We start from the raw sequence: 57671 nt of genomic DNA, 5'->3' as shown, positions 1-57671 counted from the left end.
GCTTATGAAATAGCGAAACTTGCAATAAAGTCAACAGATGATGCCATCGCTATTCTTGGCTTGAGATTACTCGATTCTAATGTAACTTGTCGTGTTTACGATTTACCAAGTTCAGACTTTAAATGTTCAATTGCTCATCAACGCTTAAGTGGTTATCAAAGAGCAATCAAGGAGTTAGATGTTAACCTCAGAGCTGATAGAGTGTGGAACATACCTGAAAGTAAGCATCATTCTGCCTTAATTGCTGCTAGAGAAGCGTTAACATCAACGCCTCGCCCAAATGTTTTACTTTGTATGAGTGATCTTATTGCTTTAGCTGCCATAAAAGAAATTAACGCTATGGGACTTAATATTCCTGAAGATATAAGAGTGGTTGGTTTTGACGGTATCGATGAAGCTCTTCGTTCTACTCCGCCCTTAACAACAGTGCATCAAAATAGTGAAAAAAAGGGTGTCAAAGCTGCAGAACTTTTTATCAATAGAGCGACTGATTCTGTATTAATTCCTTTTCATATAGAGCATGGAGGGAGTTGTTAAACTCAAGGGCACCTTTTATAACCGTTAATGACTATAATCAGATAACTAATCAATTATTTTTAGCTATATCGCATTTTTATGGTGAAGTCATTCTTAGCTCTATCTCGCATAGGTCGAAAGCGCCGTAGACCTAACGCCATGCAAAAATGTTAGGCAAAATTTCAGTTGTAAATTGATGTGAGTTTTTAAGTTAAATTGCAGTAATCAGCTTGAACCCGACCTTAAGAACATTAGCAAGTTTACTTCCGGTTTACTTACCAAGAAGTCATTAAAACTGATTTTTTAATTGCTCATTGTAAGCTGGGCTAACGTTTGGGACACATGAACCGTAGCTTTACCAGGTTTTATCCCCTAAAATATTAATGGCATTTCTTGAAGTAACTGTAAATGGATTTCCCCCAATGAAAAATTTGCGATTTATTTTCAATTTGGAGGAAATTTAAAAAAATTAAAGTGCTGTAGACTTTCTTTTTGGGCGCTCGCTCGATGGTTTTGTAACAGATTCAGATGCAATAACCGGTGCTTTACTTCTTGCTCTTTTTTTCTTTTTTGAATTCTGACTTACTGAAACGACAGAATTGATAAACTCTGCTGATTTCTTAGTCGGGTTATAAGCGACCTCAATAATTTTACCGTTATATTCGATAATATCGCCGCGGCGAATTTTTTTACGCTTTTGAACTGAAACTTCATTATTTACTAAAACATTACCTTCACTGATCATGGTTTTAGCTTCGCCGCCGCCACCAACCATATTGGCAATTTTGAGTAATTTACATAGTTCTATAGGTTCAACACAAATGTCGATAATAGTGTGTTCAGACATGAAATACGCCTAATAATTTTAAATAATAATATCGTCGAATTCTAACATATATAACCGCTAGTGAATAAGAATTATATTAAGGACACTGGGCATTGTTAAGCTAGCATAGCCAGTAAATACTTAATGTAGCAATACCTTAAAATTTAACTATTTCTTTTTAATTCACTATTGGGTTATACATCTAATAAACGTTCCCTTTTTAACAATTAATACTACTGAGTTAGTTAGTGAGTAACGAATTTAGCTAAATGCACTACTTAAAAGTGATTTAGTCCATCGACTGCTTAAGCATTTAATACAATGCTTTAGAGAAAAATCCAACTGGTACATAAGTACCGTTGGACTTTTATAGGTTTGGAATTAAAGATTAACTATTTAATCAATTTTTAAATCATGCTTACCGTGATTTTTTTTGGTGCGTAAATAATTGTTATTATCATCTTTTAAATGCAAACTCGTATTCACTTGTTCGACAATATTAAAATAATCTTTTAAGGCATTTATCTTTTTAGGATTATTAGTGATCAAACGTAAATCTGTAACGGCTAAGGCTTGCAGCATAGTCACTGCATCTTCAAAACTACGGGCATCTTCTGCAAAACCTAAGTGCTTATTAGCTTGATAGGTATCCATGCCTTGGCTTTGTAATACGTAGGCATCTAATTTATTGTATAAACCAATGCCACGACCTTCTTGGCGAAGATAAAGAATAATTCCGCCCTGCTCTTTCATCAAGTTGATAGTTTCATCTAACTGCTCACCGCAATCACAACGTGAAGAGTGGAATACATCGCCCGTTAAACATTCCGAATGCATACGAACTAGTGGTGCTTGCTGATTTTTATCGGCCTGTTGAAAAATTAACGCTATGTGCTCATGGTTTTCATCAAACATTGTAAAGGTCGCGATTTCTGCGTCGATATCACTGTGTAATCCAACTTTTAGATTAATTCTTGCACGTATTTTATTCATGGGTTTCTTTATTAAATTAGCAAAGGCGCTGTTATTAGCCCCTTAAATATTACCACTCGTTACATTCATATTGAGATATTTATCTAGCTTTCAAGTGTTAATCAACTTTTTGGCTTAAATAGTCCACTCTGTTAGAAATTCACTGCGTATATTAACAATAATCGATTAATACGGCTAATAAGTTAAGCTTGAAATATATTTACTACAACGAAGTGTATAAGTCATTAGTGCTGTTAAATATTGAGATAACCGTGGGATTTAAAAGGTAACGATTGAATTTTGAACGAACAGACTAACTTTAGTCATCTGTTTTTCTTATTCCACTGTAAACCCTAATATGCGCTTGGTATACTAAGTGTCTGTGAGTTGCTTTGAAGTAACATCAATAATTTATAGTTGAACGTCATATTATTTAATTTTAAATAATATGACGTTCATTCAAACCGTTAAAGCGTTCCGCTAATAGATAAGAGTATTCCTTGTGATAATGACCCTCAGACCCTTTATTTTAGTATTAATAAGTGGCTTCTTGTTAATGTTAGGCTATGGACTCAGTAATATTTTATTGCCTGTGCGCATGCAGAGCGATGGAATGAGCATGAACAATATTGGTTTAGTGTTATCGATGTTGTCTGTGGGGTTTTTGTTGGGTGCATATTATAGCCGTATGTTATTACAACGTGTTGGGCACATAAGAATATTCGCGATGTGTGGTAGCTTAACTTCCGTCGCTATTTTACTTTCAGGCCTGTATCCAGAACCATTAATGCTTGCGTGTATGAGAATTGTCACTGGCTTTTGTATTGTTTGTACCAATGCCACACTTGATAGTTGGTTAAGCCACAGCGCCACAGAAAAAAATAGAGGACGCATACTATCAATTAATCAGATGATGATAATGACGGCACTATTTTCTGGTCAGTTTTTATTAAATGTCGCTCCTATTGATGACATTACTTTATTTGTTATCTGCGGCATTTTATTTAGCTTGTCTATCACACCTATCGTTATTAGTAAGCAACAAGGTCCACAAATTGAAGACAGTCAATCAATGTCTTTAATGACTGTTTTTAAGTTATCTCCTTTAGGTGTGGTTAGTTGTTTTTACTGTGGAGTCCTCTATGCGGCTTTGATTAATATGCTGCCTATTTTTGCCAGTAACAACGGTATTGCCGGCTTAGATTTATCCATCTTTATGGGCACAGCCATTTCTGGGGCGATCATTTTACAGTTCCCTATCGCCTACTTATCAGATCACTTTGACCGTCGAAAAGTTATGCTCTGTATGGTCGCAACACTCATTGTATTATGTTTATTAGTGCCTTTTCTTATTTCCTCAGATATGTTCAAACTAACCTTGTTAGCCGTAGCGCTGATTACGGGATTAGTTGCCTGCCTTTATCCAATGAGTATGTCAGAGACTTTTGATAAAGTATTAAAAGAACAAATTTTATCTGCAATGAGTTCATTATTATTAATCTATGCATTGGGCAGCATTTTAGGCCCCTACCTAGCTTCTATGGTAATGGATACTTTCGGTAGCAGTGCCTTATTTAGTTTTATGAATATCGTTGCGATAACACTGTTACTGTTTATCAGTATTCGAATGAAACTAAGAAAAGCGTTACCACTTGATGAACAAGAAAGTTTTGTTATGCAAACACCCAGTGGTGTAGTATCGGAACTCGATCCTCGTACACAATATGCAGAGGCACAATTTGAAACAACGCCAGAAGTAGAAGTTGCCATTAGCCTCGCAAGTAAAAACCCATCAGCGGCTGTTAACATGGTTAAAGCGCTAGTGCTTCGAGATCCCAAAAACGCTTCAAATTTAGCCGCGGCATTAAGTACCATAGACGCGATAGACATTAGTAAACTTTATGCGGCAATAACCTCGGCAGCACCACAAATGAGTATTCATATTGCTCAAGCTTTAACAAATGCTTGCCCTGAGAAAGCCAATCAATTAGTTGATTGGATAACCTCTGAGTATCCTGACCAATTCACTAATATCATTGTTGCTATTGCGAATACAATGCCTGACGACGGTATTAATGTCATGGAACTCGCCGCTGAAAACATGGCCGAAGACTACCCAAGCGAACTTCTAGAAATGACCAAAGAATACATGACAAATTTATCAGATTCTTTAGATGCAATGCGACCGATAGATAGAATCGCCGCGGTCTCAGAAAATACAGCAACTGAGCTTTATAATCGATTAACAGATGTTGCTCCTGATCAATCAGCAGAGCTTGCCTTTACGGTATCAGATTCACTACCTGAATCATCAAGTGATGTTGCTGAAGCCTATGTCCAAAATCTAATCGACAGTGAACAAGCTGGCTCAGCACAGACCTCAGAAAACATTGAAAATGCTGCCAATAACTATGTGAACCATATGGTTGAAAGTATTCCTGAACATGCAGTAGAAATTGCCGGTACCTTTGTCGATTCTTTCCCCGAGGTTGCATCGGATATGCTTGAAATATTGCAAGAATCAGATGATATTGAAGACAGCGAGTTAACCACTTCTATTGATAAAAAACCCTCGTAAGGTTTTATAAATCGGCAGTAACAATTACGCTATAACTTAAAACCTCCAATATCAGTAAAAGTAATTGGCCTAGAATGAAAATTGTTGACGTTAGCAATATAAGAATTAATGATAATTTTGTCTACTAAGCGAAAACTAGACGTTATTATTTTAACGTCAACAACTCTGACATTGTTGGCATTAGGAAATTCACTAAGCTTTATTATGTAATAATATTTTTACTAGATAACTAGTTACAACTGAAAAATCATTAGTATTATCAAATTATACAGATAAATATAACGACCTAGCATGACCCTTTTTTTAAACCAACCCTAGCTACAAAGAATAAGCCTCAATATTGTATTTATACAAACCTATACTAATCAGTATCTTAAGTTAAATAAGCGCCTAAAAAAACAACACTTTAGTTATTTTCATTCTGTGTTATAAATTGACTTACCATGGCTGATATCGTCCAACTTTGCTTAACTTCTAGGTATTTATCTATCTCATTCGAGAAAAAGTGACTGTAAAATACAGCAAATATCTAGGGGATTTTACTCTCTACTAAAACATGTAGACCAGGTTACTAGTGAAATATATAAATACCTTTAACATCTCGATACTTGACAGCTGTGATTACAAGTGTAATATCAACGCATCGATTACAACTGTAATATTTAAATATGTCTGAAATTACTAATACAGAATTTGAAGTTTTAGAAGCTTTGTGGGCTCAACACCCTGCTACAGCAAATAGCATTATTGAACAACTTAATAAACATAAGCCCTGGCACGATAAAACAGTAAAAACCCTGATAAATCGTCTGGTAAAAAAAGAAGCGATAGGTTTTGAAAAGCAAGAACGCCATTATCTTTATTTTCCGTTACTTGAGCGAGATGCTTATACGGAAGTTCAAAGCCAAAGTTTTATCGAACGGTTATTCAGAGGAAGAGTATCACCATTAGTTGCTGGTTTTGCTAAAAAAAACAATTTGAAGAAAGAAGATATTGATGAATTAAAGCTTCTCATTACAAAATGGGAGCAAGACAATGATTGATAACCTCTTTACTTTATTACTGCCCTTAACATTGTTGCTAACTATATTGTTAGTTGGACATAAATGGCTAATACATTATTTAGGCGCTAGTAATACCTATTTACTATGGTTAATAGTCCCCTTAGGGCTGGTGATATATTGTTTACCACTCCCTTGGCAGCAGAGTAGCCTATCAAAAATAATTGAAATAAAACGTTACTTGATAACTCCAACTGATGAACTTAAACAAAGCCTCTCTATGTCTTGGGCTCTCTATATTTGGCTAATTATTGTGGCTGCCATGATAACTTATGGCTTGTTAACTTATCATATATTTAACAAGCACCTTCAGCTCACCGCTATTAATAAGTCTATGGTGCCATTAGTGTTACCCGCAAATATATTGCTCTACCAAAGTACAGGTACTTATAGCCCGATGTTGGTGGGTTTGGTACAGCAAAAACTTATTATTCCAGAAGATTTTTTTGAGCTTTACAGTACCGAGCAACAAAAACTAATTCTTGAACATGAAATTTGTCATTTTGATCGAAATGACATTTATTGGAACCTAATTGCGCTGACTTGCTTAACGTTGTTTTGGTTTCACCCTCTTGCTTGGCTCGGCTATTTTAGGTTTCGTCAAGATCAAGAACTCTCCTGTGATCAACTCGTTCTGGCGCGCAAACCAAAAGAGAGCAGGATTAACTATAGTAAAGCGCTGTTAGTGGCGGCTCAGTCGACACCTTCATTAGCATTTGCTCAACTATCATTTAAGAAATATGGAGATAAAAAAATGATGTTAGAACGAATTAACAATTTAAAAACTCGTCCAAAAAGCTCTAAATTAATACTGGCTACCGTAATATTTACCACCGTTACTCTGCTCTCAGGATTAAGTTACGCAGGAAACCAACAGGAAAGTCTTGGAGATAAAGTCTCAAAGTCAGTTGAGCTTAAGCCTATTCAGCGTGTTAATCCTAGCTATCCTGAACAAGCAGCAAAAGACAATATAGAAGGTTCAGTAGTACTAACGTTTGATATAATGACAAATGGTGCGGTTGAAAATGTAGCGGTCGTAAATTCAAAGCCTGCCGGTGTATTTGACCAAGCAGCCTTAACGGCATTAAAGCAATGGAAATACTCTGTCAGTGACCACACGTTAAAAAATGCGTTAGTTCAATTAGATTTTTCAATGAATAAAGATACAAAACATGAAAGCTTAATTGAGCGTATTCAGATAACTAAGTAAAGTTAGCGTAATATTTTAAAAAGGTTACCTAGGTAGCCTTTTTACATTTAAATTAGTATACCCGATCGTAGAATTAATCACTTTTGCTGTAAATCTTTCCATAACCTTATCCATTTTTTGCTACTTGAATGCGCCTGTACCGTTAGGTACAATGAGTTGAGTTAAATTTACAGGTTAATATTGTGATAAAAGGTAAAAGAAGATCCTTCGATGAGACTACCGCATTAAATGCTGCGATGAATGTTTTTTGGCAAAAAGGTTATGTTGGCGCATCACTCACCGATTTAACAAAAGAGATGGGGATTAACAAGCCAAGTATGTACAGTGCTTTTGGTAACAAAGAAGCCTTATTTGTTAAAGCCACACAGTGCTATATTGATACTAAAATGAAACCTCATATGGCGTTATTATTTGCACCTGATATTTCCCTAAAAAATCGTTTGAAAAATCATATGATGTCAATTGTAACTATGCAGTGTAGCGATGAGCAAGCAAAAGGATGCTACTTAGTTTTATGTCAATCAGAACTGGTCAGTGGTGATATTCCTGAGCAAGCAAAATTGATACTCAAAGATGCTGAAGTGATTCCTAAACAATTATATGTCGATTTTTTTAATCAAGACTTAGAGGCTATCGCTTTAGGGCTAAATAAAAATGCCGACGCAAACAGTTTAAGCGTATATACGCTTTTAAAAGGCACTGCCTCTATGGCTCGTTCTGGCGTAGCTAAATCACAACTAGAATATACTGTAGATAGTATGCTTAAAGGTATCGGCGTTAACTAAAGATATCACTCTTTTTAAAAACGAAATATCAAGGCTATACACAACCAACAATAATGCGTTATTTACCATTATTTGTCTGGGCATTTAAAGTTTTACCTTCCCCCAATAAGGCACGACAAGACTTTCAGTTCACTTTTAATTACCCTTTCGTTAATCAGAATACATAAACACGTTGTTTACTCTTTAACATGGCCTAAACCTCTAGACCTTTAAATAGATAAAATTTATTTCATTAATTACGATTGACTTTAATATACCGATCGGTACAATACAAAAATCAAGACATACCGATCGGTACATATTTTAAATAAGCACCATAGACGTGAAGTACTTATTCACCGTGAATTTTTAATCTGATCAATAAAATTAAATTAATGATAAGGAAAGTAAAATGACAACTTTAACAATACATACGATTGAATCTGCTCCACAAGCAAGTAAGACACTTTTAGAAGGCTCAGTTAAAGCTTTTGGCATGTTACCAAATTTACATGGTGTACTCGCTAGCTCACCACAACTTCTTGAAGCATATCAAAAACTTCATGAGCTATTTACAAATACCTCATTTGATGCAGAAGAATTAACTGTTGTTTGGCAAACAATAAATGTTGAGCACGGCTGTAATTACTGTGTACCAGCACACACGGCTATTGCTCATTCAATGAAAGTTGATGCTGCAATTACTGAGGCTTTGCGTAATCAATCACCAATGCCAAACGCGAAGTTACAAGCACTTCAAGATATGACCTTGATTATTGTTCGTAATCGCGGACACGTTAGTGATACAGAATTAGCCAGTTTTAAAGAAGCTGGGTATGGCGAACAGCAAATATTAGAAATAATATTAGGCCTGTCTCAAAAAGTGATCAGTAACTATACCAATCACATTGCGAGTACGCCAACAGACGCACCATTCAAAGAATTTGCATGGCAGAAAAATGCATAAGTAGCGCTAGGGGGAATAGCTAAGTTAATTATCCTACTGACCATTCCCCAAATAAATGCTAAATACATTAATAACGTGCTAATAATATCGATTTATTAGCACTTTTATTGGTTGTTTTTTTGACAAGTTTTTAGTTTATTTTGCTCAATTTTATCGTTTTGTAATACTTGTTTCAAATCTTCGCTACGTTGTTTAACCGCTACCCCATAACTTTTATCATCACCCCATTTATCAGCCAAAATTGTCATTGACTCAGTGTCATGTTCGGCAAAAATTTCTCCTGCTCTAGCGGATTCAACCGGATCGTTGCCAAGTAACACCAATGCTTCAATACCAAAATTAACGGCAGAGTCAAAAGTTTCTCGTTTAAGACTTGTTACCCCAAGCTGCATAATTTGATAAGCGTGTCGTCGGTCAACAGCGCGTGCCAGAATTTTTAAATGTGGATAGTGCTTATGAGCCAGTTTAATAATATCTAATGTTTTATCGGGCTCGTCTACAGCAATAACCAGCATTTTTGCATTTTGGGCCCCTGCAGCTTCTAATAAATCTTGTCGAGCGGCATCACCATAAAAAACTTTATTACCAAAACGTCTGAGTAAGTCTATTTGGCTGGCACTGTGATCAAGAATCGACAAATGATAGCCTTGAGCCGTTAATAAACGTCCTATAATTTGGCCAAAACGTCCATAACCAGCAATAATGACATTTTTTGTGGGTTCGAGGTCTTTTATCGCATCAAATTCAGGTGTGGCAGAAGTTTTTCTCGCCAATGCCTTCTCATATAGAATCAATAATAATGGTGCACAAAGCATTGATATAGCAACGATAAGTGTAATTAACTTAGTCTGTTCTGGTGTGGTAATAAGTAGATTAGTTGTTAATGAAAGTAAAACAAACGCAAATTCACCTCCTTGTGCTAAAGCTAAAGTGAACAGTATCTTTTGACTGCCTTTCATCTTAAAAAAATGTGCCAACACAAAAAGAACCAGTGCTTTAATCGTTATAAGGGCTAATACCGTTAGCGTAACAAAGGTAATTTTATCAAAAAGAAGAGGAAAGTCTATCGAAGCACCTACGGTTATAAAGAATAAACCAAGCAATAATCCTTTAAAGGGTTCAATATCAGCCTCTAATTCATGCCTAAACTCGCTTTCAGCTAGTACAACACCCGCTAAGAATGTACCTAACGCAGGAGACAAACCTATTTTTTCCATAATCAGTGCAATGGCAATAACTAATAGTAATGCCGCAATGGTAAAAATTTCACGTAACCTTGTTTCAGCAATGTAACGAAATAATGGCGATGAGATGTATTTGCCCGCTAAAATAATGGCTGCAATAACTGCAAGAGAAATCCCCACTTGACCGTAAACGGGTAAGTGAGCAATCAAACTATGGCCAGAAGACTTTGCTGCACTTAAGTCTTGAAAGGCAAGGAGTGGTAATATCGCAAGAATAGGGATTACCGCAATATCTTGGAACAGGAGTACCGAAAAAGCATTTTGCCCCGCGTCTTGCTTGATCCAACCCTTCTCTGTCAATGTCTGCAAAACAATCGCCGTTGAAGACAATGCCAACATCAACCCTATTGCTAACGATGTTTGCCAAGGCAAACTGAATAGATAAAAACAAAGTGCAAAAATAAGCGTGGTTGTTGCTATAACTTGTAAGCCGCCTAGGCCTAGAATAGAGTGACGCAATTTCCATAGTCTGGCCGGTTGTAATTCTAGGCCAACTAAAAATAGCATCATCACAACACCAAACTCTGCAAAATGCATAACACTGGTTTGATCGCCAACCAAGCCGAGTAAGTTAGGGCTAATTAAAATTCCCGCTAACAGATAACCTAAAACAGAACCTAAGCCGAGTCTCTTTGCCACTGGCACTGCAACAAGTGCTGCAACTAAGTATATAACCGCTATTTCTAACATCTTTACATGTACTCCTTTCACTAGGGCGTTATTGAATAGTTAAAGTTGAGGATTAGTCGCCTAAGTTATACGTATTTTATCAATATTTTAAAGCTGATGCGATAGTCTAGTACAGAGTTATAGGCGAGAAGTAAAATTGTCACTTGAAGTTTAATGATGACGATAACAGCACTAATAGTGTAAATAACGATTGTATGACATCACCATAGTAACTTATCCCTCAGTCTCGACTGGAGAGACTAAAGTTGCCCGCTTATCAAAAAAAACACTGCATTATGTGAAGGAATTCAAGCGTCAATATGCAAATATGATCATATATATACCGTTAGCAACGTTATTAGACAATGTTGCTCGGCATATATTGGTTTACTTCATGGTGAAGCTCTTGTATCGCACTAACAGTAACATTTAGTTTTACTGCTAATGTTGTTTTTGATAGTGCTCAGATAAAATAAGTAATGAGCGATGATAATTAATTTTAGCGATACTTTAAAAAGTTAATGTATTGAAAAAGTGGCCTATGCTTTTATTTTTCTGTTTTATTAGCAAGAAAATCACTACTTGGTTACTAAAATTAATTAAGTTTGTTCAACCAGTAACTAATTTTCTCTTCCAACAGTTTAGGGTTTATCGGTTTAGAAATATAATCATTCATACCCGATGCTAAGCATTTTTCTTTATCACCCTTCATAGTATTTGCCGTCATTGCAATAATAGGGATAGTCGAGAACAAGACACTATCCATATTATTTCTTATATGTTCAGTGGCTTGATAGCCATCCATTTCTGGCATTTGGCAATCCATTAAAATAAGATCATAAGGATGTTCTGGATCTTTCTTCTCTAAGATATCAATTGCATTTACACCATTGACTGCAATATCAATAGAATAATCAAACTTTCTTAATATACCTAAAGCGACTTGTTGGTTAATTCGGTTGTCTTCAACTAACAATATTTTTGCTTTAGTGGTCTGACTTTTATTGTCTAACATATTACTTCCAAGGCTAGCTGAAACGCCAGCCGTATTTTTTAATATCTGTCTCTTGTTAAGCGTAACATCTAAGATATTAAGTAACTCATCAATGACCACAGGTTTTAATAAATAATCTGAAGTTCCTGACGTTGATGACAAAGGACCTTTAACAATCTGATCCATTGAAGTTAACATCACTATTTTAAGCTTATCAAGTGACTTAATTTTTCTAATCTCAGCGCTTAACTCACTACCTGACATGCTCGGCATTTGCATATCAATAATAGCCATAGCAAAATAATGGCTATCGTATTGCTTCAATATAGCCAATGCCTTACTACCACTGTCAGCTTGAATAACTTCAGCCCCCAAAAGACCCAATTGTTTGCTAAGCACGGCAAGATGAGTAAGATTATCATCAGTAACTAAAATGTTAATTCCATTTAAATGAGTACCTAACTGAGTTTGCACTTCTTCTGTGCTAGGTTTTAATTGGATATTAAAACTAAATTCGCTGCCTTGACCCAAGACACTACTAACAGTAATGCCTCCCCCCATTAATTCACATAATTGCTTTACAATAGACAAGCCTAAACCTGTGCCACCATACTCTCGTGTTGTCGATACATCGACTTGGGTAAACACATCAAAAAGTATTGAACATTTATCCGCTGGTATACCTATTCCTGTATCTATGACACTGATATGTAGTTTTATATCTCCATTGTCATTTAAAACTGTCTTTGCTTTAATAACAATTTCACCCGTGGGGGTAAACTTTATTGCATTGCCAACTAAGTTAGTAATGATTTGTCTTAATCTACCAGGATCACCGATGACCATTTGATGACCAACATCGGTGACATCAAGAATAATTTCTAATTTTTTATCTTTGCTATTCATCGATAAAGACTGAACCAAATCGCCTAAATTTCTTAAAAGGTCAAAAGTAATCAATTCAACTTCAAGTTTACCTGCTTCTATTTTTGAAAAATCTAGAATGTCGTTTAGGATATGAAGCAAGGTATCGGCACTTGAATGTGCTAGTCGAGTAAAATGAGCTTGTTCTTGACTTTGCTTGGTCGTTGATAATAAATTTAGCATGCCTAAAACACCGTTCATTGGCGTTCTAATTTCATGACTCATATTAGCCAAAAATTGTGACTTAGTCCGATTGGCTAATTCAGCTTTTAATTGTTGTTTCTTATTTTCATCGGCTAAACTTTTCAGCATCAATTCTTTTTTTACTGAACTAGACACATCTTGGATCAGAATTTCACATAAGCGTTCATTCGGGGAAGTATTGATGCTTTTAATCGATATTTGCTGCTGTATACGGTAATCGTTATCACCAACATGGCTTTTATGAAATAACGCCAAAGGTTTAGGATTAAAAGTATTAGAGAGTTTAGTGGGCAATCCTAACGTTAATGCTTCATTGCATGCATCACTTAAGCGGGAATAGTTAAACCCCTCTAGAATATCACCAAGTTTACAACCAAAACCTTTATCATCGACTATAACAGAGTGATCTTTTATCCACTGATTATAAAAAACTACCTGATGGTTTTCATCAATAATGATAATACCAAGAGAAAGATCATTCACAGAACTAAACAATATATCTTTTGTTAAATTATTCATAGCAGAGCTAAGCTTCACTTTTGTTAGTAATGCCAAAAACAAATTTTCGCACAGATTCTTGAAAAATCTCTAACGAGGTAATATCCATAATAAAAGAGATAAAACCTTCAATATTATCATCGGGTAAAGAGAACTTAACTTTTATATATAATGACCAATCATTTTCGCTGCTATACACATAAACTTTATTAATATCCCCTTGTATAAACTCTGGCATTTCAATTTTTATTGAGGATTTAAGAAAGTTAATAACCGTTCCAAAACAAGCATTTAAAATAACATTGCCTATTTCTACTAAAGAATCTTGCTCAAGATCAGACAAAGCCTCGGGTGGAAACTTATTACCAAGTAAAGTACTAACTAATTGCAAACCACTTTCTTTGCTAAACATAAGTAATGCTTGGCCTTTAAAGTCACCTTCAAATCGTTGAATTACAGCACTGATTTCTGTATCACTAGCAAACTTCAATTTAGATTTGGCTATTTTGTTAGAGACGATTTCGACTTTTGGGATAGTTAAATCAACCGGTTGAGATACCATTTTATTCAGGGAGTTGGCCGCTCTACCAATACCGATGTTAAATATTTCGGTGAGGGCATCAATTTCAAGTGGAGATAAATTATCCTTCATATGCTTCCCTAACTATTTAAAAAATGGCTAATGAGTTCTTCGGTAATCGGTTTAATTAAAAAAACAACACCTGCTTGCTCAGCCTGTTGTTTTATTTCATCTTGGATATTTGCGGTTAACAAAGCGCGCTTAGGAATTGAAATTAGCTTATCTAATGCAAAGATTAATTCAATACCTGTCATACCAGGCATATTATAATCAAAAATCGCAATATCAATTTTACTTTCCGCCGTTAATTGGCTCAAGCACTGCTCTCCACCTCCAGCTTCAATGATGTCGACTCCAGGTATATAAGATTTAACAATTTCTTTAAGCATCATTCGAGAAACAATACTATCGTCGACAATTAATACAACTTTACTCATTTAAATACCCAATTATTTTTAATAACCTGTCTCATAAAAGCATATAAACGAATGGGGTTATTTGCAAGCTAATATATTGAAATATAATTAGTAATTTGAGCAAGGTATAAAAAGAAGCTGTGACTTTCAAAACATAGGCTTTAATGGGAGTGTTTTGGTTAGAGCCAAGGAGCCTAAAGGGAACGTTAAAAGCATGTAAGTCGACGTTAAAAATGTGGGGTGCGATTAAATACACTTCTGTAATGCCGGTAACATAAGTTTTGGCTAGATGATAAATATTCGTGTTATCAAAGTTTATACTTGGCATATAACTTTCAATAAAATTAACCTGATGTAAAAATATAAATCCGTCGCAAAAATGAGTAGCAACTAGTAACGTCTGTTTATGTTTTCTTACATGGGCGAGAATATTAATCATTACCGCTTCTTCTTTGCCTCGATCTAGTCCTTTGGTTGGCTTGTTTAAAATCAGCACATTTTATGGACGTAACAACAAGGGTGCAATCTGTAATCGTTGTGCTTGGCCAACTAATAATCCTACACTTTTAGAGCCTAGCCAAGTATTAATAACAAACGATAAGCTATCAATAAATGAAGTTAGCTTCACTAATTGACATACCTCAAGCATTTCTTGGTAGCTAGCATCATGTTTTGCTGGCTTTATAGTTTTTTTTGTAGATGTTAGCAGCTAAGAGCCCTATTCCGCCTACAAGGATACCTTTAACTGAAATAGGTAAGCCTCTTGTTAGCCAGAGGCTAAAGTAAAATATCCAACATTATTATCACATTCGATATTTTACTAAAAAGTACGTATAGAGTAACTATAAGCACAGAAGAGATTAACTTCTCGGACGTATAAATGGCATATGTCTATTTACATCTTTATATAATAAATATCTAAATGGACCTGGGCCACCGGCATAGCAAGATTGTGGACAAAAAGCACGTAACCACATAAAGTCACCCGCCTCTACTTCAACCCATTCACCGTTTAAATGATAAACAGCTTTACCTTCTAAAACATATAATCCATGTTCCATCACATGTGTTTCGTCAAAAGGGATCACGCCGCCTGGCTCAAAAGTTACAATGTTTACATGCATATCATGGCGCATATCTGATTGCTCAGTAAATCTTGTGGTTTTCCATACACCACCGGTATTAGGCATTTCAATAGCTTCAACTTCATGGTCACTGGTTACAAAAGCTTCTGGTGCATCTATGCCTTCAACGACTTGATAAGCTTTGCGGATCCAATGGAACTTTACATTTTCTAAACTATTATTTTTAAGTGTCCATTGAGCACCTGCAGGCAAATAAGCATACCCGCCTGATGTCATATGGTGATTTGTCCCTTCGATAGTAACATCCATTTCACCTTCAACAATAAAGAGTACACCTTCAGCATTTTCATCAAGTTCTGGTTTTTCAGAGCCGCCGTTTGGTGTTACTTCTACTATGTATTGAGAAAAAGTTTCTGAAAAGCCACTCAATGGACGAGCCAGCACCCACATCCTCATATTATTCCAAAAGGGTAAATAACTGATAACAATATCGGTTAACACACCTTTAGGAATAATTGCGTAAGCTTCGGTAAAAATAGCGCGATCAGAGATCAATTGTGTTTGTGGTGGTAATCCACCTGTAGGCGCATAATATGTACTTTTATTTGACATTTTCGTTTTTCCTTGTTGTTTGGGCTTCATTAAATTCTTTCCTGTAAGCATGAAGTAAAGGCTCGGTATAACCATTGGGCTGTGTTTTCCCTTTAAAGACAAGATCTAATGCTGCTTGAAAAGCTAAACTACTTGCAAAGTTAGCAGACATTGGCTGATATAAAGGGTCATGGGCATTTTGTTGATCAACAATAACCGCCATTTTTTCTAAGGAAGACCTCACTTCAGACTCAGATAAGATACCATGGGCTAGCCAGTTACAAATGTGCTGACTAGAAATTCGTAATGTCGCTCTATCTTCCATCAAGCCAACATTGTTAATGTCGGGGACTTTTGAAGCGCCCATGCCTAAATCAACCCAACGAACTACGTAACCCAATAGACCTTGGGCATTGTTATTAAGCTCTTTTTCAATCGTCTCTTTACCCAATTGCTCAGGTTTTTTTAATAAGGGTACTGTTAATATATCATTTAAACGAGCACGAGATCTTTGCGCAATCCTACTCTGTACCTCAAATACATTCACTTGATGGTAATGTATAGCATGTAAGGTAGCCCCGGTTGGTGATGGAACCCATGCCGTATTAGCACCTGATAAAGGATGAGCAATTTTCATTTTCATCATATCAGCCATTTCATCAGGAATAGCCCACATCCCTTTACCAATTTGTGCTTTACCGGAAAAACCGCAGGCTAAACCTATATCTACATTCCTATCTTCGTAGGCTTTAATCCAGGGTTGTGCTTTCATATCACCTTTTAACACCATGGGACCTAGTAACATACTGGTATGTATTTCATCGCCCGTTCTATCTAAAAAACCAGTATTAATAAATACAACGCGATTTTTTACGGCTCTAATACACTCTTTCAGGTTGACTGTTGTGCGACGTTCTTCGTCCATTACCCCAATTTTAATGGTATATCTATCAAGATTTAAACCATCTTCAACAGCATTAAAGAGTTTATTAGCAAAAGCCACTTCATCAGGGCCATGCATTTTAGGCTTTACAATATAGACACTACCCTTTCTTGAGTTACGGTGAATACTATTTTTTTGTAAATCGTGTAAGGCTATTAAGGTGCTTATCATGGCGTCCATGATGCCCTCTTGAATTTCGAAGCCCTCTTGATCGAGTATTGCAGCGTTAGTCATTAAGTGGCCAACATTTCGACAGAATAATAAACTGCGTCCTGGCAAATTCAAGTTGCCACCGTTAAGGTCCTGATAAATTTTATCAGCTTTTAATACTCGCTGAGTTATTTTACCGGCTTTATCAATAGTTTCACTTAAGTCACCTTTCATTAGCCCTAACCAATTACGATAAACATGAATCTTTTCTTTGGCGTCTACCGCAACTACCGAATCTTCAAAGTCTTGTATTGTGGTTAATGCTGATTCTAAAGTAATATCTTTTATATCTGCGGCGTCTGTTTTACCAATAGCTGAGCTTGCATCTATTTCTATCGCCACACGTAAATCATGATGGTTAAGTAAAACTGAGCTGAGCTTATTCTTATCCCCCTGAAAGCCAATAAATTGTTCTGTATTTTTTAATAGTGAAGTACGACCATCAACTAAAGTGACTAAAAGCTTTTTATTGTCAATAGTATAAGCACATGACTGATGATGTGAGCCGTTGATGAGTGGAAAGTGATCATCTAAAAATTCACGGCCGTAAGCGACTACTTTTGCTGCTCTAATAGGATTATGCGTTGCTTTTTTCTCAGCGCCATCTTCACCACTAATGACATCAGTTCCATAAAGGGCATCGTATAAACTTCCCCAGCGAGCATTAGCGGCATTTAATGCAAATCTAGCGTTGGCGGCGGGAACAACAAGTTGTGGTCCAGCTTGTGAGCTTACTTCACTATCTACGTTGTTTGTGGTGATAAGAAAGTCATCACCTTCAGGGCTTAAATAGCCTATATCAAAAAGAAATTGTTTATATTCCTCAATATCAAAATTATCTTGATGCGCGAGATTCCAATCATCAAGTTGTTCCTGAAATTGAGTGCGTTTTACTAATAAGGCTCTATTCTCAGGCCCTAATTGATGAGTGATTGTTGATAAGGATTTCCAAAAATTATCAGCAGAGATGTTTAAGCCGAGTAAAACCTCTTCTTCTATGAATTTTACTAAATCAATATCTACTTTTAGCAAGTTTTTCTGTTGATATATTGTCATTTCCTTAACCACTTATTCCTTAATTATACTTTGATTGTTATGTTAATTATCTGTTGAGGTCTGCGCTGATAAGCGTCTTTATCTAAAGCTGCAATGCTGATGAATGTATACAAATTCACAACACCTGTCAATAAAGACAAGAGATTGTACACACAATTGTTGACAACTTACCTTTGAGTCAACTCTATTAACATCAAACAACATTTATGCTTAATAAAACACCTTAATAATCATCTCAAGATCACCTGAAATTTACCGAAAAGTTGACCTATAAAGCGAGTAATGTGTATAAAAAATCTAGAATAATCGTCCATTTACTAGCAGTGATAATCAATACTGACGGATGAAAAAACGAGTGATTACTTGACGACACCAAGATTGAAGTTGGAGAATACGTTATCATGCTCCATGTGGCAGACTACTTTGCAAATAAAGGTGACCAACAAGATAAACCACCATTTTTAAATCGTATTCCAACCATCTTGGTATTTTGACGCTAGCGCAAATTATTATGTAACGTTAGCGCGAGTATGTTGGCAAGTTATTTTATGGGAGCAGTCATTTTTGGTGCGTTAACCATGCCTTTTTTAGCGGTTAGAAGAACAGAATATTTTGATTTTACTGCTAGTGTAATCTTTGTTTCAACTTACTTCTTTTGAGGGGGGCATTGTAATATTTTTACCCTATGCTCAATCTGTTAACAACAACACCAGTCAAACCTCTTAAATTAAGGCTCTTGGTGTTGTTGCAGTATCACTAGGTACTTGCTACTACTTATTCTGCTTTATGGTTTGCTAACCAGTGCTCTGCAATATCTTGCCTTCTACACACCCAGACATCATTATATTTTCCAATATAATCTAGGAACTTAACCAGACTTGCAAAACGACCTGGTCGGCCAATAATGCGGCAATGCAAACCAATAGACATCATTTTTGGCGCATCAGCCCCTTCAGCATACAAGGTATCAAAAGTATCTTTTAAGTAACAATAAAACTGTTCACCTGAATTAAAACCTTGCGGACTAGCAAAACGCATATCATTGGCATCTAAACTATAAGGGACAATTAAATGTGGCTTTTCTTTACCTTTTATATAATAAGGTAAATCATCAGCATAACTATCAGCATCGTATAAAAAAGAGCCTTCTTCCATTACCAACTGTCGAGTATTTTCACTCATGCGGCCAAGATACCAACCTTTAGGTTTTTGTCCTGTCATTTCTTTGTGAATAGCTATCGCTTTTTTTAAATGTTCACGCTCGGTTTCAATCGGTACATTTTGATAGTCTATCCACCTGTATCCATGACTCGCAATTTCCCAATCTGCTTTTAACATCGCTTCAACTGCTTCAGGGTTACGTTGCATCGCCATCGCGACACCAAAAACAGTTACAGGTAAGCCTCGCTGAGAAAATAAACGATGTAATCGCCAAAAACCTGCACGGCTGCCATATTCATAAAAAGACTCCATGTTCATATGTCGTTCGTTAACAAACGGCTGTGCGCCAATGATTTCTGATAGAAAAGTTTCCGAGGCATTATCACCATGTAAAATGCAATTCTCGGCTCCTTCTTCATAGTTGATCACAAATTGCACCGCCACTTTTGCCTTATTTGGCCAAGTAACCTTAGGTGCATGCTCTCCGTATCCTTTCATGTCTCGAGGGTAGTTATTCATATCTATTTTACTCATGCTAATGTCAACTCAATAGTTTCGTTTTCTAAAGTAAGTTCATTACAATGTTTGCCAGCACCGGCCCTATCAAAGACGAAAAAAGTCGGTCTTTTTCTAAAATTAAGGCCATGTGCCAAATTCCTGCATGAAAATTAAAGTCTTGTTGTTCATGGGTTACAAAAACCTGTAAATTTGCACTAGAAACAGAATCACCTGCCATTTTTATTATCTTGGAGGTGACTTGTTAGAGGCGATAGCTAGGAGCAAACTCGAGATGTGTACAATCTGTTGAATTTGCATCACTGACATGGGCTACATCAGCAAAAAATAGATATCATCCCGCGTAAAGCCTGTTGCATTTGCAATAGTGAACGTTGCTTCATTGCCATCAGTGCTTCGTTTATTATGTCCAGTGCCATATAAGCCTGCTACTTTAAATGTATTAAAAGTAGCAGCTTGTGTTGTAGCCGAACTCAAACCAAGAAATAGAAACGAAGCAGCACTAATAACTGTGGTTATCATGTTCATTTATCTTCTCGGTTTTTGTTTTGTTGTAACTTTTTATTCCGTGATTATTTAGTTGTAAAAGTAAAGGTTACATTACTCTTTTGTTGTTTGACGTTGTTGATACCACAGTGCAATTAACTTCCGCTCTGAGTCGGTAATTTTGGTTAAGTTACCTATAGGCATAGCTTTAAGGACTACTGCTTGCTGATAAATTTGAGTGGCTTGCGCTTTAATTTGTTCAGGTGTGTCATAAATAAAGCCTTTAGGCGCAGCGGCAAAACCAGCTTGTGTAGGTTTGTCTGCATGACAAGATGAACAACGCTGTTGAATAATGGCTTGAACTTGAGAGAATTCTACTGGTGAGACTGTTGAATCAGTGTTCGCCACGATTGACTTAGGCGCCATAGCCCAGATAACGACGACCATAATAACTACAGCAGTAACTAACGCTCCTGTTAGTGGTTTTCCTGGCGTGTGACGCGAAACAAAGAACACCCGTATTAAGGCACCTGCCATTGAAATACCCATTAATATTAACCAGTTATACTCATGGTTATAGGTCATGGCATAGTGATTACTTATCATCACAAAGACAACAGGTAAGGTAAAGTAAGTGTTATGAACAGAACGCTGTTTGCCTGCTATTCCCGGGGCGGCGTCAACTTTCTCGCCTGCGATGAGCCTTTCGACCATTTTCTTTTGGCCAGGAATAATAACAAAGAATACGCTAGCTGCCATAATAGTACCTAACATGGCACCAAAGGTCATAAAAGCGCCACGACCACTAAATATGTGTGTTAATGCATAAGCGGCGGCAGAGACAAGTGCAAAAATCACAACACCTAAAACTAAATCGTTTTTAGCTAAAGCAGATTTACATAAGAAATCGTAAATAATGTAGCCACCAAACATAAAGCCTAAGCTAATTGCAATGGCTGTGCTTTGCGATATATCAGCAACACTTGTATCAATAAGGTAAATATCAGCGCCATACCAGTAGACAATAGCCATCAAAAAGAAACCACTGATCCACGTTGTATATGCTTCCCATTTAGACCAATGAAGATTATCGTCTAAAGGTTGGTTTTTGGGACCCAACATGTATTTTTGCGAATGATAAAAACCACCACCGTGTACCGCCCATAACTCACCAAAAACACCATTTTTGGTGTCTGCAGGATTTTTAGGTGTATGTAATGAATTATCTAGCATAACAAAATAAAATGATGCGCCGATCCAAGCTATGCCGGTAATGATATGAAAACTTCGCACTAAAAAATTTAATACATCGAACAAATACGCTTCCAAATTTCTGACCCTTCTAAAGAATTTATATTGCATTTATAGCGCGGCTTAATTTGCCAACCTAACTATAGCTTAAGGTTTGTGTTGTGTAATTTACATTCATTACTAAACATCAACTTAGCATATGAAACAAAAACAACATTGTCAACAATCCTGTTTACAATTAACTATCAGTACAAACAAGTATTTTTGCCCATAAACTAAAGCCACAAAATTCCAATGACTTTATATTTTTAAAAAATATAGGTGATTTTTCTACAGGAAGGGATTGAAATTATAAGAGTTATATCTATTATTAGCGCTTCTCAGCAAGCTGCATACCACAACCTTTTAAAATGATATGTTTTATCGTTCTTTTAGCATCATCAAAGTCGCTATTGGTCAGCGGCCTATCTAAAGCAGCTTCAATCTCAACTGAAAAATTAGCATAATGTTGAGTTGCCCCCCAAATAGTAAACAACAAATGGTAAGCTGATATTTGCTCATCTAACTTACCTTGCGCTTGCCATGATTGAATGATGTTAGCTTTGTCAGTGATCCACTGTTTAAAATCTGTTTTCAAATATTGACTTAAATAAGGCGCGCCATGCAGTAACTCACTAGCAAAAATAATTGAAGGAGTAGGATTAGTTCTTGAATACTCTATTTTTGCATCTATGTAGCTTGCAATTGCTTTTGCTGGGTCATCATTGGGCTTTATATCAGCAAAAGCTTGATTCCATAAATTGATAATATTAGTTAACACCGCACCATAAAGCGCGAGTTTATTCGTGAAATAATAATGAATATTACTTCTGGGTAACATTGCCGTTTCAGCAATGCGCGCAATGGACGCACCATTAAAGCCATATTTCTTAAATTCTTGTTCAGCAGCTTTTATTATTTTATTTTTGTTTAATAACCTAGCTTTTTGTTGTGTATTGACTAAATCATCATCAGAAATTTTTATTATTGCCATATTTTAACCAAAGACCTAACCGTTAACGCATTAACGTTTTTTAAATATATCAACTAAATCACTAGTAAATTCTTTTTCATCTAAATTTAATCGCGTTTCAATACTATGAATATGTTGATACATAAGTGCTGTAGCTTTTTCAACCTGACCTTTTTCCATTACGTCGATAAGCTCGAAGTGTTCAAAATGCGAGCATTTAGGCGCATCAGGGTTTTCATACAGTACAATCACTAAAGAGGTTTGCGGTATTAAGGTTGTCAGAATGCGCTCAAGCGTGGTGTTTTTTGATATCTTCGCCAGCATCAAATGGAAGTCGCCACCGAGTTGAATACCTTCAACCATATGTTCACGTTCGATATTATTTTCTTCTGATTTAACTATTTTTTTCAATAAGTCGAAGTCACTATGCGTTGCATGCTTAATGACATCTTTAACAATCTCTACTTCAATTAATTTTCGAGCTTCAAGAATATCTTTACCTTGTTTAACGGTCGGACTTGCGATAAATGCCCCTTTGTTCGGTTGAATTTCAATAATATGGTCTTGAGAAAGTCGCAGTAAAGCACTACGAATCGTTGTACGACCCACATTAAATATTTTTGATAAATTTTCTTCAGTCAGCCGAGTACCAGGGCGTAAACGAAACGATAATATTGCATCAAAAATTTCTTGGTATATTTCTTTATCGCTAATTTTTTTAATTTTTTCGTCAGACTTCAACTTAACTTTCATCACAATCCTAAATACAAATTGACCACTTGGTACTAATCCTCTTAGATTATAGTATATAGAGTTTTATGTTAACTAGTCATTGAACTTCATTACAATCAATAACCTTATCGTTTATTTTCTCATCATCACTCAAATTATACCGATACATCTTTATATGTTCAGTATTCAGCTCGACTTAATTCATTTATTTCAGCTATAGGTACTAATAAGTCAGGATATGGGCAGCTAGTTTGTAGAGAAGCCTCTGCGAGTAAGTTACCCGTAGCCATTAAAAGCTCACACCTGCACTTGGAAATAATGCTGAACAACGTGCCAAAGTAAGGTGGTTGAAAAAATATGCCGATTATGAGATTGAGCCAGCTAAGTGTTGATCAATCGTATTTAATGCCTTTACTGAAGCTAACGTTAACAAAAGTGACTTTTTTCTTCAAATAGAGTTACTCAACGTTACTTTTTATCTCAGCACATTTATTATTAATATAAAGTGTGATTTGTGTTTCTAGCAGGTGAGTGTTTGAAAACTGCAATTGACGCTTTGTTTCTGAATCTAGAGAATCAAACGTTATATTGTCAATCATGGCATAATCGACCCGGTCACTTAAAACCATTTTTATACCTGTTTCAACAGACTCCATATAAAATATCTTAATGCCAGCATCAGTGAATGATTTAACAAACTGAGAATTATGGTTAGTTCTCAGTAAACCAATTAAATATGGCTTAAGCTCTTCGAGCATTGTCCAGGTAAATTCTGTTGGCTCTCTCTTTCTGATAAGAGAGATACTAATTAAATTTTCATCTAAAACGTAGGAAGAAAAATTAAGTGTACTACTTGGAGGATAAAAACTAGCACACCACTGATCAGCATTGATAACTCTATTTGCTCTTCCAGGAGGAAGAAAAACCGGTATCCAAGTCAATGAAGAGCCAATTTTACTATTTCGTAATAAGGTAAACGCTAAGCCATCATCATCACGTTCTACTGTGGTAAAAGGCGGATATTCTATTGAAATCACCTCAATTGTCGTCTCTTGAGAAAAAGAGGAAGCACAAAAAAGTAAGGTTAATAACAAATATATTTTCATTGCTAAAGAGTCGCCTAATAATATGACTAAAAAATTTAGAGTCACTGTCACTATTATTTATTATGGTCATATTTTTATATATAACCATTCAATAAGTAGATTATTTAATATCAATAAACGATATAACATCCTATAGCGCTGAATATCAAAAGGACAGTCTCATGTTAAGCAATCAAAATTTAAACTAAAGATCCCTAAATAGTTAACCTTCATTATGAGCATTTTTTTGATGAGTTAATCGAGTAACCTGTTAACGCTAACTAATGTTACATTATAGACTTGAGGTTTTACATTCTTTATCTCAGCTGTGGCTGAGTGAGACTGATAAACTTAGCACCCTAATCCCTATTTAGGGTTTAGGGTGACGATGAGAACTAAACGCTAGCCATTAGAAACCCCTAATAGCTCATTTAAGATCACCAAAGCACCCGTTCTTCGAATCAGGGGACAGCTAAAACTACCGGTATCCCCTCTAAAAACACTTAATACAATATGGTCAATCCAACAAATCGTTATACTAATATAGTATGCTTTTAACCGCCAAATTTAAAACGTAAACCAGCATTAACGGTAAAACCATCGTTTCTTGACCAAATATTGGTTGTCCATCGACCGCTAGGTGCTTGTTCGGGTAATACTAAAGAGTCATCCTTTGTTTGTCGCACATTTAACAAGTTTTCAGCATTAACGAAAAAACTTACTTGTCCGATGGTAATTTGACCCAGCAGCCCTAAGTGCCAATAAGGGCTGCTTCGCTCTCGATATGGGTTGTTTTCAAGTTGTTGTGTACCCGTATAGTAAGCTTCAAATCCTACCATATGACTGCCATGTTCTTCCCACATTACAACAAGACCAGCCGAATGTTTAGGGGTTAACGCTAAGGGTACTCGGCCAAATTGCGGATCTCTTTCTTTAGTGGCGTCTATGTATAGATAGCTACCGGTAAATTTAATATCTTGCCAGCGATAGCGTAGTAATAATTCAGCACCGTTAATGTTACTTTCGCCAGCAGCATTGACGATAAGAACTTGCTTTCTTGAAGCATCATCACTATTAATCACAGCTAACTCAGTAACGTTATCAATATCTGACGCAAATAATGTTAGGCTAGTTTCTACACTGCCCAGCACATAGCTAAAATCTATAGATGCGGTAGATGCTCGCTCCTCATCAAGACTCTCTAGCGGCGCAAGTCGAGATAAACCGGCTTCATCAATATCTTCAATAAAAGGACTTGGTGCGAAAAAACCTTGCCCATATGCCCCTCTAACCGACCAGCTTTCTTGGTTGTATAATAATGAAATTCGCGGGCTTACTTGTGTTCCGTATTCATTATGCCAATCAGCACGTGCACTAAGCGACATAGAAATATCATCACTGACTTCATAATCTAGTTGCGAAAATAGTCCCGGCACTTGATAGGAATAATTAAATTCAGAAAAGGTATCAGATTCGAACTTTTCAGACTGTAGTGCTAAGCCAACTAGCCATGCCGCTTTATCAGAATACCCTGACAAACTCGACTCAATCAGGCTGCTTGTATGGCTGTCATCCTCTTGAACAGGACCAAATTCATGCTCGTGGTCTTGTTTCATTGCCGAGCCACGGACATTAATAGTCATCACCTGCCCCAATGGGCGGTCATATATGAAGCCAACATCGGTTCTAAGCGTACCCTGTGTTTGAGGAAAACTATTACCATCAGGTAAAGTAGCGTCACCTAAAGTACCACCATCTCTTTGTTCTTTCATTGCACCCAAGGTAACGTAAAGGTTTGCACCATTATCTTGCTGCCAATAGAAACGAGGTCGGACACTATGCCTTTCGTAGCCAGCCAAATCAATCCAGCCATCGTTATCTAAGTCTTGCTCTTCTTGATGATGAACTCCAGCAGTAATCGATGCACTTAAAGCGCTAGTTAAAGGAGCGGCAAAGTATGAAGTGATATCTTGACCATTTTTAGACGTAGCATTAAGTAACACTTCGCCCTCATAAACATCTGAAGGTGTGCGTGAAATTAGATTGATCACCCCTCCAAGTGCTGAGCCACCATAAAGAGAAGAAGCAGACCCTTTAATTATTTCAACATTTGCAAGGTCTGTAGGTGGAATTTGCAACAGGCCAATTGAAGCGGTTTGACCACCGTATAAGGGTAAACCGTCACTTAAGAGCTGTGTGTAACGACCATACATTCCTTGCAGTCGAATGTTGGAACTTCCTAACGCAGGCGAGGTAGTTTGCACTCTAACGCCACCCGTTTCAGCCACTAACATAGAGATATTCCCTGGACGCATTAGCGCTTTTTCTTGTATTTCTTCCCCATTAATAATTTCGGTTCGTGTTGCCGATTCAGTAACGATACGACCTAAACGAGAAGCGCTTACTTGAATTTTTTCAATTTTGTTATCGTTATGTTCATGGTGTTCTTTGTTGTGTTCTTTGTTGTGTTCTTCTTCATTGTTATTTTCATTCGCGTAAGAAAACGCAGGGATTAACAGCATGGCTACTGCCGTTTTTAATGATATTTTAAACATTTTTACCTCAGGTATTACTTGATAATAATTCAGCACAAGGGCGCTAATTAACTTGAAAAGTGATGAGTTGTACAATCTTTGTTATTCTAAGTTTTTATGAGGTAAAAATAGGAGGCCGATAGAGCAAGGGAGAAATAGATTTAAGCTGCTCAAATTGTTGCATATAAAAAGCTTCAGCTAAGATAGTTATTTTAGCTGAGTGAACGACAGTATTAAAATATACAGTTGATGAACATGCATTAACAATACAAGTACAATTAACATCGCAACATTCGATACCACAGCAGTCTTCTGGGGTAGCTTTACTAACTGTACTTAAACCGTAATGTTTTACTTGTTCGCTGGTGTCAAAAGAAAGAGATTTTTCTGAATTTTCACAAGACATAGCAGTATTAAAGCTTATTGCTTGCCCAACGAAGGCAACAAGCATCATTGCTATAATAAACATTCTTAACACTGCTTTAAACATAAAAACCCTTAAACACCATACGCAGAGTATTATAAGAGTTTATTCATGATATGTGAACAATCATAGGCAACTTCGTGCGAGTTATCTATTAAGTCGGTACTATAAACTGTTTAAGCGATTATTAATTATAATGCCTAGTTTGTCAGATAAGCAGACAAAATAGGCATTAGCCTTTTTATGATGAACGACATCTATGGTAGCCTTGCTGGCAGTTATTGGTGGGCTTTGGTTAGGTGAAACATCTATTTTCTGCCTGTTGATATCTACCTTTGAGAGCGGTTTTAATAAACGTTGATTTTAATTACCCGTATTATTTTGTACTGACAAATTAAACGTTTTTACATCACAGTTACTGAGGGCATCACAACCTCTTATAATAAACCTTAAGCTTGATAGGTCATTATCTTGAAAAGACTCGCTTCCTACAGATTTGTTTCCAAAAGAGCAAGATAAGCTGTTGTCATCAATTACACATTGAACTTCACCTGTTGCGTTTGGGCAGAGTGAGAAAGAAGCGCTACCACATTTAAGCCCGGCTATTTTATTATCGTCAGAATATACGTCGCCATTAATCGATAAGTATAAATCTATTCTGTAGGCTGCAGAAGTCGGTGATACCCACTGAACTTCAAAGCGAGTACCTTCTGTAACAGTAACCTGCTCTCCTTCATAATAATCTCTTGAATCAAAGCGAATATTTTGTAAGGTGAAGCCTTCCTCAACCGGTGGCAATATATTAATCTCTGGTGTTTTTTTATCAGCACCGCCGCCACAAGCGCTAAGCACGATTAAAGTAGTGGTTAATATAGTTAATAAAAGATGTTTCATCGATGTCCTTTTTATTACGTTAAATGTATTCCATACTTGACAGCTCAGTAGTCAAAGAAGACATTAAGCTTTTCAGTTCATTACGTCAATAACAGGCACTAAAGTCATGTTAATATAATTGAGTGACGGATGACGTTATTGCCAATCATAGGAAATTATTTTTAGCTAAAAAACTCTCCTGCAAGCTTATTACTGCCGTTGGTATTTCACCTATTTATACACAAGAATACTACATTGTCGTCACTAGCCTCTAAAGCATTGAGGATTACCATCAAACTTCAAATCAATAAAGTCGCTCATTTAAATCAAATAGAATGCTCAATTAGTAGACATCCGCTTGAGCTAAAATACCTTTGTTTATAAGTTGAGTAAGAACATAGTTACACTTTATTTTTAAGTGTTCTCTAAGCAGGCGAACTGCCGGAGTAATGGTCTGTCTACTTGGGCAAATAATCCATAATTCTGTTGGCTTAGGGACAAAGCCTGTTAATAGTGTCACAAGTTGGTTACTCAGCAAGTCATATGACATATCTAAACTAGATTTTACAGCTATTCCCTTACCACTTACACACCAACGCCTGACTAGGTCAGCATCGTTTGAAACGCGATTACTTTTCATTTTGACTTTAATAAACTCACTTTTATAAGAGAATTCCCATACATCATGAACAATGTCATGTAACTTATATAGAAGACCGTTATGTGTGGTCAAATCATTAGGATGCCTGGGTATACCATGCGCTTCTAGGTACTGAGGTGTTGCACAAATAACTCGTGGTACATTACAGATTTTAAAACCGTAAAGGTTGGCATCATTTGGTGAACCATAGCGCAAGGCAATATCAACGGGATCCCTATAGAAATCAATATTACTATCACTGACATGTAATTTAACACTGATCCCTATGTGCTCTTCCATAAATTCATCAAGCCAAGGTAATACTAAATTCCGACCTAAATCTGAGGGGATAGAAATTCTTAATTCACCATCAATAATGTCTAAATCATCTTTAACATTTTGCTTAGCTACGTCAAGCATTTGCAATGCTTGCTGACAATTTGGAATATACCTTTCACCTGCAACAGAGAGCCTTAAGCTTCGAGTCGTTCGTATAAACAGATCAACGCCAAGCGCACGTTCAACCCTTTTTATTGCAGCACTAGCTGTTGCTGTATGCATGTCTAAACTCTCTGCCGCTGCAGTAATACTGCGAAATTCGGCAACTTTTAAGATAACGTTAAGATCTTCTAATAGCATGATTGTCAAAAATAATTTGATAAAGATTCTATCATTATGCTGTTTCTATTTGAGCGATCAAGTCATATCATTATAATCACCATAACAATTAATGTTAACTCCCCGTAATTAACAATTTTAAAGCTTTGGAGAAAAACCATGAAAGCAGTTGGCTACATACAATCATTACCGATCAGTAATCCTAAATCATTAATAGACATCGAACTATCGCAACCTACAGCTTCAGGACATGACTTATTAGTACAGGTTATGTCTATCGCTGTTAACCCTGTAGATTACAAAATCCGTCAAAATGTTGCAGCAGAGAACGATGAATACAAAGTGCTTGGTTGGGACGCTGTTGGTGAAGTCGTGGCCATAGGTGAGTCAGTGAGCCACTTTAAACCTGGGGATAAAGTCTTTTATGCCGGAGATTTAAATCGCCAAGGAAGTAACGCGGAATATCAATTAGTTGATGAGCGCATCGTCGGTCATAAGCCAAAAAGTTTATCAGATGGCGAAGCCGCTGCATTACCATTAACCGCGATTACTGCTTGGGAATTATTGTTTGAACGCTTATTAATCAAACAACAACATCCTGAGATAAAGAAAAAATCAAACGATATAATTTTAATTGTTGGCGCGGCGGGAGGTGTCGGTTCGATTTTAGTTCAGTTAGCAAGTGCACTAACAGGCGCAACTGTCATTGCTACGGCGTCACGAGATAGTTCTGCAAAATGGGTAAAAAAACTGGGGGCAGATTATGTTATCGATCACTCCAAATCACTAGTAGAACAAATTGAACAATTAGCTATAGGGCAAGTAACACACGTTGCTAGTTTAACGCATACTGACTCCTATTTAGATAGCTTTGTTGAACTGTTAGCTCCAATGGGAAAGATAGCCTTAATTGACGATCCTAAGTCGCTTGATATCAGTAAACTTAAATTTAAAAGTTTATCCCTGCACTGGGAGTTTATGTTTACACGTTCAATGTTCAAAACAACAGATATCAATGAGCAACATCGCTTACTTAACAAAATTGCAGACTTGATTGACCAAGGATATATCCAAACTACGGTCGGTAAAAACTTAGGAACCATTAACGCTAAAAACTTAAGAGCGGCCCATAAAATACTTGAATCAGGACAATCGATTGGAAAAATTGTTTTAGAAGGTTTTTAAAAGCAGTCCTAGAAATGTAAGAGACTCTTTAAGACGATTAAGTATAATTATTAATAACTTAATAATAGGTATAAAAATGAAAAAATTACTTTCAGTAATAGCTTATAGCATAGCATTACTCACTACAGCGACGACATTAGCCAATAACAGCGAGCTTCACACAGTCGCTACATTCGATGCACAACATCCACCGGGTAACATTGCTATTACGCCATCGGGAAGAAAGTTTTTGTCGATACATGGATTTTATGGACAAAAGCAAAAGATCATGGAGCTTATGCCAGACGGCACCACAAAACCTTATCCTAATGAAGAATGGGCATATGCTTACAATAATGGTAAAGGTTTTTACGGTGTTCTGGGTATTAATGTATCAGCCGAGGGTGTGTTATGGATGCTAGATACGTCGGGTCCTGATCATGCGGGGCGATTAGTGGGTTGGGATACTAAAAGTGAGCAGCTTGATAAAATTATTTATTTAGCAAAGCCAACGATTACAGATACGTCGTTTCTAAACGACTTAGCCGTTGATAACAAAAATGGCTATATCTATATTGCTGACACGGCACAAGGTAGTCAAGCCGCAATTATTGCTGTTAACCTTAAAACAGGTGCCGCACGAAGAATACTGCAAGACAGCCATTATACTCGTGCTGAAAGCATCGACATAGTTATTGACGGTCGCACAATGAAAATTGGCGGGCAAGCTGCGCGTTTGGGTGTAAACCCAATCACTCTTGAGCCCAATGAAGACTGGTTATACTTTGGCTCCATGTCGGGCACATCGGTATATCGTGTTGCCACAAGCGCAATTATAAATGAAAGTCTATCAAGTAAAGAGCTAGAGGAAAAAGTACAGCACTACGGCACTAAGCCTATTTCTGATGGTATTATTGTCGATGGTGGCGGCAATATATATGTCACCGATATTACTAACGGCGCTATTGGTGTGGTTAAACCTAGTGGCAATTACCAAGTGTTATTTAAAGATGAACGTCTTGTGTGGCCTGATGGTTTTAGTTACGGAGACGATGATAAAATTTACGTTACCGTTAATAAACTTCACCGTTCGCCAATACTCAACAATGGTAAAGATGACAGCCAAGGGCAATATAGCGTGCTTTCTTTTAAGCCACTTGTTAAAGGTAAAGTAGGTCGTTAGTGCCCCCTACTTTTGACTTATCAATGGTAAAGATGACAGCCAAGGGCAATATAGTGTGCTTTCTTTTAAGCCACTTGTTAAAGGTAAAGTAGGTCGTTAGTGCCCCGCTACTTTTGACTTATCAATACTAAAAGTCTTTTGGCCGCTTTTAACCATTAAAAATATTAAGGTAATTATCAATACGACCGTCTATTTTATTAATGAAGCAGACGTTCTATCCTAATATCGTGGCTCATAATATGAACCACGATATTAGAGCTTTAATGGTCAATATTCATTGATAATTAAACGGTTCTCAACCTCAGAGATAACAATAAAATAGTATTGCGCAACGCTCAAGTAATCATTAAGAAATTTGCTTAACGGCTAATTCAGGTGGTACCAAAGGCGCAATATCATTAACATAAAAAGTATCGCTAGAGGCTTGATTCCACCATGTTAACCACATCCCAGTAATATTTTCTTGCGTTAACTGACTCTCAGTCAGTTCAGGTACTGTGTGGGTATTAGATTCTAACATGCCGTTTGGTGTTCTACGTTTTATCATGTTGTAAGTTAACTGCGAGACATCATCTAGTCCCATGCTTCCCAATAATTCAAAGAAGCTATTTAGGGTGTGATGATGAAATGAGGTTACACGTTTGCCTTTTACTTCTATATCGATGGCTTTAGAGCGATTTTTATCTTGTGTGGCGACCCCCGTTGGGCACATATTGGTGTCACATTGCCTAGATTGAATACAGCCCAATGACATCATAAATGTTCGGGCCGCGTTAACAATATCAGCACCAAAGGCAACCTTATTAAGCATGTCAAAACCCGAAGCTGTTTTACCGGCTGAAATCACCCGTATCTGTTTACGTAGTCCTAATCCAACAAGTGCCTGATGAACAAAATAGGTTCCTTCCAAGCAGGTCATACCAAGTCTGTTACTAAATTCCACGGGTGCAGCGCCTGTGCCTCCTTCTGCGCCATCAACCGTAATAAAATCAAGGTATATGTTACTTTCCAACATGGCTTTGCCAAGACATAAAAATTCAGCGGGGTTACCAACACAAAGTTTGATACCAATGGGCTTGCCACCACTTAACTCTCTAAGTTGGCTAACAAATGACAGTAATTCAAATGGGCTATTGCATTCAGGGTTAATCGCCGGAGAAACACAATCTTCTTCTTTACTAACACCTCTGATCTGCGCGATTTCATCTGTTATCTTAGCTTTAGGAAGTACGCCACCATGACCAGGCTTAGCACCCTGCGACAACTTTATTTCAATCATTTTTACTTGTGCTAATTGAGCCGTTTTAGCAAACATCACAGGATTGAAACGGCCATATTCATTTCGACAGCCAAAAAGCCCCGTACCTATTTGCCAAACCAAGTCTCCACCATGCTTTAAATGATAAGGGCTAACACCACCTTCGCCAGTATTATGATAAAAGCCACCTGCACCTGCGCCTAGATTCATTGCTTCAATAGCTTCTGCACTTAAAGAGCCATAACTCATTGCTGATATATTTAATCTTGACGCTTTATAGGGTTTTGAACATTGTCGCCCGCCAACTGAAACGTGCTTAGATTCATCCTTTATTGTTTTTGGTGCTAGCGAGTGCCATATACTTTGATAGTTAGTTTGCATTAAATCTCGTTGAGTGCCAAAGGGAATGGTGTCTGTTACCGACTTTGCACGTCGATAAACCAGATCTCTTTGTTCGCGATTAAAAGGCATTTCTTCGGTGTTATTTGCAATAAAATACTGTTGAACTTCTGTTCGTATTGATTCAAAGAAGTAACGAAAGTAAGCAAGAACAGGATACAGTCTATTTAAGGTATGTTTACTTAGGGTAAGATCATATGCACCTACTATTGAATAGGTCAGGGTAAAAAACACCAAAAAACCAGGGAACCAACCAGCAATAGTATAAAGTAAGATAAAGCTACTGATGTTACCTAGGGTTAAAACTTGCCAGTAAAATTTTTGAGCTGAAGTCATTTTTTAAATATCCTACTATATTTCTAATCTGCTTATTTAACCCCATTGATCAATGGGATAATATTATTTTTTTGATGTATGGCGGTAATAAATAGGTGTAAAGCCTATAGAGACTGAAAATCTTTATCAATCATCTTCACCACCCACCAGTTAATGTAATTTCAGGTTAGGCCTTAACGCTCTATTAACCCTACCAACAAGGACTATGAGTAAGGTTTTAAGCACACCAAAAAGTGTCACTTGGTGCATGCGGTATAACCCAATATAAACCAGTCTTGCCAACTTACCTTCGATGAACATACTGCGTTGATTAATGTTTCCCATTAGGCTGCCTACTGCCGTATAAGATGATAATGACACCAAGGAACCATAATCGATATATTCATAAGCGACTAAGGGTTTCAATGCTAATTTAGCAATAATATTGGTAAAGACAGTCGATGCCATTTGATGCGCTGCTTGCGCCCTAGGGGGAACTTTTATCCCTTTTAATGTCGTGCATGAGGCGCAGTCGCCAAGGGCAAATATATCGGTGTCTAAGGGAGTTTGCAGGAATGGATTAACCAGTAATTGATTGTTCTTTGCGCTTTCCAAACCGCCAATAGCTTGCATAAAATCAGGTCCCTTTATGCCCGCCGCCCAAACAGTAATGCTGCTAGCGATTTCACGGCCATCTTTTGTTATTACACTGTTGGGCGTAACTTCAGTAACCGCGGTGTTAGTATTTACGGTGATACCAAGCGCCTCTAGTTCTTGTTGTGCACTTTGCGCTATACGTTCAGGAAGTGCAGCAAGGATCCGAGGCCCTGCTTCTACAATGTGAATATCTAGACTCTTTTTTGATAAATGGTCATATCCATAATTTCTCAGTAATTCAGAGGTTTTTACTATTTCTGCAGCAAGCTCTACGCCTGTAGCACCACCACCAATAATGGCAATATTGAGACTGCTGCGCGTATCGTCCCCTTTAAGTCGTAAAAAAGCATTAAGTAACTCAGTATGGAATCGCTCTGCATTTTCACAAGTATCAAGAAATGTACAGTACTCCTTTGCTCCCAGCGTATTAAAGTCATTCGTTACAGACCCTAACGCAAATACCAATAATGAGTATTTAACCTGGCGAGCAGGAAATATTAAAGCACCGTCTTGATCATTTAATTGTTTTAAAAGTACATGCTTCGATTCTCGGTTGAGTCCATCAACTACACCTAGCTGAAACAAAAAACCATTACGCGCACCATGGGATAAATAATCAACACAATCTATATCTGCGTCAAGTGAGCCTGAAGCGACTTCATGTAAAAGTGGTTTCCAAACATGTTTTCTATTTTGGTCGATTAAAATAACTTTTTGTTTGGTTTTTCGAAAATACTTGCCGAGTTTAGTGGCAAGCTCTAAACCTCCTGCACCACCACCGATTATAACAATGGGGTCTGAAGAAATGGTCGGTTTTCGCCACCAAGGCCTGATTAACATTTTATTCGCTGATCCTTAAACTATAATGAGCCAACACCATTAAAAGCTAGCGTTATTTGTATTAGATATTCCCTACCTTAATCTATGCTTAAGTTAGCGAATATGTAATAAACTATCATGCTATCTTTATGAATGCACTAAGGATAAAGCGTGTCTTCCTGGTTTAAACGTTTAGGTCCATTTCTTGGTGTTGTGTTCTTTCTTATGGCTGCGACACGAGTCTATTTTAAATTAGAACATTTTAAATATGCAGACTCTCTTTCAGCCTTGAGTAGTAGATCTAGTTGGGTTTTCGGCCTGGGTGTTATACTTACTTTGCTAAATTATCTGATCTCCAGCCTTATTAATAATAAGTTAATCCTAAATATTACTAACGACTTCATTACCAATAGAAGTCGTTAATATCTAGGCTAAAATTTACAGATCTTTTATGTTGTTAAGATAGTTTTTATAGTTAGACTTTTTATCTTCGAATAATTTCAGTAAATCTAAAGTAACAAAAACACCATGCTGCTGCTCGCTGTTAGTCGTTAAACCAAAAGAATAAGTATTGTTTATGTGAAACATAACCCCGTGAGATACCGACTTAACTGAAACTCTATCTGCATAGGTAGAGACGACTGAAAGTCCCAAAGGTATCTTTAACTGCCAGTAATTAATCCCCGCCCATTCTATAGCAAGTGCTTCTTTCATCTGTTCGCCATGTTCAGCATCGACACTGTAATGCATAATAATAGAAGGATGTAAGGCAAAGTACTGTTTATTGGGGGGTGGAACTAAACGGTTTTCTTTTAATTTATCTTGGTAATACCAAGTATTAATGGCTAAATCTATAAACGTTTGTGAACGCGAATTTTCAAAATAATTTGACCATGCAGTGTTCTTTAAAGCTATATTCATACCTGCTTTTGAATTGGCATATTTATAAGAAGATTCAAAAGGAGCAACAATTGCCTTATGCAAATTATCAAAGAGGATCTTACAGTTTTTTGGGCCATACCCCTTACAGTCAGCATTATCTAAAACTGCAATTTCTTCATTGTTATACTTTAGATGATATTTTCCTGTCTTAGTGCTTTTTGAGGCATTAATATTTTTAGGGTACGACAATGTGGTTAACGATTGATAAGCATTGTTGATGATAAAATCGCTGTCGACACCCATTTTTTCTAGCGGTTTAACATGCAAGGAAAGTTTTTCCTTCCAATTAATAAACCAAGCATTCATCGCTTGATCGACTTCTGAGCCATCAAGAAGTTTATTACATATTTTCAGAGAAATATCATCAACACCCTCATACATATTAATAAAAACCTTCCCTTTTGTAGCGTCGTGTTTTTGACAAATAAGCTCTTCAGAAAAAGAAGATAAAGAAGATAAAGATATCAAGGCAAGTAAAATAGCCGCCAATAAATATTTCATTGTTTATCCTCCTTGAAATATCTAATAAAACCGGTGATAGCTGCCACTAATCCCTTAATGTCAGCAGTAAAGCCGCCTGTTTGTTGATAATTTTTAATTTTATTTAGCTCTCCTTGATAATGTTTAAATGCCTTATTAGCTTGTGTTTGCTCAGTAGAGCTGGGGTCGAAGTCATCTAAAAATGTATAAAGTAAAGGATAAGATACTTTTGGATCTTCAATGTACCCTTTAATTGAATGGGTATTCTTGCGACTAAATTCTTTAGTAACAATTTTTCGATATGCATTATCAAACGCTGATTCACTTATCCAACTACCATTATTTTTAGGATCGAAGCGTCTAAATAAATCAAAAGCAATAGGGTCGCACTCATGATAGATATTATAAAATTCATTCATTATTCCGCCAACACCAGGTTTAACAATAGATTGATAAGGTGAAGTTAAACCAGAAGCCCACGTGACTAAATCGCTAACATTAGCGAAACTCCAATAGGTAGATATTTGCGGTTGACCGAGCGGTTTTTCATCAGGAAAGAGTTTATTTAATGAGTCATGCATTACTGACGTGCCAAGAGAATGCGTTAAAAAATGATAAGTCGTACCTGCACTGTGTTGGCCAAATATACTCACTAACTCTTTGATAACAAAGCCCCTAACGCTTTCACCAAATATAGACAAATATAGGATAACATCTAAGGCATGAGTATTTTCAAAGGTATCACTCCCCAGATTGGCATCAATACCTATCAATTTATTCATTAAGTCAGGCGTATCAACACCCGCCAGCTGAGTTTTAATGAAGTGTTCAACTGTTTTACTGCTGCTTGAAATTTCCTTACGGATCTTCTCAAATAGATGGTCATAACTAATACTATGAATGATCAATTCATTTTCAATTTTTAGTTTTTTATAACTTGGATACCTTTCCAATGCATTGTTAATTGACTCAACAACGTCTTCTTTAAAAGAGTCAGAGGTGTGCATTCCAATGCCATGCATTAAAATTAAGACGGGTTTATCGCTCATTTTTTTCTCCAAATATCGACGTCAATGTTAAATTAAATAGACTTTACGAACGTGAAGATTCAGCCGAGTAAAAAAGGAAAGGCGCTATCCTAGCTAAGTCAAATTGAATCCATTTAAGTTCAATAACCAACTATAGGTGCAGCCTATAAATTAAACAACAATAGAGCGCCATTAGTTTATGTTATATAGATTTTCATAATGAACATAACCTTATTCGCTAACTTATTATTGATTTGCTGAAATTTAAAATATCATTATTTTGCGGTGAGTAATTCGCCATGCTCACTGATAAGCAGTTGACATGGCTTTTACTTAAACGATTATTTGATAGGTAAAGCGCCTGATAAATTTTATTCAGGGGTAGCGCTATTAGTGGGGTTTTTCACATGTATATCTAACCATTAATATTGTTCCCACAGCATATGGAGCAACGACTCTCTGGCTCGATAACCGTGTTGCTCATGTGGTAGCATCACCAAGCGAGCATTACCGCCAAGTCCTTTTAGCGCAGCAAACATTCGTTCTGATTGCATTGGAAAAGTACCTGAATTTGGATCTTCTTTACCGTGGAGCATCAACATTGGCTCATTAATTTTTTCTGCATGAAAGAACGGTGGCATCGATGCATAGGCTGGTTGACCTTCCCAAAAACTACGCTCTTCTCCTTGAAAGCAGAAGGGTTCGGTGGGTATTTCACTTACAAACATCTATGCTCGCAATAATTACTTTATAATTAGGCCAGAAACATCCGATAGCACTTCAACTTAATCTTGCTTAGGTTACAATCTAGCAAGACATAAAAACCAATCAATTCGTCCTAAGGAAATTCATGAATCAGTTACTACGTGCCGACGATAAAGGTACATCACTTTTTATCATCAACAAAAATAACTATAACGACTGGTTAAGCGAGCAAACTCAGCAAAACCAAGCATGGTTAGCCAATACTAATTATAAAGCTGAAGGTTTAGCGTTATTACCTAATACTCAAGGGGAGTTGTCGCTAGCAGTATTTGTTGTTGAAGATGCCAATCACTTCTTTGCCTGTGGCGAATTAATTAAGCAACTTCCTCCTGGTCAGTATTTGTTACATGCGAAAGATGAACAGCAACAAGCCATCTGTTTTTCATGGCTAATGGGCGCCTATAAATTCGATCGTTATGTAACAAAAAACAAAAATAATGACCCGCTTCCCTGCTTAGCCGTTAATAATCAGACCATAGTCGACAGTGCCATTAAATATGCCGAGGCAACGACTTTAGTACGTGACTTAGTCAATACGCCAGCAGCTGATATGATGCCAATAGATCTTGGTGACTGTGCGCAAAACTTGGCTAATAGGTATCACGGCCAAGTTCAGCAAATTATTGGTGATGAGCTGGTCGAACAAAATTACCCAACCATACATGCCGTTGGTCGCGCGAGTGCGCATGCACCTCGTTTAATTGACTTAACTTGGGGTAATAGCCATCACCCAAAAGTAACGTTAGTGGGTAAAGGCGTTTGCTTTGACAGTGGAGGTCTCGACTTAAAACCCGCTGCTGGTATGCGTAATATGAAAAAAGATATGGGCGGATCTGCACATGTCCTCGGATTAGCTCAACTAATTATGTCGCATAACCTACCAATTAATCTACGAGTACTCATTCCTGCGGTAGAAAATGCCGTGTCGAGCAATGCCATAAGACCTGGTGATGTTATTACTACACGCGCAGGTATTACCGTTGAAATTCACAACACTGATGCAGAAGGTCGCTTAGTATTGTGTGATGCTCTAACAGAAGCTGACACCGAACAGCCTGATTTAATTATTGATTTTGCAACCCTAACTGGCGCAATGCGTGTTGCTTTAGGCACAGAATTACCAGGATTTTTCTCAACAAGCGATGAAGTTGCTGCAGGTATTACCCAAGCGGGCAGCAAAATTAGCGATCCGGTCTGGCGTATGCCCCTTTATAGCCCATACGGTGATTTACTGAAAAGCTCTATTGCTGATATGACCAATTGCGCCGCAATACCCTTTGGTGGTGCAATTACCGCGGCATTATATCTACAAGAGTTTGTTAAAAAAGAGACTGATTGGGTTCACTTTGACGTGATGGCATTTAATATCAGAGCTTTACCAGGGCGCCCCCTTGGCGGTGAAGCTTTTGGTATTCGCGCCGTATTTGATTACTTACAAGCTAAGTATAAATAAGCAATTAAAACCACATCGCCATAAAAGTTAATAACTGCGGTGCTTTTGCGCCGCATTTATTCATAAATGTCTGTCGCTACCAAAGCTAGTTTTTATTGATACTTTCCCCATTTTTCTGTCGGTACCTCACTTAACAACACCTTGCTTTATCACGAGCTGAGTACCTCACTCAATAATCAAAAAAAAGCCATAATATTCAAAATAACACTTGATCTAAATCAACAAAGGTTTAAACTTTCAGAAATTACTGAAAGTTCAGAAGACTTAATTATGATTATGACAGCTAAAATCGAATCGTTCGTTATGCACTGTGGTGAAATGGGCAGTCGCTGGGGCTTTAACCGCACCGTAGGTCAAATGTATGGTTTATTAATTATTCACAATGATTCACTCACTGCGCTACAAATATCAGAAGCCCTCAACATTTCTCGCGGTAATGTCAGTATGGGTATTAAAGAATTACAGTCTTGGCGCTTAGTTCAAGTACAACATAAACCCAAAGATCGCAAAGAATATTACTCACCGGCGGGGTCTATTTGGGAAATGGCAATACGTGTCTTTGAAGAACGTCGCAAACGTGAGGTTGACCCTACCCTGTCACTATTACGCGATAATCTTTTAGATGAACCCGCTAACCCTCAAGAACAATATGCACAGCAAAAAATGCATGAGATGCATGACCTACTTGAAACGATTACCCATTGGGCGGCAGAACTACAAAGCATGAGCCCAGAAAAACTTAATACATTAATGAAACTTGGTGCCGGTGTCAGTAAAGTTATTGATATAAAAGATAAACTTTTAAATAAAAACTAAATTGTCACTTTGACTTTTTTAAAGCTAGCACATTAATGTTATAAAAAATTGTCACTTTAAACGTTAAACCCGTTGATGATACTCGTGTTTTCTAGGGTTTATGGAGTAAATCATGTTAGAAACCTTAATGCTTTCACGCATCCAGTTTGCCGCTAATATTAGCTTTCATATCCTGTTTCCAACAATAACCATCGCACTGAGCTGGTTTTTGTTTTATTTCAAATTACGCTTTGACCAAACCAATGATCCTATCTGGATGCGGGCCTACCGTTTTTGGGTCAAAATTTTTGCCCTTACCTTCGCAATAGGTGTGGTTACCGGTATTACTATGTCGTTTCAATTTGGCACTAACTGGCCAAAATTTATGGAAACAGTCGGTAATATAGCGGGACCATTATTGGGTTATGAAGTACTCACTGCTTTCTTTCTAGAGGCTGGTTTTTTAGGCATTATGTTATTTGGTATGAATCGAGTTTCGGCTCGAGTACATACATTATCAACGTTAATTGTCGCTTTTGGTACCAGTTTATCGTCATTTTGGATCCTAGCACTTAACTCTTGGATGCAAACGCCTCAAGGTCATGAGATGCGCGATGGTGTCGCATTCCCCGTTGACTGGTTTGCTATTATTTTCAACCCATCATTCCCTTACAAATTGTCTCATATGCTGGTTGCCTCTGGTTTAACGGCAGCATTTTTAGTTGCGGGTATAAGTGCCTATCGCCTACTCAAGGGTGATAACAAAAAAGCGCCACAATTAACGCTAAAAATAGCGTTAACAGTCGCTGCGGTGCTGGCACCAGTACAGATATTGTTAGGTGATATGCATGGGTTAAATACCTTAGAACATCAACCACAAAAAATTGCTGCCATGGAAGGTATTTGGCATACCGAAAAAGGAGCACCGCTGTTGTTATTTGCACTTCCTGATGAAGAGCAAAAAACCAATCATTTTGAAATAGCCGTTCCTAAAATGGCCAGCTTTATTTTGACACACGATTTTGATGGCGAAATAAAGGGGCTAAACGAATTTGAAGGTAACCATCCCCCTGTTGCGCCGGTGTTCTTTGCTTTTAGAATCATGGTGGCTTTAGGTCTCTTCATGTTTATTGTCGCTTGGTTTAGTCGTTTTCAATTGTGGCGTAAAAAACAATTGCCCCCTTGGCTATTAAAAGTACTGGTTGCGATGAGCTTCTCGGGTTGGGTCGCCACATTAGCGGGCTGGTATGTCACTGAGATTGGCCGACAACCTTGGCTAGTGACAGGGATTTTAACGGTAAAAGATGCAGCGACAGATATAGCACCAGCAAATGTAGGAATTACACTTACACTTTATTTGACTTTATATGTTGTCATTATGGTTGCCTACCTACACACCCTATTTACGATGGCAGGACGAGCGATTGAACTTGAAGAATTCAGTATCGATGAACAAGTAAAACCTGTTATTCACACACCTAGTAAATCAATCGAGGGATAAGTTATGTTTGAAGAAAATACCTTAGCGCTAATTTTTGTCTCATTAATGGGTCTTTCAATCTTACTTTATGCCATTTTAGATGGCTACGATTTAGGTGTTGGCATTATGCTACCGCTCGATCAAACAGATAATGCAGATACGATGATAGCTTCAATAGGCCCTTTTTGGGACGCTAACGAAACTTGGCTAGTCTTAGCGATTGGTTTATTATTGATAGCCTTTCCTGCGGCGCACAGTTATATATTTAAAGAGCTCTATTTACCCACCGCGGTATTATTAATTAGTTTAGTGCTTCGTGGTGTAGCTTTTGATTTTCGTGCTAAGGCGGCCTTTGGTCATAAGCCTACGTGGAATAAAGTCTTTAAAATAGGCTCGTTACTCGCTGCTTTAAGCCAAGGTTACATGTTAGGTATGTATGTTATGGGCTTTGAAAGCACTGTAGCCGCTTATTGTTTTAGTTTACTGAGTGCCTTTGGTGTTGCGGCCGCTTATAGCTATATAGGTGCTTGTTGGTTAATTATGAAAACTGAAGGTGAACTACAAATACAAGCGGTAGCTTGGGCAAAAAAATCAGGACTAATTTGTTTCCTTGGTATTATAGCTGTCTCCTTTGTTAATCCATTAATTAACCCAGGTGTCTATGAAAAATGGTTTGCTTGGCCAAACACTTTATTGATATTAACCTTACCCGCTATTTGCTTTGCGTTATTTATTTTTAGCTTAATACAACTAAAGCAACTACCTAAAATAAATGACAAAGGCTGTTGGCGACCTTTTGTCGCGGCAGTGATTATCTTCACTCTATGTTTTTTTGGTTTAGCCTTTAGTTTTTTTCCGTACATAGTGCCTAACAAGCTGACTATTTGGGAAACAGCCGCAGCACCTGAATCTTTGAGTTTTCTCTTATGGGGAACCTTCATTGTGGTACCGGTTATATTTAGTTATACCGCCTTTTCTTATCGGGTATTTTGGGGCAAGGTGCGAGAGCTCAGATATTATTAAGCGTGAGTTTATCCTTAAATAAACTAAGCACAGACACTTATTATTAATGTTCTTCTGTTAAGTATTTTTGCTAAGCGCCATTCTTAATTAAAAACCAGCCACAAGGCTGGTTTTTAATTAAGGTCATTATACTTTGGCTATCATATTAAGCATTAATCGGTAAACGCATTGGTCTTTTACCTAAGACCGCCAATGCATTTGCAACTGCTGGGGCAATAGTCGGTACGCCAACCTCACCCAAACCACCGGGTTCATTAGTACTTTCAAGCAATTTCACCTGAACAATCGGCGCTTCAGCCATTTTAATAATAGGGTAATCATGAAAATTGCTTTGTTTAACACCACCACTTTCAATATCACAACGCCCATAAAGTGCCGCCGTTAGTCCAAAGAGCACACCACCTTCAACTTGAGCGATTGCTGAGTCTGGGTTGACCACCACGCCACTGTCAGTCACTATCCAAACACGATGAACACGCGCTTGGTTATTTTGCAGTGAAACTTCAGCAACGGTAGCAACCATAGTGCCAAAACTTTTTTGTACCGCAACGCCCATCGCTTTACCGTCAGAGCTAACACCGTATTGCCAATTACACAGCTGCGCCACTTCCTTTAAGCATTTTGCATGATCGTCGTTATTATCGAGCAATGCTAATCGATATTTAATGGGGTCAACCTGTGCTTTTTCAGCCAATATATCAATGAAACTCTCGTTGAAAAATGCATGTTGGCTATTTTCGACACTACGCCAAAAACCAATAGGCACAGGAGAAGGATGATTAGCAAACTGCACCTTAATATTATCAACATTATAAGGTGGCATAGAGGCTGGCGCACCACCTTCGCTGCCATAGCTTGCCGATAGCCAGTAACGTGGTTTAGCGTTTTCGTCAAGCTGTGCTGAAAATTTTGCCAGAACTGCCGGTCGATAAACATCTTGTCTCGTGTCTGCCTCACGTGACCAAGTGAGTTTAATAGGAAACTTGTATTTTTTTACTAAAGTGACGACTTCATCAATCCACATTATTGGATTGTCTTCACTCATGCTAAAACCGACACGACGACCAAAGCCTCCTCCCATTGAATGAGCATGAAAAACAACATCTTCTACGTCCATATTAGCGACTTTTGCCGCATGAACACGAGCGTAAAGTGGATTTTGCACACCCGCAGCAACATGAAGCTTATCGCCTTCTAGCCAAGCGCTCGCATTCATCGGTTCCATAGTAGCATGTGCTAAATAAGGCACCCAAAATTCAGCTTCAACTGTTTCACCGCTACCGCCTAACACAGACGCTACATCGCCAATATTGTGGGCATCACTTAATTCTCCTTGTAAACTCTCACGTTGAAAGTTTTCAATACTTGCTGAACTTAAATCACTATTTTTATGGGATGCTGCCGTAATTTTTAAGGCTTTTATCGCTTGCTCTGCTCGCCAAGGATTATTAGCGATAACAGCAACGGATAGCCCCATATTTTCAACACCCAGCACACCCCGCATCGAGGTAATTTCAGCTAAGTTATCAATAGTGGCGACATTAGCGCCAAAGACACCGCTGTGTGCAATAGCTGCATAGCGCATCCCTTCCACATGGCGATCGATACCGTATTGTGTTTCAAGAAATATTTTGTCGGGTAAATCATGACGAGGCATTGCCTTACCAATAAACTTACGATCACCTTTTGCACGAAGTGTGTAGTTTTCAGGAACGTCTAAAGTTGCCGCATGCTCAACCAGTTCGCCATAACTCCAGCGGTTGTCGCCATCAACAACATATCCAGCATCGGTAGTCGTATTAGTACTTGCGCCGTATTTATCGATGGCTGCGTTAATCAGCATTTGACGTGCAGCTGCGGCTGCTTCACGCATAACTTGCCAGCCAGTAAAACGAATAGAGGCGCTACCCCCAGTCATTTGCATATTAAGTAAGTCGGCTAGACGGTTGAAAGCATTACTAGCAATATGCTCTGCCCAGACTGGTGGCTTACCAATCATTTCACTAACAAAGCCTTCAAAAACGCCACCATTGGAAAATGCAGTGGTCGCAGGCGCAAGCTCTAATTTGATTTGCGGCCAATTCAAGTCAAGTTCATCGGCCACTATTTGGGTTAAACCAGTACCGGCACCTTGACCAAGTTCGGTATGCGGAGAAAGTAGTGTAACGGTATTGTCTTTGTTAATACGAAGCCACAAGTTGAGCAAGGTATCTCTGGTGTTGCCATCTCGCTGCACACCAAGGCGATCATGCATGGCCAAATGTGTTCCTAAACCAATAACCCCTAGCGCTAATCCGCCGCCAATCGCTGCACCACCAAAAACGAACATCCGACGAGTAAGACTCATAAAGACATCTCCTTTGCTACATCAAGAATGGCAGCTTTAACTCGACTGTAAGTTCCGCATCGACAGATATTGGTCATTGCAGTATCGATATCGTCAGAACTTGGATTAGGAGTACTCGCTAATAATGCAGCTGCTGCCATCATCATTCCTGACTGACAATAGCCACACTGAGGAACTTGGTGTTTAATCCAAGCAGCCTGTAAAGCGTGCGGAGCCTCTTTTGAGCCGAGAGTTTCAACCGTATTCACTTGCTTACCTTGGGCTGCAACCGCCGGATACATACAAGAGCGAACAGCCTGATTGTCAACATGAACCGTGCAAGCACCACATTGTGCTATACCACAGCCAAACTTAGTGCCGCGAAGACCGGCTTCTTCACGGATCAACCAAAGCAATGGCATATCGTCTTCGACATCAAATAATTGTTCTCGGCCATTAAGGTTGATAGAAATCATAGGGGTTCCTTGCTAAAACATTATAAAGAGAGATAAAAAATCGCCGCTAAAATCAATCGATAAGATCAATCTAAAAAATCAAAACTGACGGTTATTGTGTTTGGACTTGTGACTATCATCGCTAAAAACTATTCTCGTCACAATAGCTGCTATTGATAATTTACAACGATGTTCTTCGCAATTAATCACTTTGAGCAGAACCTATTAAAGGTTATTCACGTTTATTGAATAAAATAAATATTATGTTGCTTTCTATTTTCAGTCAACAATTACCTTATAACCACTCAATTTCTTAGCGTGCCCCCCTACAATTTAATGTTTAATATCGTTAGATTCCGGCTGTTTTTCTAAGGAGGTAGAATGTGGCTTCGTTAAAGATAGTGCAGATAAGCTGACTTTAATTTCCAACAAAAAACACTTCAAAGTAAACGATATCGTCGCCCTTTATTAAAAACGACATGTGATAGATTTAACGATTAATTAAGTAAATACTAGATGTTGACAAGGTTAACAATAATAAAAAAAGCATCCACTATGGAGTATTCATTAACGTTAGTTTTAGACAAACCGAGGAGATTAACAGCAATGCTTACCTGATGCTTTGCGCTGATTTAAGGTGATATTAATTTTAACGGCTAACTTTTGATTGAAAAATACAGACTAAACGCTTCTTCTCTTAGGCTGAACATATTCGAAAGTAGCTAAAAGTAGAGAGTAATGGCTATGCAACCTTCGCTTAGACATTATCTCGTTCAAAACTAGTTAAATCTAAACATTCATTAGCTCTATGGATAAGGCATCTTGACAGCTCCTGCAACGCAAGCGGTGAGGATTCTTGATCAGGCCACGTGAAATAGCTCAGACGGTGTTTTACCACCTGCACTCGAAAGTGCCTGAGCCGCATCAAGGGTGTTATCAAGCAACATGCCATCTGTCAGATGGACTACGCAGTTCAGCCTTATTACAGGGACTTTTACAGGTCTGCGATACTTTGCCACAAGTGGCGGGAGAAGGTATCCTTTTTCTATTCTACCGTTCTCGAATTTATTTTTAATGTTGGCCGAACCGACCAAATCCCGCACTCCAATGAAATCACATTCTGGATTTTTACACTGGTAATTGCGCCCCGAAGGTTTGTGTCTATGACCGCATTTCGGGCAAGTCTGAGTGGTGTACTGCTCTCCTATTTTATCAAGCTCTACACCTTGGAATTTACCTTTGTATTTAAGATAGGTGAGTAGCTGCCCAAGGGGATTGTTGCTGTTCATTTGATTTGAACGTCTTGAGCCTTTCTTCTTTTTTCGAGCGTTCTTACTCATATTGATGCAATCGCCCACAACAAGCATACCTGCTTGTTGTTTCACGCAATAATCAATCATTTGCTTGGATGCATGATGGAGAAGATTGCGCTGCTGATTGTCATTTCTGAACAGCATTTTAGCTTTTGATACTCGCAATTTTCGGCTCCGTCTAGACCCTTTCTTGCATTTTGAAAGCAGTCTTGAGAATTCAGCGAGCTTCTTGTTTCTATACTGAATTAACGAGCGAAGACCGCGACCAACTATGATCTCCGACGTTTCGCCATCGGTCATCGCTGCAAGATGAATTACACCTAAGTCAGCAGCAACTACGTTGCTGCCAGCTGACTTAATGGTTTTGATATCTTGCTTTATCGTGAGCCTAAGCTCCCGAAAACTAAGCTCCGCCCCTGTGATTTTACCAATGGGTATATCTTTTGGAATGCGAACGATGAGTTTTTTAACTCCAAGTCCGTTTGAAAGAATGACGCGGTTACCTTTTCTTTTTATCGCCGAAGCCTTGTACATTACTACCTGGAAGTGCTTCCTGTCACGGTACGGATAACGAGCTTTTTTATCGCCAGCTTTTCGATTCTCTGAGGTTGTTTCGATGTTAGCAAAGAACTTTTTAATAAGCGCCTGGTTTGTCTGGCTATGAAGTCGGTACTTACTTTTAAAGTGCTTTTCAAAATCACCTCTAAAAGGCCACTTCCATCGGCGTTTTCGGATGAATTTGTGCAGTTTAACCATATCGTTCCAAAGGCGAGCTGACTCTCTTCGCAACTCTGTTTGCAAAGGTGTTGTCTGACCGATATTAAATTTCGAAACACTGGTTAAACTCATAATGACGACTATACTGTATAAATTACCAGTGTCAATAAGTGTCTGTATGAAATATAAAAAGAGCGCTCATTCTTCGTATTTAATTCAAGCTCACATTATATTTGTTACTAAATATCGTGAGCGGAAGTTTACGAGCGAGATGTTATATAAAATGGACTTTATAATAAAAAGAGAATGTTTAAAACTAAAGTCAGAATTGGTTGAGTTTAATGGGGAGTCAGATCATGTTCACATGATTATCTCTTACCTGCCTTCTATTTCAATTTCACGATTAGTTAATGTTTTAAAAAGTATTACAGGTCGAGAGATGAAGTTGTGGTTTCCGCAGTTAAATCAGGTAGCTTGGAGGAAGAATGCACTTTGGAGCTCTGGTTATTATGCATGCTCTGTCGGCGGAGCGCCGATAGAGATTCTTAAGCAATACATCGAGCAGCAAGATAGGCCGCATTAGATTGCTATGCAATCTCGGCTATCCATCCCTCACCGCAAGCGGTGGGGCTTTTCGCCGATTTCGGTAAATACAATTGTTTATTTTATCTAGATAAAATTTAAGGGTTAATCTAGGTTGTTGCGGGTCAATATTATTTCAACTCAGATCAGGCAGGCAGTGGTAAATAAAGACCTGCTCCTTTATTTATAAGACTTACTATATTAACCTGCTTTAAAGCCAATTCTAAAACCTCCCCAATGTTTGCCATTAACAAAAATGGGTGCGGAAACATCATGCATTATTTCCCCTGTATCGCGTTTATAGGTTTGTAATAAAAATTTATCTGTGTGTTTTCCACAGCGAATACCTGTAGGGTCATTAAATAAACGTTTAGTGCGATTATTAATAGCATCTATTGCCTGATTACCGGTTAGCGGCTTTGAAAAACATTTGTTATGCGTAGGAAAATAACCATTAATATCAACAGCGCCTGCATAAATCATGTTAGAGAATTCTACTAATAAAGGCTCTTGAATAGCAGGTAAATGTTGGTCTGTGAATTTATCAAAACTGGTGGTAAATTTTTTCGGCTCGGTAAGTCCCAAAGGTTTATAATTAAAATCAAATAACTGCAGCTCTGTTATCTCATTGTTTTTAATGCCTTTTTCAAATAACTGACCAATTTTACTGGCTGTATACTGCGCCTGATTACACATATTACTTATTAGAGTATCACTAGAAAAATTAGAGATATGTACAAATATCGATTCGGTGCCATTGGATAATGTTGTCGCTTGTTTTGATACAGACTTCGTTTCGTGGCTTTTATCCACTAAAAAGTCATGTAAATTTATAATAGCGGTTGAAATTTCATTAGCGGCTAAATCTTGTTCTTTTAAAGCGTGACTTATTTGATCACTCGCGCCCGATGAATCAGCCATAAGCTGATCAATGTCTTTGAAACCTTGTGATAAATCAGTCATGGTGACGACAACACTATCAGTTTTTTCAACAATTTCCGCTATTACTTGGGTTGTTTCAGTTGTTTCGTCACTAATTTGTTTAAGCATGTCACCTATTTTTCGAGTAGCATCAGCAGTTTTTCCTGCCAGCGCTCTGACTTCATCGGCAACAACAGCAAAACCGCGACCTTGTTCGCCTGCGCGAGCAGCTTCTATCGCCGCATTTAAAGCCAGTAAGTTTGTTTGGCTTGATATGCCATCTATTACATCAGTAATACTCTGTATTTGCTGTGTTTTGCTGGCCAGTGATTCAATTTTTTTTGTGGCGGTACTAACCGCATGATGAAGCTCATTGACGGTATCAATGTTGTGGCTTAACTTTGCTGAACTTGAGCTGCTAGCGGTCATTGCTAGACTCGCTTGCTCTGAGGCTAATGAGGAATTTTCGTTTATTTGCTTACTGTTAGCCGACATTTCTTCCGCTGCAGTCGCTAATCGGTCGACATCTTCACTTGATATTTCTATCGCTTGGGCCAATTGGTTTAAAAAGAAACTGACCTCTGCAGAATTAATCGCTAACTCACTGGCGGTATTACCGATAGATTGACCAATATTGGCAAGAGATTCTGTTGTTAAATTATCACGTTGCTTTTTTGTTTCGTTTTTATTTATATTTTTATAGCAGCGACTTACACCGAAAAACACAGCAAAAAAACTAACGACTGCTACACTCAGTGAAGCGAGCAATACTGATGAAAAAGCTTTGTGGCTAGCATACGTAATTAAAGTGATTATTATGGTAATGACTAATGAAACAAGCACTGATTTCTGTAATTTATTTTCCATATGACGACTCACTATAATATTACCTTATTGATATTAGACATAAAAGATAGATAATTTGTCTTTAATAACTATATTAATACATGATTATCAAACAATATGCACTGTAGACCTTAGTATTATAAATATCATTGTATTACTAAAGTCTCCGTTAACGTTTAGTACACAAAAGTGAATACTTCCTGGGCCTAAAACTTTTCCCCTAAAATAAAATGATACACTTGGCTAACCTAAGTAAAAGACCCAACCAGCCTTTATTTTTATTTAATCAACTAAATATTGACAAAAATTTTATATAAATATTACAGCTAAAGTAGCATACTAGATGATAAGCTTTTGGCTTATATTGCAGGGGCGATGCATGAGTAAATAAAACTAAGCTTGTGCCTTAATTAGGTTTATCCGCTTTTAGCAACGTTATAACCTATTAAATTAAATAATATTTTTTGTACTTTTTGTTGACCTTACTTGGATTTGATAATCTTAATATTTATGAAATATAATTTATCGCTTGTTAATCACGTTATCTGCTTTGTTATCCTATTTATTGGAACGATTGCTCCAGCTTATAGTAATGAATCGACTTCAAAACTCATTAATGAATACTCGGTTAAAGTGCTGACCGAGGAAGATGGCTTTATTTCTTCTGAGATATATTCAATTATTCAGGATAATCAAGGCTTACTTTGGTTTGGTACCGCTGAAAATGGCGTTATGCGCTATGATGGTCGAAAAACAACCCTGTTTCAATTTGATAGTATGAGTTCAAACGGTTTATCGCATAATGATGCTGGAAACCTGATGTTGGACCACGCCGGAAATATATGGATTGGCACTTGGGGAGGAGGCGCTAGCCTATATGAACCAAAAACAGGAAGCTTTAGTAATTTCATTCATGATCCGCTTCGCCTTGCTTCTATTTCATCTAATCGAATTCAATCCTTATTTCATGACCAAGAGGACAATATTTGGTTAGGTTCATATGATAAAGGGCTTAGTCGATATCTAGGTAATAATAGCTTTGAACATATTACAAAAACTGATGATTCACCATCAAGTTTATCTCATAATAGAATATGGGATATTGAAAACAACAATAGCAATAGTCTCTGGGTTGCAACTAGCTATGGTTTAAATTTATATGACAAAACTAAGCAAACCTTTTCTCATTTTTTCCCTGCTCCAGAAAATAAAACACCAACAGGCGCAAATGAAATACGCAGTATTTTAAAAACGTCAAAAGACAAGCTTTATGTAGGTACTCAACAAGGTCCATTTTCCTTCGATAAAGAAAATGGTCTTTTTACACGATTAAAAACACTTGATAATCAATATTTAGATCAAGTGAATTCTATGATTGAAGACCAAGAGGGTTATGTCTGGTTTGTCACCAGCAAAGGCTTGTTTCGACAATCAAACACAGGTCCTCAGATTGAACAATTTGACCTTGGCAATAATAAGGGTCTGAGAATAATTTTCGAAGATAGCTCTAGAACCATCTGGGTCACTAGCGAGACTCACGGCATATATAAGTTAGTACCACATCGTAAATTTAAATCGATTAATAGCCCTGAACTGACCGCTCCAAATGGAATAGCAACAGATGCTAATGGTGATCTTGTCATTGTATCTTCGTCATCGCAGTTATATAAGTGGCAGGTATCATCACAAAAACTAGCCACATTATCAGCACCGATCTTTAGTGATGAGAATGGCTATGGCGCTAATAGACTATTAGAAAATCCAATTATATTTCTTGATGATAATAACAGTCTATGGGTTGCACAAGATGAAGGTTTAGCTAAATTCAACTTAGACACTCAACACCTTGAGTTATTAACCTACCCTAAAACAGATCCAAACCATAAAGAGTTCAGAGAGTTACGAGCCCTTAACATGGACCAATATGGGTACCTTTGGATTGGCACTTATAAAAATGGTGTCTATCGCTATAACCCTTCGACTAAAACCTTTACTCATTTAAATGAATCTTTGGGATTATCTCATCCCGAAGTTTTAAAAATATTTAAAGATAGTAAACAAAATATGTGGGTTGGAACCGGTAACGGTGTAAATCTTTGGCAAGCAGACGAACAAAAGTTCATTTCATTTCAAAGTAATAAAAAAAAATCTGATAGTTTATTAGGAAATATCGTACAGGATATCCATCAAAGTGGAAATGGCAACGTTTGGATTGCTACGCAAAAAGGACTCAACTTATATCTTCCAGAAACAAAAACCTTTAAACATTTTGATAAAAACAATGGATTACCGACCTCTTTAATCCGTGCAATTGCTGATGATAAAAGTGGTCATTTATGGCTGACGACCAATAAGGGGATCTCAAGATTAGACCCTTTATCAGGAGAAGTGACTAATTTTGACAGCTATAATGGCTTATTAGGAATGAATTATTATCCAAATAGCCTAGTAAAAGGTGCAAATGAGACATTTTTCACCAGTAGCCAACGCGGCATCGAGTATTTTAGTGCTTTAGATATAGAAACAACCAATGACGAATTCAATATTGTTTTAACCGGTTTTAATAAAATGGGTCAGCCGATAAAGCTTGATAGACCTTATTCTTATGTCACTGATATTGAACTGACTTATCATGACTACTTTTTCTCTTTTGAGTTCTCTGTTTTAGATTTTATTTCACCTAACAAAAACAAATATGCTTATAAACTTGAAGGCTATGATGATAATTGGATTGAAGTCGGTAATAGAAATATTGCTTCATTTACTAATCTAGATGGAGGTACATATAAACTGCTTGTCAAAGCGACAAATAGCAGTGGTGAGTGGGGGAAGAAATTACTGTCGATCAACTTGTATATATCACCACCGCCTTGGAAAACCTGGTGGGCATACAGTTTATATGTATTATTAACCTTAATGGTCGTATTTATTACCATTTATTTAAGAACGCGTTTACAGCAGACAGAAATAGACAGACAAAAGCAATTTGTTTTAACACTTGAAGAGCAAGTGACTGAGAAAACAGCTTCGCTAAAGACGCAGGCTAAAGATTTAATTACAGCATTAAAAAAATCTGAAGAAGCAACACAACTTAAATCAGAATTTTTAGCTAATATGAGTCACGAAATAAGAACACCAATGAACGGGGTTTTAGGCATGCTGGGGTTACTCATGGATAGTGACCTAACGAAAGAACAAGCCCAAAACGTAAGCATAGCCAATACCAGTGCCCATGCATTATTGACACTTATTAATGATATTCTTGATCTTTCAAAGATTGAAGCGGGTAAAATAGAACTTGAGTATATAGATTTTAATTTACGTAATTTAGTGGCAGAGCTTGCTGAATCTATTTCACTTGCCGCGCAAAGAAAAGGCGTTGAAATAATACTCGATTTAACAGGTATTCCCTGCTCTTTCATTAAATCAGATCCGGGACGAATACGACAAATCCTCACCAATATTTTAAGTAATGCCATAAAATTTACCGATCAAGGTCAGATAGTTATTAAAGCTAAACTCGAACCTGCCGAAAAAGATCATCACTTTATATTTAGTTGTGAAATTCAAGATACTGGCATTGGTATTCCAGCAGAAAAAATATTTTTATTGTTTGGCTCATTTAGCCAAGTTGACGCTTCCACAACCAGAAAATATGGCGGTACCGGGTTAGGGTTAAGTATAACAAAAAAATTATGTAAGCTACTTAATGGTGATGTAACGGTATCAAGTAAGATAGGCCATGGCAGCTGTTTTAAAGTATCTTGTTTAGTACAAGAAAGTGAATTATCGACCCCAGTAGTGCCACCGATAGCAGGCTTAAGGTTAAATATTTTAATTGTCGATGATAACAGAACTAGCCGTGAGGTGTTACGCAGACAATTAGAGTGTTGGGGGATAAACGTCACTGAAGCTAAAAGTGCTAAGGAAGCTTTATTTCATTGTGATGAGTGTTTTTCTTCATCAAATTCAAAGATATTTGATCTGGCATTAGTGGACATGGAAATGCCAACGATGAATGGAGAAGCATTAACTAAAATAATTCGAGCGAATAAAAGCTATGACCCAATGGCACTAGTGATGATGACCTCAATCGATGAAAAACACGACGCTAAACACTTTGCAGACTTGGGTAGTAGTACTTATTTTCCTAAACCAGCAACAACCGACAATTTATTTAATGCTTTAGCGGTAATTAAAAATAATACCGATACATTAATAACGGCGCATAACAGTATCGACCTAGAAGCAATAAAAAAGCCTAATATCGGTGCAATGAAAGGTCACTGGCCTAGAGAAATGCATGTGCTACTTGTTGAAGATAACCGAGTAAACCAAATGGTAGCGCTAGCTGTCTTAAAAAAAATCGGCTTAACCGCAGATTTAGCGACTAATGGTGTTGACGCCTTAAATCGATTAAAAGAAGCGACCGTTATTAAACCCTATACGGTTGTGATCATGGATTGCCAAATGCCAGAAATGGACGGTTATGAAGCAACAAAGAGAATTAGAGCAGGTGAGGCTGGAGTAGAAAACACGGCAATACCTATTATTGCAATGACAGCTAATGCGATGCAAGGTGACAAAGAAAAATGTATAGAAGCGGGTATGGATGATTATTTAACCAAACCAATCGAGCCAATGTTGGTGCTAGAAAAATTAAAGTTATGGCGCCATAAATAAAGATATTGTCGTGCATGGCAGTTATTATCTTTATAGAGCCTGTAACAGATTTTGTTACAGGCTCTCTTTATAGTATCGGTGTTTAACATATGAGTACGAACTCTGCCCTCGCCTTTTCTATCTTAAATAAGTCACTAATGAACTATTACCGGTATCAACTTTAGACAACCTTTCAACAGACTTTACTAAAGCTCAAACCATTCTTGAAAGTACGACCCTATTTATATTGTCAGCTATTTTAAAATATAGCTGACTTAAGTAAGTGACTAAAGCAGACACTCTGACTAAAGCAGACACTCAATTTAATTCAAATCTAACAACATCACATCGATATTTCAATATACTGTCAGTCGTTATCATTAAAAAGGGCTTTTGATAATATACGATGGTGCAAAAACTCATTTTCAGTCAATTAACACCTAAAATACTCATTTATTAACAAGTGCCATCCTCCAGGATAGACTGGTTAGATTTATAGCTGTTTTGAATGAGTGTAGTTAATTTAAGCAAAGAGTTTATTGCAATGACTTAAGTTTTGTCTTCGCTTTAACTTTTGGTGTTCGCAGTAATCACTTAAGGCATCTTCGTGACCAACCGCACCATGAAACTGTTTGCTAAATTGGGTGGTAATGATTAGCCAGTTTTTAGCTGATATGTTTAATCGACTGAGTATATTGGGTTGGCTGTCTTCGATGAAACCGTATTTATCCTCTCTGATACAACGTCCGGTTAACTCAATTAATTGTAGGTAATCAGTAAGCTCAAATGTTAAGCCCTTAACCATTTTTTTTATTGGGTGACCAACAAAAGGGAGTAACGCATTGGGTTGTTGATTTTTTTTTGCTTGCTCACAGCGTAGCTTGACGCTGGTGTGCGTTGAGCTTTCGGGCGTTTTGGCTATATTGGCGCGAATGGGGTTTAAATCAACATAGGCCATACAAGCAACAAGTGCTGCTTCATCTAATAATGCTTGAGATTTAAATCGTCCTTCCCAAAATCGACCAGTACAGTTGTCTTCTTGATTAGCTGCTCTGGCAATACCTTCGTTAATGTAGCCCATAAACCAACTGATTTTCATCAGCCGTTTTCGATAGACCTCAGATGTTTCTTTAACGATATCCAGTAACGGTTTCGCTAACGCTTCGCCACGACAGTATTGCTGTGTGAGTAACGTGCCTTTGTGTAAGCGGTGCCAACGCTCAAGCACATCACTCATGCTCCATTGCTTTGCTTTTTCCTCATCAATAAATAGCACGACATGATAATGATTACTCATTACGGCATAGGCACACACGTCAATCGCAAAGACCTCGATAAGAAAGTGTAACTTCTCTTCTACCCACTCTCTGCGGTGATCAAAGCTTTGGCCTGACAAGGCATCTTCGCCACATAAAAAAGCGCGTCGAACACAACGCGCAACACAATGATAATAAGGGGTATCTATTAAACTGATTTGTTGTTTCCTTGGCGTAGCCATAAATCACCTGTGATTATGTCGCTTGGTTATTTCAGTGTAGTGTATCGGTAGGGAGGATCAATTTAGATTGGGCGTCCTATTAAAACTAGATTGGGTGTCCTGTTAATACTCCATTAAACTGATTTGTTGTTTCCTTGGCGTAGCCATAAATCACCTGTGATTATGTCGCTTGGTTATTTCAGTGTAGTGCATCGGTAGGGAGGATCAATTTAGATTGGCCGTCCTATTAAAACTAGATTGGGTGTCCTGTTAATACTCCTGTTAAAACTATTATCATCACTTATCCCTTTGTCTTTAAATTTAATTAGAGATTAATCTATCGCGGTAAGTATTTGGTATTGCTCTGGTGTCAAAGTTGGTAATCGTTTTATAAAAGCAACCATTGCCCAGATACGTTCATCGTCGTGAGTTTTACCCCAAGAAGGCATGCCAGACGCTTTAATACCATGTTTGATCACCCAAAAATTTTTACGATCGCTTTGTGCGCCATCGCCGTGTTCTTTACCTATATGACTTTTAGCAGCAATATTTAAATTAGGTGGTGCTGGGTATAACCCTAAGCTCATGTCACTCTCACTCTGTTCAGGCTTTAAATGGCAACTCGAACACATAAATTCGTAGTCAGCACCACCCGTTAATAACAATTCTGGATCACTTAAATCAGGCACTACAATATCTTGAGCTGCATTTTTAATAGCGTTTTCTCTGGTTTCTTCTAAAAACCAGTAGACCAAATCACTATGAGGCTCATCAGCCGCAACATCAACCAAACCCGAATACATCACAGTAGCCGCGGCACCTATACCTAATAAGGCAAGCAGTAATAATAATTTAATAATTTGCATATATGTCCCTTTAAGCAAAAAGTCACCTAACATATGCTAAGTGACTATTTTGGTTAATTAATGATTATGTTCGTTATCATCATCTTTTTCTTTCATTTTTATCTC

44 protein-coding genes and 1 pseudogene (1 of these 45 running past the window's edge) are annotated in these 57671 nt (G+C 37.5%); 14 read left to right on the top strand and 31 right to left on the bottom strand.

What is annotated here, in order from left to right; genetic code table 11:
* On the top strand, positions 1–537 hold the 3' portion of the coding sequence (locus H4J75_RS15180) for a LacI family DNA-binding transcriptional regulator (protein WP_070373768.1). Its footprint begins 495 nt before the window's first position; 537 of the gene's 1032 nt are visible here — the last part of the coding sequence; its start codon lies off the left edge, out of view; the stop codon is at positions 535–537.
* A 448-nt stretch (positions 538–985) separates the two neighbouring features.
* On the opposite strand, the gene H4J75_RS15175 is transcribed toward H4J75_RS15180, so the two are convergent.
* Positions 986–1363, bottom strand: coding sequence for an RNA-binding S4 domain-containing protein (locus tag H4J75_RS15175; RefSeq protein ID WP_070373769.1), 378 nt, complete (start codon positions 1361–1363; stop codon positions 986–988).
* Positions 1364–1738: 375 nt separating this feature from the next.
* On the bottom strand, positions 1739–2335 hold the full coding sequence (gene ribA, locus H4J75_RS15170; protein ID WP_182216265.1) for a GTP cyclohydrolase II RibA: 597 nt from the start codon (positions 2333–2335) through the stop codon (positions 1739–1741).
* Between the two features lie 487 nt (positions 2336–2822).
* Between ribA and H4J75_RS15165 the strand changes: the two genes are divergently transcribed.
* From H4J75_RS15165 to H4J75_RS15145, 5 genes are all read left to right on the top strand, one after another.
* Positions 2823–4892: an MFS transporter gene (locus H4J75_RS15165; RefSeq protein ID WP_220465330.1), complete on the top strand. Its 2070-nt coding sequence runs from the start codon at positions 2823–2825 to the stop codon at positions 4890–4892.
* Between the two features lie 668 nt (positions 4893–5560).
* The gene (locus H4J75_RS15160) at positions 5561–5935 is read left to right on the top strand and encodes a BlaI/MecI/CopY family transcriptional regulator (protein WP_182175629.1); all 375 of its coding nucleotides are present in this window, start codon (positions 5561–5563) and stop codon (positions 5933–5935) included.
* A complete protein-coding gene (locus tag H4J75_RS15155; protein ID WP_182222599.1) occupies positions 5928–7163 on the top strand; it encodes a M56 family metallopeptidase in 1236 nt (411 codons plus the stop codon). The genes H4J75_RS15160 and H4J75_RS15155 overlap by 8 nt, the downstream gene beginning before the upstream one ends.
* 182 nt (positions 7164–7345) lie before the next feature.
* On the top strand, positions 7346–7948 hold the full coding sequence (locus H4J75_RS15150; protein WP_182222598.1) for a TetR/AcrR family transcriptional regulator: 603 nt from the start codon (positions 7346–7348) through the stop codon (positions 7946–7948).
* Between the two features lie 391 nt (positions 7949–8339).
* On the top strand, positions 8340–8894 hold the full coding sequence (locus H4J75_RS15145; protein ID WP_182216257.1) for a carboxymuconolactone decarboxylase family protein: 555 nt from the start codon (positions 8340–8342) through the stop codon (positions 8892–8894).
* A gap of 104 nt (positions 8895–8998) precedes the next feature.
* Here the strand turns inward: H4J75_RS15145 and H4J75_RS15140 are convergent, their stop codons facing one another.
* From H4J75_RS15140 to H4J75_RS15060, 18 genes are all read right to left on the bottom strand, one after another.
* On the bottom strand, positions 8999–10828 hold the full coding sequence (locus H4J75_RS15140; RefSeq protein ID WP_182222597.1) for a monovalent cation:proton antiporter-2 (CPA2) family protein: 1830 nt from the start codon (positions 10826–10828) through the stop codon (positions 8999–9001).
* Positions 10829–11402: 574 nt separating this feature from the next.
* The gene (locus H4J75_RS15135) at positions 11403–13448 is read right to left on the bottom strand and encodes a response regulator (protein ID WP_182222596.1); all 2046 of its coding nucleotides are present in this window, start codon (positions 13446–13448) and stop codon (positions 11403–11405) included.
* Between the two features lie 7 nt (positions 13449–13455).
* Entirely contained in the window at positions 13456–14079 is a 624-nt protein-coding gene (locus tag H4J75_RS15130; RefSeq protein WP_182222595.1) for a chemotaxis protein CheX, read from the bottom strand.
* Positions 14080–14087: 8 nt separating this feature from the next.
* On the bottom strand, positions 14088–14444 hold the full coding sequence (locus tag H4J75_RS15125) for a response regulator (RefSeq protein WP_070373777.1): 357 nt from the start codon (positions 14442–14444) through the stop codon (positions 14088–14090).
* Positions 14445–14922: 478 nt separating this feature from the next.
* On the bottom strand, positions 14923–15051 hold the full coding sequence (locus H4J75_RS20255) for a hypothetical protein (protein ID WP_259366418.1): 129 nt from the start codon (positions 15049–15051) through the stop codon (positions 14923–14925).
* A 232-nt stretch (positions 15052–15283) separates the two neighbouring features.
* The gene (locus tag H4J75_RS15120) at positions 15284–16120 is read right to left on the bottom strand and encodes a bifunctional allantoicase/(S)-ureidoglycine aminohydrolase (RefSeq protein ID WP_182216246.1); all 837 of its coding nucleotides are present in this window, start codon (positions 16118–16120) and stop codon (positions 15284–15286) included.
* Positions 16110–18308, bottom strand: a complete 2199-nt coding sequence (locus tag H4J75_RS15115; protein WP_182222594.1) for a malate synthase G — start codon at positions 18306–18308, stop codon at positions 16110–16112. The genes H4J75_RS15120 and H4J75_RS15115 overlap by 11 nt, the downstream gene beginning before the upstream one ends.
* A gap of 774 nt (positions 18309–19082) precedes the next feature.
* On the bottom strand, positions 19083–20003 hold the full coding sequence (gene puuE, locus H4J75_RS15110) for an allantoinase PuuE (RefSeq protein ID WP_404842715.1): 921 nt from the start codon (positions 20001–20003) through the stop codon (positions 19083–19085).
* Between the two features lie 28 nt (positions 20004–20031).
* A complete protein-coding gene (locus H4J75_RS15105; protein ID WP_182216242.1) occupies positions 20032–20205 on the bottom strand; it encodes an ureidoglycolate lyase in 174 nt (57 codons plus the stop codon).
* A 92-nt stretch (positions 20206–20297) separates the two neighbouring features.
* Positions 20298–20513 carry a hypothetical protein gene (locus H4J75_RS15100; RefSeq protein ID WP_182222593.1) on the bottom strand — a complete coding sequence of 72 codons (216 nt, stop codon included), beginning with the start codon at positions 20511–20513 and terminating at the stop codon, positions 20298–20300.
* A 72-nt stretch (positions 20514–20585) separates the two neighbouring features.
* Positions 20586–21788 carry a urate hydroxylase PuuD gene (locus H4J75_RS15095; RefSeq protein ID WP_259366416.1) on the bottom strand — a complete coding sequence of 401 codons (1203 nt, stop codon included), beginning with the start codon at positions 21786–21788 and terminating at the stop codon, positions 20586–20588.
* Between the two features lie 304 nt (positions 21789–22092).
* Positions 22093–22755 (bottom strand): TetR/AcrR family transcriptional regulator, encoded by a 663-nt coding sequence (locus H4J75_RS15090; RefSeq protein WP_182222591.1) that lies wholly within the window; start codon positions 22753–22755, stop codon positions 22093–22095.
* Between the two features lie 30 nt (positions 22756–22785).
* The gene (locus tag H4J75_RS15085; protein ID WP_182175615.1) at positions 22786–23487 is read right to left on the bottom strand and encodes a GntR family transcriptional regulator; all 702 of its coding nucleotides are present in this window, start codon (positions 23485–23487) and stop codon (positions 22786–22788) included.
* 437 nt (positions 23488–23924) lie between these two features.
* Entirely contained in the window at positions 23925–24572 is a 648-nt protein-coding gene (locus tag H4J75_RS15080) for a hypothetical protein (RefSeq protein WP_182222590.1), read from the bottom strand.
* A gap of 533 nt (positions 24573–25105) precedes the next feature.
* Entirely contained in the window at positions 25106–27106 is a 2001-nt protein-coding gene (locus tag H4J75_RS15075; protein ID WP_182222589.1) for a TonB-dependent siderophore receptor, read from the bottom strand.
* A gap of 94 nt (positions 27107–27200) precedes the next feature.
* Positions 27201–27554, bottom strand: coding sequence for a hypothetical protein (locus tag H4J75_RS15070; RefSeq protein WP_182222588.1), 354 nt, complete (start codon positions 27552–27554; stop codon positions 27201–27203).
* 318 nt (positions 27555–27872) lie between these two features.
* Positions 27873–28403 (bottom strand): hypothetical protein, encoded by a 531-nt coding sequence (locus tag H4J75_RS15065; RefSeq protein ID WP_182222587.1) that lies wholly within the window; start codon positions 28401–28403, stop codon positions 27873–27875.
* Positions 28404–28725: 322 nt separating this feature from the next.
* Complete coding sequence (locus H4J75_RS15060) at positions 28726–29661, bottom strand: LysR family transcriptional regulator (protein ID WP_182222586.1); 936 nt, start codon at positions 29659–29661, stop codon at positions 28726–28728.
* Between the two features lie 138 nt (positions 29662–29799).
* Between H4J75_RS15060 and H4J75_RS15055 the strand changes: the two genes are divergently transcribed.
* Positions 29800–30825 carry a zinc-binding alcohol dehydrogenase family protein gene (locus H4J75_RS15055; RefSeq protein ID WP_182216228.1) on the top strand — a complete coding sequence of 342 codons (1026 nt, stop codon included), beginning with the start codon at positions 29800–29802 and terminating at the stop codon, positions 30823–30825.
* A gap of 76 nt (positions 30826–30901) precedes the next feature.
* A complete protein-coding gene (locus tag H4J75_RS15050; RefSeq protein ID WP_182222585.1) occupies positions 30902–31987 on the top strand; it encodes an L-dopachrome tautomerase-related protein in 1086 nt (361 codons plus the stop codon).
* A 346-nt stretch (positions 31988–32333) separates the two neighbouring features.
* On the opposite strand, the gene H4J75_RS15045 is transcribed toward H4J75_RS15050, so the two are convergent.
* From H4J75_RS15045 to H4J75_RS15025, 5 genes and pseudogenes are all read right to left on the bottom strand, one after another.
* Positions 32334–33980: an FMN-binding glutamate synthase family protein gene (locus tag H4J75_RS15045; protein ID WP_182216225.1), complete on the bottom strand. Its 1647-nt coding sequence runs from the start codon at positions 33978–33980 to the stop codon at positions 32334–32336.
* Positions 33981–34130: 150 nt separating this feature from the next.
* The gene (locus H4J75_RS15040) at positions 34131–35456 is read right to left on the bottom strand and encodes an NAD(P)/FAD-dependent oxidoreductase (RefSeq protein ID WP_182222584.1); all 1326 of its coding nucleotides are present in this window, start codon (positions 35454–35456) and stop codon (positions 34131–34133) included.
* A gap of 417 nt (positions 35457–35873) precedes the next feature.
* Positions 35874–36878, bottom strand: a complete 1005-nt coding sequence (locus H4J75_RS15035; RefSeq protein WP_182216221.1) for a hypothetical protein — start codon at positions 36876–36878, stop codon at positions 35874–35876.
* Positions 36875–37906, bottom strand: coding sequence for a hypothetical protein (locus H4J75_RS15030; protein WP_182216220.1), 1032 nt, complete (start codon positions 37904–37906; stop codon positions 36875–36877). The genes H4J75_RS15035 and H4J75_RS15030 overlap by 4 nt, the downstream gene beginning before the upstream one ends.
* 401 nt (positions 37907–38307) lie before the next feature.
* Positions 38308–38586, bottom strand: a pseudogene (locus tag H4J75_RS15025) (alpha/beta hydrolase family protein); the annotation flags it as partial.
* Between the two features lie 149 nt (positions 38587–38735).
* Here H4J75_RS15025 and H4J75_RS15020 point away from each other — a divergent pair.
* The 4 genes from H4J75_RS15020 (at position 38736) to H4J75_RS15005 (ending at position 43401) form a co-directional block, all read left to right on the top strand.
* Positions 38736–40103 carry a M17 family metallopeptidase gene (locus tag H4J75_RS15020; protein ID WP_182216218.1) on the top strand — a complete coding sequence of 456 codons (1368 nt, stop codon included), beginning with the start codon at positions 38736–38738 and terminating at the stop codon, positions 40101–40103.
* Positions 40104–40373: 270 nt separating this feature from the next.
* The gene (locus H4J75_RS15015; RefSeq protein ID WP_182175603.1) at positions 40374–40919 is read left to right on the top strand and encodes a GbsR/MarR family transcriptional regulator; all 546 of its coding nucleotides are present in this window, start codon (positions 40374–40376) and stop codon (positions 40917–40919) included.
* A gap of 112 nt (positions 40920–41031) precedes the next feature.
* Positions 41032–42399, top strand: coding sequence for a cytochrome ubiquinol oxidase subunit I (locus H4J75_RS15010; protein ID WP_182216216.1), 1368 nt, complete (start codon positions 41032–41034; stop codon positions 42397–42399).
* Positions 42400–42402: 3 nt separating this feature from the next.
* Positions 42403–43401: a cytochrome d ubiquinol oxidase subunit II gene (locus tag H4J75_RS15005; RefSeq protein ID WP_182222583.1), complete on the top strand. Its 999-nt coding sequence runs from the start codon at positions 42403–42405 to the stop codon at positions 43399–43401.
* A 145-nt stretch (positions 43402–43546) separates the two neighbouring features.
* On the opposite strand, the gene H4J75_RS15000 is transcribed toward H4J75_RS15005, so the two are convergent.
* From H4J75_RS15000 to H4J75_RS14990, 3 genes are all read right to left on the bottom strand, one after another.
* A complete protein-coding gene (locus tag H4J75_RS15000) occupies positions 43547–45748 on the bottom strand; it encodes a xanthine dehydrogenase family protein molybdopterin-binding subunit (RefSeq protein ID WP_182216213.1) in 2202 nt (733 codons plus the stop codon).
* A complete protein-coding gene (locus H4J75_RS14995; protein ID WP_182216211.1) occupies positions 45745–46203 on the bottom strand; it encodes a (2Fe-2S)-binding protein in 459 nt (152 codons plus the stop codon). Before H4J75_RS14995 ends, H4J75_RS15000 begins: the two co-directional genes overlap by 4 nt.
* Before the next feature lie 839 nt (positions 46204–47042).
* A complete protein-coding gene (locus H4J75_RS14990) occupies positions 47043–48344 on the bottom strand; it encodes an RNA-guided endonuclease TnpB family protein (protein ID WP_182216209.1) in 1302 nt (433 codons plus the stop codon).
* Positions 48345–48390: 46 nt separating this feature from the next.
* Between H4J75_RS14990 and tnpA the strand changes: the two genes are divergently transcribed.
* Positions 48391–48795 (top strand): IS200/IS605 family transposase, encoded by a 405-nt coding sequence (gene tnpA, locus H4J75_RS14985; protein ID WP_182216207.1) that lies wholly within the window; start codon positions 48391–48393, stop codon positions 48793–48795.
* 200 nt (positions 48796–48995) lie between these two features.
* Here tnpA and H4J75_RS14980 read toward each other — a convergent pair whose 3' ends face one another.
* The gene (locus H4J75_RS14980) at positions 48996–50582 is read right to left on the bottom strand and encodes a methyl-accepting chemotaxis protein (RefSeq protein WP_182222582.1); all 1587 of its coding nucleotides are present in this window, start codon (positions 50580–50582) and stop codon (positions 48996–48998) included.
* Between the two features lie 489 nt (positions 50583–51071).
* On the opposite strand from H4J75_RS14980, the gene H4J75_RS14975 reads away from it, so the two are divergent.
* The gene (locus H4J75_RS14975) at positions 51072–55244 is read left to right on the top strand and encodes a hybrid sensor histidine kinase/response regulator (RefSeq protein ID WP_182222581.1); all 4173 of its coding nucleotides are present in this window, start codon (positions 51072–51074) and stop codon (positions 55242–55244) included.
* Positions 55245–55746: 502 nt separating this feature from the next.
* Here H4J75_RS14975 and H4J75_RS14970 read toward each other — a convergent pair.
* Together H4J75_RS14970 and H4J75_RS14965 are read right to left on the bottom strand one after the other, a co-directional pair.
* The gene (locus tag H4J75_RS14970; RefSeq protein ID WP_182222580.1) at positions 55747–56721 is read right to left on the bottom strand and encodes a transposase; all 975 of its coding nucleotides are present in this window, start codon (positions 56719–56721) and stop codon (positions 55747–55749) included.
* 311 nt (positions 56722–57032) lie between these two features.
* Positions 57033–57566: a cytochrome c gene (locus H4J75_RS14965; RefSeq protein WP_182222579.1), complete on the bottom strand. Its 534-nt coding sequence runs from the start codon at positions 57564–57566 to the stop codon at positions 57033–57035.
* Between the last annotated feature and the right edge of the window lie 105 nt (positions 57567–57671).

It is taken from the genome of Colwellia sp. BRX10-1 (genome assembly GCF_014077545.1).
Classification (GTDB): Bacteria; Pseudomonadota; Gammaproteobacteria; order Enterobacterales; family Alteromonadaceae; genus Colwellia_A.
This window is presented reverse-complemented; position numbering and strand designations above follow the sequence as displayed.

Excerpts from the sequence above, each read along its gene's own strand:
- H4J75_RS14980 (WP_182222582.1), bottom strand. The coding sequence starts at position 50,582 with ATGGAAAATAAATTACAGAAATCAGTGCTTGTTTCATTAGTCATTACC.
- H4J75_RS15165 (WP_220465330.1), top strand. The coding sequence starts at position 2,823 with ATGACCCTCAGACCCTTTATTTTAGTATTAATAAGTGGCTTCTTGTTA.
- H4J75_RS15030 (WP_182216220.1), bottom strand. The coding sequence starts at position 37,906 with ATGAGCGATAAACCCGTCTTAATTTTAATGCATGGCATTGGAATGCAC.
- H4J75_RS15090 (WP_182222591.1), bottom strand. The coding sequence starts at position 22,755 with ATGGCAATAATAAAAATTTCTGATGATGATTTAGTCAATACACAACAA.
- H4J75_RS15100 (WP_182222593.1), bottom strand. The coding sequence starts at position 20,513 with ATGAACATGATAACCACAGTTATTAGTGCTGCTTCGTTTCTATTTCTT.
- H4J75_RS15075 (WP_182222589.1), bottom strand. The coding sequence starts at position 27,106 with ATGTTTAAAATATCATTAAAAACGGCAGTAGCCATGCTGTTAATCCCT.
- H4J75_RS15145 (WP_182216257.1), top strand. The coding sequence starts at position 8,340 with ATGACAACTTTAACAATACATACGATTGAATCTGCTCCACAAGCAAGT.
- ribA (WP_182216265.1), bottom strand. The coding sequence starts at position 2,335 with ATGAATAAAATACGTGCAAGAATTAATCTAAAAGTTGGATTACACAGT.
- H4J75_RS14975 (WP_182222581.1), top strand. The coding sequence starts at position 51,072 with ATGAAATATAATTTATCGCTTGTTAATCACGTTATCTGCTTTGTTATC.
- H4J75_RS15070 (WP_182222588.1), bottom strand. The coding sequence starts at position 27,554 with ATGTTTATTATAGCAATGATGCTTGTTGCCTTCGTTGGGCAAGCAATA.
- H4J75_RS15015 (WP_182175603.1), top strand. The coding sequence starts at position 40,374 with ATGATTATGACAGCTAAAATCGAATCGTTCGTTATGCACTGTGGTGAA.
- H4J75_RS14965 (WP_182222579.1), bottom strand. The coding sequence starts at position 57,566 with ATGCAAATTATTAAATTATTATTACTGCTTGCCTTATTAGGTATAGGT.
- tnpA (WP_182216207.1), top strand. The coding sequence starts at position 48,391 with ATGAAATATAAAAAGAGCGCTCATTCTTCGTATTTAATTCAAGCTCAC.
- H4J75_RS15055 (WP_182216228.1), top strand. The coding sequence starts at position 29,800 with ATGAAAGCAGTTGGCTACATACAATCATTACCGATCAGTAATCCTAAA.
- H4J75_RS15140 (WP_182222597.1), bottom strand. The coding sequence starts at position 10,828 with ATGTTAGAAATAGCGGTTATATACTTAGTTGCAGCACTTGTTGCAGTG.
- H4J75_RS15160 (WP_182175629.1), top strand. The coding sequence starts at position 5,561 with ATGTCTGAAATTACTAATACAGAATTTGAAGTTTTAGAAGCTTTGTGG.
- H4J75_RS14990 (WP_182216209.1), bottom strand. The coding sequence starts at position 48,344 with ATGAGTTTAACCAGTGTTTCGAAATTTAATATCGGTCAGACAACACCT.
- H4J75_RS15125 (WP_070373777.1), bottom strand. The coding sequence starts at position 14,444 with ATGAGTAAAGTTGTATTAATTGTCGACGATAGTATTGTTTCTCGAATG.
- H4J75_RS15175 (WP_070373769.1), bottom strand. The coding sequence starts at position 1,363 with ATGTCTGAACACACTATTATCGACATTTGTGTTGAACCTATAGAACTA.
- H4J75_RS15065 (WP_182222587.1), bottom strand. The coding sequence starts at position 28,403 with ATGAAACATCTTTTATTAACTATATTAACCACTACTTTAATCGTGCTT.
- H4J75_RS15085 (WP_182175615.1), bottom strand. The coding sequence starts at position 23,487 with ATGAAAGTTAAGTTGAAGTCTGACGAAAAAATTAAAAAAATTAGCGAT.
- H4J75_RS15105 (WP_182216242.1), bottom strand. The coding sequence starts at position 20,205 with ATGGCAGGTGATTCTGTTTCTAGTGCAAATTTACAGGTTTTTGTAACC.
- H4J75_RS15060 (WP_182222586.1), bottom strand. The coding sequence starts at position 29,661 with ATGCTATTAGAAGATCTTAACGTTATCTTAAAAGTTGCCGAATTTCGC.
- H4J75_RS15035 (WP_182216221.1), bottom strand. The coding sequence starts at position 36,878 with ATGAAATATTTATTGGCGGCTATTTTACTTGCCTTGATATCTTTATCT.
- H4J75_RS15050 (WP_182222585.1), top strand. The coding sequence starts at position 30,902 with ATGAAAAAATTACTTTCAGTAATAGCTTATAGCATAGCATTACTCACT.
- H4J75_RS15135 (WP_182222596.1), bottom strand. The coding sequence starts at position 13,448 with ATGAATAATTTAACAAAAGATATATTGTTTAGTTCTGTGAATGATCTT.
- H4J75_RS15130 (WP_182222595.1), bottom strand. The coding sequence starts at position 14,079 with ATGAAGGATAATTTATCTCCACTTGAAATTGATGCCCTCACCGAAATA.
- H4J75_RS15080 (WP_182222590.1), bottom strand. The coding sequence starts at position 24,572 with ATGAAAATATATTTGTTATTAACCTTACTTTTTTGTGCTTCCTCTTTT.
- H4J75_RS15040 (WP_182222584.1), bottom strand. The coding sequence starts at position 35,456 with ATGTTAATCAGGCCTTGGTGGCGAAAACCGACCATTTCTTCAGACCCC.
- H4J75_RS15020 (WP_182216218.1), top strand. The coding sequence starts at position 38,736 with ATGAATCAGTTACTACGTGCCGACGATAAAGGTACATCACTTTTTATC.
- puuE (WP_404842715.1), bottom strand. The coding sequence starts at position 20,003 with ATGAGTAAAATAGATATGAATAACTACCCTCGAGACATGAAAGGATAC.
- H4J75_RS14995 (WP_182216211.1), bottom strand. The coding sequence starts at position 46,203 with ATGATTTCTATCAACCTTAATGGCCGAGAACAATTATTTGATGTCGAA.
- H4J75_RS15120 (WP_182216246.1), bottom strand. The coding sequence starts at position 16,120 with ATGTCAAATAAAAGTACATATTATGCGCCTACAGGTGGATTACCACCA.
- H4J75_RS15155 (WP_182222599.1), top strand. The coding sequence starts at position 5,928 with ATGATTGATAACCTCTTTACTTTATTACTGCCCTTAACATTGTTGCTA.
- H4J75_RS15000 (WP_182216213.1), bottom strand. The coding sequence starts at position 45,748 with ATGAGTCTTACTCGTCGGATGTTCGTTTTTGGTGGTGCAGCGATTGGC.
- H4J75_RS15115 (WP_182222594.1), bottom strand. The coding sequence starts at position 18,308 with ATGACAATATATCAACAGAAAAACTTGCTAAAAGTAGATATTGATTTA.
- H4J75_RS15045 (WP_182216225.1), bottom strand. The coding sequence starts at position 33,980 with ATGACTTCAGCTCAAAAATTTTACTGGCAAGTTTTAACCCTAGGTAAC.
- H4J75_RS14970 (WP_182222580.1), bottom strand. The coding sequence starts at position 56,721 with ATGGCTACGCCAAGGAAACAACAAATCAGTTTAATAGATACCCCTTAT.
- H4J75_RS15010 (WP_182216216.1), top strand. The coding sequence starts at position 41,032 with ATGTTAGAAACCTTAATGCTTTCACGCATCCAGTTTGCCGCTAATATT.
- H4J75_RS15005 (WP_182222583.1), top strand. The coding sequence starts at position 42,403 with ATGTTTGAAGAAAATACCTTAGCGCTAATTTTTGTCTCATTAATGGGT.